General features: G+C 33.0%; 33 protein-coding genes and 1 tRNA gene. 14 read left to right on the forward strand and 20 right to left on the reverse strand.

The features are described 5' to 3' along the window. Positions 1–773 (reverse strand): UbiA prenyltransferase family protein (locus VLC96_RS14930; RefSeq protein ID WP_325264169.1); only part of this gene is annotated, 773 nt, incomplete at its 3' end. Between the two features lie 226 nt (positions 774–999). Between VLC96_RS14930 and gcvP the strand changes: the two genes are divergently transcribed. Then, the gene (gene gcvP / locus VLC96_RS14935) at positions 1,000–3,849 is read left to right on the forward strand and encodes an aminomethyl-transferring glycine dehydrogenase (RefSeq protein WP_325264172.1); all 2,850 of its coding nucleotides are present in this window, start codon (positions 1,000–1,002) and stop codon (positions 3,847–3,849) included. Positions 3,850–3,962: 113 nt separating this feature from the next. On the opposite strand, the gene VLC96_RS14940 is transcribed toward gcvP, so the two are convergent. From VLC96_RS14940 to VLC96_RS14960, 5 genes are all read right to left on the reverse strand, one after another. Continuing rightward, positions 3,963–5,354 (reverse strand): endo-1,4-beta-xylanase, encoded by a 1,392-nt coding sequence (locus tag VLC96_RS14940; RefSeq protein ID WP_325264174.1) that lies wholly within the window; start codon positions 5,352–5,354, stop codon positions 3,963–3,965. Positions 5,355–5,473: 119 nt separating this feature from the next. After that, positions 5,474–6,577 (reverse strand): hypothetical protein, encoded by a 1,104-nt coding sequence (locus tag VLC96_RS14945; protein ID WP_325264176.1) that lies wholly within the window; start codon positions 6,575–6,577, stop codon positions 5,474–5,476. 11 nt (positions 6,578–6,588) lie between these two features. Continuing rightward, positions 6,589–8,112: a RagB/SusD family nutrient uptake outer membrane protein gene (locus VLC96_RS14950; RefSeq protein ID WP_325264177.1), complete on the reverse strand. Its 1,524-nt coding sequence runs from the start codon at positions 8,110–8,112 to the stop codon at positions 6,589–6,591. A 49-nt stretch (positions 8,113–8,161) separates the two neighbouring features. After that, positions 8,162–11,266, reverse strand: coding sequence for a SusC/RagA family TonB-linked outer membrane protein (locus VLC96_RS14955; protein WP_325264179.1), 3,105 nt, complete (start codon positions 11,264–11,266; stop codon positions 8,162–8,164). 443 nt (positions 11,267–11,709) lie between these two features. Further along, positions 11,710–15,858: a hybrid sensor histidine kinase/response regulator gene (locus tag VLC96_RS14960; RefSeq protein ID WP_325264181.1), complete on the reverse strand. Its 4,149-nt coding sequence runs from the start codon at positions 15,856–15,858 to the stop codon at positions 11,710–11,712. A gap of 457 nt (positions 15,859–16,315) precedes the next feature. Here VLC96_RS14960 and VLC96_RS14965 point away from each other — a divergent pair, with 457 nt between their 5' ends. The 5 genes from VLC96_RS14965 (at position 16,316) to VLC96_RS14985 (ending at position 20,547) form a co-directional block, all read left to right on the forward strand. Next, positions 16,316–17,374 (forward strand): 3-oxoacyl-ACP synthase III family protein, encoded by a 1,059-nt coding sequence (locus VLC96_RS14965; RefSeq protein WP_325264183.1) that lies wholly within the window; start codon positions 16,316–16,318, stop codon positions 17,372–17,374. Between the two features lie 196 nt (positions 17,375–17,570). Then, on the forward strand, positions 17,571–18,101 hold the full coding sequence (locus VLC96_RS14970; protein WP_325264186.1) for a class I SAM-dependent methyltransferase: 531 nt from the start codon (positions 17,571–17,573) through the stop codon (positions 18,099–18,101). Between the two features lie 11 nt (positions 18,102–18,112). After that, positions 18,113–18,961: a glycosyltransferase family 2 protein gene (locus VLC96_RS14975; protein ID WP_325264187.1), complete on the forward strand. Its 849-nt coding sequence runs from the start codon at positions 18,113–18,115 to the stop codon at positions 18,959–18,961. A 78-nt stretch (positions 18,962–19,039) separates the two neighbouring features. Beyond that, entirely contained in the window at positions 19,040–19,789 is a 750-nt protein-coding gene (locus tag VLC96_RS14980) for an MlaE family ABC transporter permease (RefSeq protein WP_325264189.1), read from the forward strand. Continuing rightward, entirely contained in the window at positions 19,786–20,547 is a 762-nt protein-coding gene (locus VLC96_RS14985; protein ID WP_325264191.1) for an ABC transporter ATP-binding protein, read from the forward strand. Before VLC96_RS14980 ends, VLC96_RS14985 begins: the two co-directional genes overlap by 4 nt. 76 nt (positions 20,548–20,623) lie before the next feature. On the opposite strand, the gene VLC96_RS14990 is transcribed toward VLC96_RS14985, so the two are convergent. The 5 genes from VLC96_RS14990 to VLC96_RS15010 form a co-directional block, all read right to left on the reverse strand. Then, positions 20,624–21,679, reverse strand: a complete 1,056-nt coding sequence (locus VLC96_RS14990; protein WP_325264193.1) for a mannose-1-phosphate guanylyltransferase — start codon at positions 21,677–21,679, stop codon at positions 20,624–20,626. 204 nt (positions 21,680–21,883) lie between these two features. After that, positions 21,884–22,483, reverse strand: a complete 600-nt coding sequence (locus VLC96_RS14995; RefSeq protein ID WP_325264195.1) for a SprT-like domain-containing protein — start codon at positions 22,481–22,483, stop codon at positions 21,884–21,886. A gap of 49 nt (positions 22,484–22,532) precedes the next feature. Continuing rightward, entirely contained in the window at positions 22,533–23,210 is a 678-nt protein-coding gene (locus VLC96_RS15000; protein ID WP_325264196.1) for an SDR family NAD(P)-dependent oxidoreductase, read from the reverse strand. Between the two features lie 81 nt (positions 23,211–23,291). Then, the gene (locus VLC96_RS15005) at positions 23,292–23,930 is read right to left on the reverse strand and encodes a hypothetical protein (protein WP_325264197.1); all 639 of its coding nucleotides are present in this window, start codon (positions 23,928–23,930) and stop codon (positions 23,292–23,294) included. 129 nt (positions 23,931–24,059) lie between these two features. Further along, positions 24,060–25,199, reverse strand: a complete 1,140-nt coding sequence (locus VLC96_RS15010) for an acyl-CoA dehydrogenase family protein (protein WP_325264199.1) — start codon at positions 25,197–25,199, stop codon at positions 24,060–24,062. 96 nt (positions 25,200–25,295) lie between these two features. Here VLC96_RS15010 and VLC96_RS15015 point away from each other — a divergent pair, with 96 nt between their 5' ends. The 4 genes from VLC96_RS15015 to VLC96_RS15030 all read left to right on the forward strand — a co-directional run bounded on the left by VLC96_RS15015 (position 25,296) and on the right by VLC96_RS15030 (position 29,898). Further along, on the forward strand, positions 25,296–26,384 hold the full coding sequence (locus VLC96_RS15015; RefSeq protein ID WP_325264200.1) for an anhydro-N-acetylmuramic acid kinase: 1,089 nt from the start codon (positions 25,296–25,298) through the stop codon (positions 26,382–26,384). 205 nt (positions 26,385–26,589) lie between these two features. Next, entirely contained in the window at positions 26,590–27,168 is a 579-nt protein-coding gene (locus tag VLC96_RS15020) for a chalcone isomerase family protein (RefSeq protein ID WP_325264201.1), read from the forward strand. A gap of 278 nt (positions 27,169–27,446) precedes the next feature. Then, positions 27,447–28,673: a Glu/Leu/Phe/Val dehydrogenase dimerization domain-containing protein gene (locus VLC96_RS15025; RefSeq protein WP_325264202.1), complete on the forward strand. Its 1,227-nt coding sequence runs from the start codon at positions 27,447–27,449 to the stop codon at positions 28,671–28,673. A 328-nt stretch (positions 28,674–29,001) separates the two neighbouring features. After that, entirely contained in the window at positions 29,002–29,898 is an 897-nt protein-coding gene (locus VLC96_RS15030; protein WP_325264204.1) for an energy transducer TonB, read from the forward strand. Positions 29,899–30,166: 268 nt separating this feature from the next. On the opposite strand, the gene VLC96_RS15035 is transcribed toward VLC96_RS15030, so the two are convergent. The 3 genes from VLC96_RS15035 to VLC96_RS15045 form a co-directional block, all read right to left on the reverse strand. After that, on the reverse strand, positions 30,167–30,577 hold the full coding sequence (locus VLC96_RS15035; RefSeq protein ID WP_325264206.1) for a VOC family protein: 411 nt from the start codon (positions 30,575–30,577) through the stop codon (positions 30,167–30,169). Positions 30,578–30,871: 294 nt separating this feature from the next. Then, the gene (locus tag VLC96_RS15040; RefSeq protein ID WP_325264207.1) at positions 30,872–31,267 is read right to left on the reverse strand and encodes an ExbD/TolR family protein; all 396 of its coding nucleotides are present in this window, start codon (positions 31,265–31,267) and stop codon (positions 30,872–30,874) included. Between the two features lie 3 nt (positions 31,268–31,270). Beyond that, the gene (locus tag VLC96_RS15045; RefSeq protein ID WP_325264209.1) at positions 31,271–31,966 is read right to left on the reverse strand and encodes a MotA/TolQ/ExbB proton channel family protein; all 696 of its coding nucleotides are present in this window, start codon (positions 31,964–31,966) and stop codon (positions 31,271–31,273) included. 129 nt (positions 31,967–32,095) lie between these two features. Here VLC96_RS15045 and VLC96_RS15050 point away from each other — a divergent pair, with 129 nt between their 5' ends. Further along, complete coding sequence (locus VLC96_RS15050; RefSeq protein WP_325264211.1) at positions 32,096–33,322, forward strand: bifunctional folylpolyglutamate synthase/dihydrofolate synthase; 1,227 nt, start codon at positions 32,096–32,098, stop codon at positions 33,320–33,322. 7 nt (positions 33,323–33,329) lie between these two features. Here VLC96_RS15050 and VLC96_RS15055 read toward each other — a convergent pair whose 3' ends face one another. From VLC96_RS15055 to VLC96_RS15065, 3 genes are read right to left on the reverse strand one after another with little or no spacing between them, the layout of a single operon-like run. Beyond that, complete coding sequence (locus VLC96_RS15055; RefSeq protein WP_325264212.1) at positions 33,330–34,316, reverse strand: MlaD family protein; 987 nt, start codon at positions 34,314–34,316, stop codon at positions 33,330–33,332. Between the two features lie 3 nt (positions 34,317–34,319). Beyond that, positions 34,320–35,096, reverse strand: coding sequence for an ABC transporter ATP-binding protein (locus tag VLC96_RS15060; protein WP_325264213.1), 777 nt, complete (start codon positions 35,094–35,096; stop codon positions 34,320–34,322). Between the two features lies 1 nt (position 35,097). Then, a complete protein-coding gene (locus VLC96_RS15065; RefSeq protein WP_325264215.1) occupies positions 35,098–35,892 on the reverse strand; it encodes an MlaE family ABC transporter permease in 795 nt (264 codons plus the stop codon). 281 nt (positions 35,893–36,173) lie between these two features. Here VLC96_RS15065 and VLC96_RS15070 point away from each other — a divergent pair, with 281 nt between their 5' ends. Beyond that, positions 36,174–36,770, forward strand: a complete 597-nt coding sequence (locus VLC96_RS15070; RefSeq protein ID WP_325264217.1) for a hypothetical protein — start codon at positions 36,174–36,176, stop codon at positions 36,768–36,770. 54 nt (positions 36,771–36,824) lie between these two features. Here VLC96_RS15070 and VLC96_RS15075 read toward each other — a convergent pair whose 3' ends face one another. Together VLC96_RS15075 and VLC96_RS15080 are read right to left on the reverse strand one after the other, a co-directional pair. Beyond that, positions 36,825–39,587 carry a hypothetical protein gene (locus tag VLC96_RS15075; RefSeq protein WP_325264219.1) on the reverse strand — a complete coding sequence of 921 codons (2,763 nt, stop codon included), beginning with the start codon at positions 39,585–39,587 and terminating at the stop codon, positions 36,825–36,827. A gap of 58 nt (positions 39,588–39,645) precedes the next feature. Then, positions 39,646–40,227, reverse strand: a complete 582-nt coding sequence (locus VLC96_RS15080) for a MiaE family protein (protein WP_325264220.1) — start codon at positions 40,225–40,227, stop codon at positions 39,646–39,648. A gap of 173 nt (positions 40,228–40,400) precedes the next feature. On the opposite strand from VLC96_RS15080, the gene VLC96_RS15085 reads away from it, so the two are divergent. Next, on the forward strand, positions 40,401–41,654 hold the full coding sequence (locus VLC96_RS15085; RefSeq protein WP_325264221.1) for a glycosyltransferase: 1,254 nt from the start codon (positions 40,401–40,403) through the stop codon (positions 41,652–41,654). 202 nt (positions 41,655–41,856) lie between these two features. After that, a tRNA-Val gene (locus VLC96_RS15090) sits at positions 41,857–41,934 on the forward strand. Between the two features lie 31 nt (positions 41,935–41,965). Here VLC96_RS15090 and VLC96_RS15095 read toward each other — a convergent pair. Next, positions 41,966–42,711, reverse strand: a 746-nt coding sequence (locus tag VLC96_RS15095) for an NAD(P)/FAD-dependent oxidoreductase (RefSeq protein ID WP_325264223.1), incomplete at its 5' end; no start/stop codon positions are given.

Raw genomic sequence — 42,711 nt, forward strand, 5'->3', positions numbered from 1 at the left:
GCTTCAACCCAAAAAGAAGTGTAATATTTGGAACGGTTTGGGTTGGCAAAGAAGATAAACAACATCAGGGTAACTACCATAATAAGGTTTATGACCGCATCATGATAATTAAAAGTCGAAATAAAGACTTCAAGAAACCAAAACGGAATCAGCAATAAAAATCCTAAAAGCTTAGTCTTTTTTACTCCTATCATTTGCGGAACTGTCTTTAAATGCGGATCATCATTGGCTAAATCAAGAATTTCGAAAACCAATATCAGAACAAAAACCAAAATAAACCTTTGAATACATTTTATAAAAAAATCTGAAGTAAATGGAATTTCAGCATTTATTAATGGTAAAATCATTGTTGCTCCTACCCAACAAATCGCAACAATATAAATTTTCACTCCAGCCCAGTTTCTTGCATTTCTTCTATTTGGAAAAAAAGGAAGCGTGTACAAAGCTGTTATAGCAAAAATTGCAATAGAGATTATTTGTGTAATGCGTTTCAAATGAAAAAAATAATAGCCCACCAAAACAAAAGAAATCAAACTCAATAGAGCAATAAACTTTAATTTATTCCCTTTCGAAATTTTACGTACACGAACCAAAGCATCATATTTGACGAAATTATATCCTACAATTGTTCCAAAAAAAACGAACAAAGCCATTGCCTGATCATACTGAATATGAAACACATGAAACGTAATTTGAACTAATGCAAAAGTGGACAAGGCTACATGAATACTGCTATTCAGATAAAAATTTAATATTTGTTTCAATAGTTTCATTTCTTAAATCTAATCAATTGTTAACAAATCAACTCTTTAGTTGAAAATTTCATAAAAATTGAAGTTAAAATTACCCTTTAAATTATTAATAATACTTAATTTTGCGCGACAAAAAAACAACACATACATCATAAATTGTAACAAAACTAGTATAAACTTAATTTAAATAAGAATATACTTTCTTTGTCCAAATTACATTTCTTTAAAAAAATATAGATAACTACAAATGAAAACAGATGCTTTTGCTTTAAGACACATTGGTCCAAGAGAGTCAGATCTTCAACACATGTTACAAACTATTGGAGTTGAATCGATCGAACAACTTGTTTATGAAACACTTCCGGACGATATTCGTCTAAAAGCACCTTTGAATCTTGATCCTGCAATGACGGAATACGAATTTGCCAATCATATTCAACAATTAGGAAACAAAAATAAAGTATTCAAATCATATATTGGTTTAGGATACCACCCAACTATCGTTCCTGCTCCTATTCAAAGAAATATTTTTGAAAACCCAGGATGGTACACAGCTTATACGCCTTACCAAGCCGAAATTGCTCAAGGACGTTTAGAAGCTATTTTGAATTTCCAAACAACTGTTATAGAACTAACAGGAATGGAAATTGCCAATGCTTCATTGCTTGACGAAGGAACTGCTGCTGCCGAAGCAATGTCTTTATTATTCGATGTTCGTACGCGCGACCAAAAGAAAAACAACGTAAACAAGTTCTTTGTTTCCGAAGAAATATTGCCACAAACTTTATCGATATTACAAACCCGTTCCACTCCAGTTGGAATTGAATTGGTTGTTGGAAACCATGAAACTTTTGCTTTTTCAAACGAATTCTTCGGGGCTATTCTTCAATACCCTGGAAAATACGGCCAGGTAAACGATTATGCTGCTTTTATAGCTAAAGCAAAAGAAAACGAAATTAAAGTTGCTGTTGCAGCCGATATTTTATCATTGGCAACCTTAACTTCTCCGGGAGAAATGGGAGCTGCTGTAGTAGTAGGAACCACACAACGTTTTGGAGTTCCTATGGGTTACGGAGGACCTCACGCAGCTTACTTCGCAACGAAAGAAGAATACAAACGTTCTATGCCGGGACGTATCATTGGGGTTTCAATCGATGCTAATGGAAACCGTGCTTTACGTATGGCATTAGGTACTCGTGAACAACACATCAAACGTGAAAAAGCGACTTCAAATATTTGTACCGCTCAGGTTTTATTGGCTGTTATGGCCGGTATGTATGCCGTTTATCACGGACCAAAAGGCTTAAAATATATCGCGAACAAAGTTCACGCTTCTGCCGTGACAACTGCTGAGGCATTAAATAAATTGGGTATTTACCAAACCAATACCTCTTTCTTCGATACTATTTTGGTTAAAGCCGATGCTCAAAAAGTAAAAGCGATTGCCGAAAGAAACGAAGTAAACTTCTTCTATGTTGATGCAGAAACGATTTCAATCTCATTGAACGAAACGACTTCTATAACTGACATCAACCAAATTATTGCAATTTTTGCGGAAGCTTTAGGAAAAGAGACTTTCACGGTTTCTGAACTGGCAACAGCAAGTCAATTACCTGCTTCATTAGAAAGAACTTCTGCTTTCTTGACACATGATGTTTTCAATAATCATCATTCTGAAAGTCAGTTGATGCGTTATATCAAGAAATTAGAACGTAAAGATTTATCATTGAACCATTCGATGATTTCTTTGGGTTCTTGTACTATGAAATTGAATGCAGCCTCAGAAATGTTGCCTTTATCTATGCCAAATTGGAACAGTATTCACCCATTTGCTCCAATTGAACAAGCTGAAGGTTACATCACGATGCTGAAAAAACTAGAACAACAATTAAATGTAATTACCGGATTTGCAGGAACAACTTTGCAACCTAACTCAGGTGCTCAAGGAGAATATGCTGGTTTAATGGCTATCCGTGCTTATCATATTTCTCGCGGTGAAGGGTATCGTAACGTATGTTTGATTCCGGCTTCTGCTCACGGAACCAACCCGGCTTCTGCGGCTATGGCGGGAATGAAAATCATTGTAACCAAAACCACTCCGGAAGGAAATATTGATGTAGAAGATTTAAGAGAAAAAGCTCTTGAACACAAAGACGACTTGTCTTGTTTGATGGTAACCTATCCTTCTACTCATGGAGTTTATGAGTCTTCAATCATCGAAATCACTAAATTAATCCACGAAAACGGCGGATTAGTTTATATGGATGGTGCCAATATGAATGCTCAGGTAGGTCTAACAAACCCTGCTACAATTGGAGCTGACGTTTGCCACCTGAACCTTCACAAAACTTTCGCTATTCCTCACGGAGGTGGTGGACCTGGTGTTGGGCCAATTTGTGTGAACGAAAAATTAGTTCCTTTCTTGCCAACCAACCCAATCCTAAATGTAGGAGGAGAACAAGCCATTACAGCAATTTCATCAGCGCCTTACGGATCAGCTTTAGTATGTTTGATTTCTTACGGATACATCACAATGATGGGTGCCGATGGATTGAAAAGCGCTACCGAGCATGCTATCTTGAATGCCAACTATATGAAAGCACGTTTCGAAGGTCACTATCCAATTCTTTACACTGGAGAATGCGGAAGAGCTGCTCACGAAATGATTTTGGATTGTCGTGCCTTTAAAGAAAACGGAATCGAAGTTGGCGATATCGCTAAACGTTTGATGGATTACGGTTTCCATGCGCCGACAGTTTCTTTCCCTGTAGCAGGAACCTTAATGATTGAGCCAACAGAATCTGAAGATTTGGCTGAAATAGACCGTTTTTGTGATGCACTTATCGCGATTAGAAAAGAAATCGAAACATCCTCTGCAGATGACAAAAATAACGTATTGAAAAATGCGCCACACACATTAGCAATGTTGACTGCAGATTCTTGGGATTTCCCATATACTAGAGAAACTGCAGCTTACCCATTAGAATATATTGCAGATAATAAATTCTGGCCGTCTGTTCGTCGTATTGATGATGCTTATGGAGACAGAAATTTAGTTTGTAGCTGTGCGCCTATTGAGGCCTACATGGAAAACTAGAAAAATTTAATTACGACAAAAGCCTCGAAATATCGAGGCTTTTGTTATTTTATGAGGTATAAATTTTGTTGTATTTAATAAAGCAAAATACAATTCTCAAATGCCATTTAAAATCAATCTAGTCCTTCTAGAAATCCTGTATGAGCACTTTTGATATTAAAATTTGAATCATAAAGCAAAGGCCAATCGTTTCCTACGTGATTTAAATCTGTACTATAAGGAATCCAAGATTCATTATCCTTCATTCCCCAAATTGTTATAGAATATTTGTTTACTGCAGGAAGCGCATTATATATTTTTACGATCTCTTTATACTTTTCTTTTTGAATCAATTTTCTTTCATTGGTAAAAGTACTAATATCATTTGCTGGATTCACTTGTATATCTAATTCGGAAATATGAATTTTTAAACCTTTACCGACAGCTCTATTTAGGTCTGTTTCTATTTGAGCCTTTGTTGGACTTAAATAAGTGTTATGCATTTGATAACCTACTCCATCAATAAGATTGTTTGCCTTTAAATCATCAATAATTGAAAACATTTTATCCTGTTTAGGAATATTTGTCGAAGTAGCATAATCATTATAAAACAATAGTAAATTTTTATCACCAGCCGCATTTGCTGCATCTCTTGCCCATTTAAAGCAATCTTTTACATAATTTGGCCCCATTCTTTTAAGGAAAATGGTATTTCTCATTCCACCATTATTATCATCCAATGCTTCATTTACAACATCCCAGGATTTCACTTTTCCTGCATAATGAGTTACGACATCGGTAATATATTTTTTTACTTCGGCGGCAAATTCTTCATCAGAACCAGAAAAATTAGCCAGCCACGTTGGTACCGTAACGTGCCACACTAAGGCATGACCATGTACATTAATGCCATTAGTATTTCCGTAAGCAACAATTTTATCTGCTGCAGTCCAATTGTAAACGCCACTTGATACTGAAATTGGATTCATTTTCATTTCATACTCAGCAGAAATACTACTAAATTCATTTTTTAGTATCACATCATATTTACTTCCGCTTATTAGTTGATCCGACTTAACAGCCATCCCTACAAAAAACGGATTTTGTAATTTATTTGCCTTAACTTTCAGAAAAGTTGGATCCTCAGGAATGTTACTCGTACCAGTAGTTATGATGCTGATTATATTAGAATAACCGGAAATCTCAGAGTCTTTTTTTGCTCTCACTCTGTAAAAATACTGGGTCGCACCATTTAAACCCGCTACAACTTCGCTCAAATCAGATACTGGTTTTGAATTGTAGTTTGGTAATAAAGTTTTAAAATCTGCAGTTGTAGAAATATCCAAAAGATAAGTTTGTGCATTGGAAACGTAATTCCATTTGGCTTTAAAACCGGTGTCATTAATATCTGTGGCAGAATTTGCGACAGGAACATCTAAAGTGTTGGCAACTGTTTCATCTTCCTTTGAACAAGAATTCAAAAAAAAGAAAAAGCTAGTTAAAACTATTAAAAATTTATATTTCATTTTATATCTATTTTAGAACATATTAACTGTAAAACATTTTTTATCATTATTAGATAATTCAATAAAAGGCTGCATTTGATTGCAACCTTTTATCAATTATAAACTAACTAAACAATGAATTATTTGTAACGAATTTTAATATTATCGTATTTAATTGTGGAAGGATTTGGTGTATCCCACTGATCAATTCCTATCTTAATTTCATTTATTTTGGAAACATCTAAGGCAGCTGCCGTATTATCTCCAAAACCATAATTATCTTTGAAATCTGCAAGTAAAAAAGTTTTGGTAGTCCAATTTAGGTCTGTTATTTTGAAAGCAACACCATAATTTATGCCTTCAATAGTATTCAATTGAATTGTAAACTTAGCCCCTACAACACTTCCGCTTACATCTATATCAATATAAGCTCTTGTGGCGTCTTTATTTGTTGCACCTAAGAAACTGTCGCCTCCTCCTGCACTACTTCCGTTATATCCGTTTGCAGTTGAGCCAGACCAGGTAAATGAAGCATAATTCCCTGCTGGTCCGCCAGCGGTACTTGGATTAAAATCAGCAACATCTCCGTAAGAAAACCAATTTGTTCTTACACCGCCACCATCAAAATCACAAACATTAACCACTTTTTCAAAATCTATTACTCTTTTTACTACTCCACCTGGTGTAGTAATAGCTAATTCAGATCCTGAAACTGCATTTATTGGCAAACCAATAATGATTGAAGATGCAGATTTTAAAGTATAACTCACGCCTTTTCCTCCTAAGGTTACAGAAGAAACATTATAAAACCAAGTTCCTTCGATTTCCAACGGGAATCCTGGAGTTGCTACAGCTGGAACTGTTCTTAAAATAGTCGGAGTAGGTTGTAAAATCTCTAAATCTTTAGTAATTGAACCATTTGCAGTTTCAAATGTAATGGGTTGTACTCCAAATCTACTGCCTAATTTTTCATCAAAAGGGATAGTGAAAATAAATGCTTTATCTGAATTATAGTTAGGATTAAAACTGATGTCAATTTTATTATCAAGCGTAATTTTTTTTAATCCGGACAATCCTTCCCCTTCTACTCTAATTTTACTAAGGGGAAAAGTTTGGTTCAGCAAATCTCCCGGTTCAGAAACCATTGCTATTACATTTGCAGGAACTGAGTCATCATTTTCACAGGCTGTAAAAAAAGTTAAAGCTAAAAGGATGATGATTTTATATTTTATTTTATTTATCATAGGTATAATAATTAATTAAAGTTAAAAGGAACTGGAGGCTCTAACAATGATGGATTGGTATCAATAGCGGATTGCGGTATTGGCAATTCAAAATAATGAGGGCCAGGAGTAATTTTTCTAGAGATTAATTGTGTTCTAGCATCATCTGAGTAATAACCAACTTCTTGTTGTGAAATAATAGCGGTAGCTTCATTCAAACCGCGACGTTTTAAATCAAAGAAATATTGTCCTTCAAGAGCAAACTCTATTCGTCTCTCATTAAATAGTTCGTCTCTTGTCAAAACTGTTTTGGTAGGCAATCCTGCTCTTGTTCTTACTTCATTGAACGCACTTAATGCTGATCCTGATGTTGTCGAATTAGCTCCAGCCAAAATCGCTTCGGCATGCATCAATAAAATATCCGAATATCTTAATATAATCGTGTTTTGTGACGTTCTCATAAAAAACACATCGTTTCTTTCTGCAGCAGAACCTACAATGTATTTTCTAAAATTAGCTGCCGTAGAAGACAATATTTTTTTATAGGTAAATCCGCCTTCGGTTTTTAATAATTCAGGATAAAAATCACCATCGGTCATGATAGTACTCTTTTTTCTGGCATCTTTAGGTTCAAAACCATTTTGCAATGAAATAGAAGGCAAGTAAACGCCCCATCCGTCTCCTCCGCCTGTAATTCCTGTACCTCCAGGAACTATGTATGCTTGGTTTGTGTTTTGAGTTCCCCATTGAGTCGAAATTGCTTTCCATTGCAAAGCAAACATGCTCTCTGAACTATTGTTGTTTTCCGGACTATTAAAAAGGTTTCCATAATCTTGAATCAAAGAATATTGCTTGCCCATAATTTCCTGAGTCAAAGCAGCACATTTATCATATTCGTTTAATGTCAAATATACTTTGGCAAGTACGCCTTTAGCTACAGTTTGGTTTATATATCCTTTTTTTACTGAAATTGCAGGCAAATTTTCTACAGCGTATTCTAAATCTAATTTTATAAATTTATAAACATCTTCGACAACATTTCTTTTAGGTTGTGCAGCAGATCCAGCTTTTGAAATAATAGGCACAGCTCCAAATGTTCTTACCAAATAGAAGTATGCATTTGCTCGCATAAATCTTGAAACGGCTATTGCATTTTTATAAGATGCTTCTGGTAATTCATTCTTTCTTTCTTCAACGAGACTCATCAAATTATTTGCCTGATCGACAACCGAAAATAATGAAACATATCCTTCTGTTAAGATTGGATTTTGTGAAGTTACCTGAGCTTCTACAAATTGTGAATATGCGCCATCAAATGAAAATGCATTTCCGGCATACATATCTCCAACAGCAATTAGGAATTTATCATTAAAAGTAAACCAAGGCTTGAAATACAAACTCTCAGCTATTCCATCAAAAGCTGTAACGCCTTCTGGTAAGTCGCTTGGTGTTAATTGATTCTCAGATGGTGCATCTAAAAATTCATTTGAACAAGAAAACAAAGACAGTAATGGTATTAGCATTCCTATCATAAAAAATTTAAAAAGTTTTTTCATACTATTATTTTTAACGACTAATCATTAATTAAATGTTTTTAATAAATTTTTAGAATTGTAAATCAACTCCCAAAGAAGTAGTTCTTGGCACAGGATATCTTCCCAAATCAATTCCACTCAATGTAATGTTTTGATCCAAATTTCCTAATGCCGGGTCAAATCCTGAATATTTGGTAAACGTGTATAAGTTTTGCACGTTTAGATATATTCTTGCTTTAGATAAAATAGAATTTTTAAAAACATTACTAGCTAAATCATATCCTAAAGAAATATTTTGAATTCTTAAATAGGAACCATCTTCTACAAATCTGCTTGAAATTCTACCATTACCATTTGGATCGTTAAGGGTGATTCTAGGAACATCTGTATTTTCATTAACTCCCGCTTCAAAAGCGTTTAAAACCTGAGTGCTAACGTTTCCATATCGGTCTCCAAATCCTGGGTAAATTCCATCTGTATAATGACGGGTAAAGTTGTAGATTTCGTTACCTTGACTTCCTGTTAAAACAACTGATAAATTGAAGTTTTTGTATTTGAAATCATTTGTAAAAGTGTAGGTAAAATCAGGTATTGCACTTCCTAAATTGGTTTGATCTTTAGCATCAATTTTTCCATCGTTATTAAGATCCTTAAAACGAACATCACCAATGCCTGTTCCTGCTTCTTGTACGGGACCTTCTGCTAATTGTGTTGCGTTTTTAAATAATCCATCGGCAACATAACCATAAAATTGTCCTACTGGTTCTCCTTCTGTAGTTCGCGTTACAGTGTACAAATCAAATTGTACTTTGCCTAATAAAGATTTTCCAGCACCTTGAAAACTTGTTAATTCATTATCGTATTTTGATAAAATAATTGTACTGTCCCATGAGAAATTTTCGGTAGCAATGTTTTTTGTATTCAAGGTTAATTCAACTCCTTTAGTCTCAATTTCTCCTGTATTTAAATAGTAGTTAAGAGCACTTTGATTGGATTCATCATTAATTTGTTTTGTCAAGAAATCCGAAGAATTTTTAATATAATAATCAAATGCCACTCTAACTCTACGGTTAAGTAAATCCATATCAAATCCAGCATTGAATGATTTTAATGATTCCCATTTGATGTCTGGGTTACCTAAATTATCAATTGTTGGAGATACACCTCCAAACGGAGAAGATAACAAGGTCAGAATAGTTTCATATCTATTAGGTGGAATATTTTGATTTCCCACTTCACCATAACCAACTCTAACTTTAAAATAATTTACAGCTTTTGATATTGGCTCAAAGAACTTTTCATTACTTACAGTCCAACCACCGGAGAATGATGGGAAATAACCCCATTTGTTATTAGGTCCAAAGTTTGATGAAGCATCTGCTCTCAAAGAAGCTGAAAAAGAATATTTATCAGAAAAGTTATAATTTAGTCTAGAAATATAAGATGTCATGGACCATCTGCCAGAACCGTTTCCGTTTACTGCTGTATCAATATCACCTATGTCCAAATTGGTGAAATTTCTATTTAAGAAATCTCCAGATCTATAACCACTCAAATACTCGTATTGACTTTCTTGTGCTTCCTGACCTAATAAGAATGTGAAATTGTGATTCTCATTGAAAGTTTTATTATAAGTCAAATAATTTTTAATACTCCAATAAAAACTTTGATCTTGTTGTTTGAAAGATTTGTTCAAAAGTTCACTTACATTCCCTAGCGTATATGCAGGCGCAAAAGCACTACTTTTTGCAAAATTCAAATCATATCCTAATTCAGACCTGAAGACCAATCCTTTCAATAAATTAAAATCGGCGAATAAATTACCATTGATTTTATATCGGTCTGTAGTTGCATTATTATATTCAGATAAAGCAATAGGATTGGTGGCTTCATTTGCCGAAGAACCTAAACCATTTGAAGGACCGGCAAAAGATCCATCAGCATATCTAACTGGTAATTCCGGAGATTGTCTTAGTGCATTCATAACCAAACCACCTCTGTCATCATTTCTAACTACTGTTTGAGATGACTTAGTTATTGCAACATTATTTCCAATTTTTAGCCAGGACTTAACATTAGTATCTACATTTAATCGCATAGACAATCTGTTAAAATCTGAATTTAAAACAATTCCTTCCTGATCAAAATAATTTAAAGAAGTGTAATATCTTGTTCCTTCTTTTTCACCTGAGAAAGATAATTGGTGATTGTATATTATAGCTGATCTAAAAAGTTCATCTTGCCAGTTTGTCCCTTCGCCTAATAAATCTGGTTTTTGAAATTGAAACGGAATTGGCTCACCACTTATTTTTGCAATTTTTGTTTGGTACTTTGCATATTGTGGCAAGTTTAAAACATCGACAGAATTGGTTACTTCTTGTGTACCCAAATACGTTTCATAACTAATAGTTGATTTTCCTTTTTTCCCTTTTTTGGTAGTAATCAAAACAACACCATTGGCTCCGTTGGCTCCGTAAATTGCTGTTGCAGATGCATCTTTTAAGATATCAATAGATTCTATATCTGCGATATTCATACTAGATAAAGCCGAATTCTTGATTTGTCCATTTCCTCCTCCTAGTGCGCTAAATGAAAACGAATCATTGTTTTTATCTGCAAAAATTGGAGTTCCATCAATAACGTATAATGGTTCATTTCCATTAATAGACGTAATTCCTCTGATTTGCACGGTGATTCCTCCTCCGGGCGTACCTGAATTTTGAACAACATTTACACCCGCCGCCTTACCAACAAGTGCTTGATCGATAGAAGTAAATGGCTTGTCTTGAATTTCAGAAGATCTAACGGAAGAAATTGCACCATTTAAATCTTTTCTTTTTGAAGTACCATATCCGATAACCACTACTTCATTTAATTTTTCCAGTTCATTAACCATAGTCACATTCATTACAGATGCTGTATTTGCATCAAGATATAATGTTTTGTAGCCTTGGTATTTAAAAATCAATCTTGACTTTGGAGCCACATTATTAATCACGAAAGTACCATCAAAATCGCTAATTGTTGTTTTTTGGGTTCCTTCAATCGTTATATTCACGCCTGGTAAAACAGCTCCACCAGAGGTCACTTTACCTTTAACAGTCTGAGCAAAGAAAAAATTTCCCCACAATAGTACTGTTAGAAATAATAGTTTTTTTAGTAATCGTTTCTTCATAAATTTTGGTTTGTTTAGGGTTTTAGTAAATTAATTTCATGGTTGTAAAACATTAAAGTAATTGCTGTTTTCATCTGCGTAAATTTTCGATGTAACAAACAATTTGATTAATATTTCATGGCCCAAAGTAGACCCAAAGACCTAAATATTCTAAAACTATTGAAGCATTTTCTAAAATATTTGTTGCAAAAAACGCTAAAACCAAAATTGTAACCGACTGAATAATCCTTAGTTATTTAAAAAATAATTAAATTATTAATGAGAAACAGAGTGAAAAAATATTATTCTTACAAAAAAACACCTGATATATTGCCAACTGAATTTTACTAAATGTAAAAAAACTGTCCTTTTTTATTTTAGGTCAATTTTTGGCAAAAAAAAACTCCATTTTATAAAAAATGAAGTTTGTTTAGAAGTAAAATCGATTCTTTAAAAAGCCTTTTTTAGTGATCTTTTTCTTTTGATTTTTTTTCTTTTGTGGGTAAGTGACCGTATTTGATTTTATAACATTTAGTAAAATAGGATGGCGAAGTGAACCCTACTTTATAACTGATTTCATTCATATTATTATTTCCTTGTTGAATAAGCTGTTTTGCTTTTTCTAATCTTACATTTCTAATAAACTCATTTATCGATCCGCCAGTCAATACTTTTATTTTTCGATACAATTGACTTCTGCTCAATGAAACTTTGTCTGAAAGTAATTCAACACCCAATTGAGAATCACTTATGTTCTCATTAATAAAGTGCAATATTTTTTGAATGAATTCGTTGTCAAGAGTGGTTGTTTTTTCTTTACCATTCTTTGTTATTCCTGTGTAGAATTTCTTAAACATGATTTGTCTGCTAGTAATTAGCTGTGCCAAACTGGATTTTAAAATATCCAATTCAAATGGTTTGCTCAAATAAATATCAGCACCCGAATCTATTCCTTCTAATCTGTCTTTTACCATCGCTTTTGCTGATAGCATTAGCAAAGGAATATGGCTTGTTTCTATATTCGCTTTTATATTTTTGCAGAATTCCAAACCATCCATTACTGGCATTATGACATCCGTAATAATTAAATCTGGCAATTTTTGAACGGCTAATTCGTACCCTTTTTTACCATTTTTTGCTACGATAACTTTATAAATTTTACTCAGTTCGTCTTTCAAATAATTTCTTAACTCTATATTATCTTCAACAATCAAAAGCGTGTAAGCTTTTATGCTCTCTTCTTCTTCAACCTCTTCTTCCTCATCAAACATTTTACTTTCAGTTGGGGCAATAAATGCTTTGCTTTTATAATTTTCTAATTCATAGCTTTCATTAATTATTTCATCATCATTATAAAAGGAATTACCCAACGGAAATGTAACTGTAAACGTTGTCCCTTCTCCAACCTGACTTTCAACGTCTATTTTGCCTTTATGCAATTCAACAAATTCTTTTACAACTTCAAGACCAATTCCGGTACTGCCATAATAAGCTTTGTTTGAATTATTGACTTGATAAAATCTGTCAAAAATTCTTTTTAAATCTTTTTGGCTAATTCCTGCACCAGTATCTTTCACCTTAATTGAAAACGAAGAAACTTTATGACCATCAATAAACAATTGACTTTCTGCGTCTAATTTTTCAACAGAAATAGTAATTAATCCATCATCAGGAGTAAATTTAAATGCATTTGAAACAATGTTAAAGATGATTTTTTCGAGCATTTGTGGGTCTAACCAATCCTCAAGTTCATCGTGTGTCGACTCAAATCTGATGGTAATGTTTCTTGCAATTGCTTCTTCATCAAAGTAGCTTATAATTTCTTTTGCAAAAGCTATAACTTCAATTCTTTTTATTTGCAAAAAGATTCTATTAAACTGTAATTTATTAAAATCCATAAGCTCATTGATTAGTCTCGAAAGTCTAGTAGAACTTTTATGGATTGTTTTTAATTTATTATGCATTTCAGAAGATATATTTTTACTTCTGAGCATATCTTCCAAAGGGTTAATGATTAACGTTAATGGCGTTCTGAACTCGTGGGAAATATTCGTAAAAAACTGTAGCTTCTTATTGTTTAGCTTCTCAAGTTGAATCGCTTTTCCTTTCTCTAAAATTATTGCCTGTCTCGCTTTGAAACGATTTTGATAAATTTTATTTAGATATAAAACCACTAAAACAAAAATTAAAGTGTATAAAGAATAAGCCCAATAGGTTTTCCACCATGGAGGTAATATTTCTATTTTTAATTCGATAGGAATACTATTCCAGGATCCATCCGAATTTGCCGATTTTACCTTAAAAACATAATTACCAGCAGGCAAATTGGTATATGTCGCTGTTCTCTTATTCCCTACATAATTCCAATTATTTTCAAAACCATCTAGATAATAGGCATATTGATTTTTATTAGGATAATTGTAATTAATGCCAACATATTCGATCGTGAAAACGGATTGTGTATGATCCAAAATCAGTTCTTTGGTTCGGGAAATTACTTTTGTTAGCGGTGAGGATTTTTCATTTAATTCAATTGATTTATTAAATAATTTAAAATCGCTGAAATACAATTTTGGTGATTTTTCTATCTTTTTTATTTGATTGGGATTGAAATAATTAATTCCATCATAACCGCCAAAATAGAGATTTCCATTTCCGTCTTTAAAAACAGCATTATTATTAAATTCATTGGTGATAAGACCGTCATCCTTATTTAAATTGGTGCTTTTTCTGTTTTTAAAATCCAGTTTTGTAAGTCCTAATCCACCGCTAATCCAAAGACAATCATTATTATCTGAAATTATAGACCGAACAGATTTCTCTTTGAAACCAGGAAAATCATTGTAATTTGAAAATGTTTTGCTTTTTTTATTATAGCTAAACAAACCTCCTTCTGTTCCTATCCATATCCTTTTATCATTTGATTCGTAAATGGATAAAATAGTGTGTATACTTCTATGCCTGGTTCTGTTTTTGAGCATCGCATCACGCATTGAAGTCACCTTGAAATTACTATTGTTTTTTGTATCTACAGTAAACAAACCCAATATTGTTCCCACCCAAATTGTATCATCAGAATCAACAAAAACTTTACGAATAAAACCTGAGTCTAAGGCGTTGTCAACAAATCCCTTGGAGTCACAGTGAACAAACTTATTTGTCTCAGGATCATAATAATGTAATCCTTTTATAAAAGTTCCAATCCAAATTCGCCCTTTAGAATCTTCTGAAAAACTAAAAATCCGATCCGATTTTAATCCATTTGTGTTTTTGGTATTGTAGTTTACAAATTTAGTGGTTCCGTTTTTTAAAAAATATACACCTAAATTCCAGCTTCCAGCCCAGATATTTTGCTTACTATCTATAAATATGGTCTGAATATCATTGGCATCCAAATTTGAATAATAATGTTGGCTTTTTTTATTTACATGTATAAACTGCTTACTTTTAGCATCAAAAATATCTATTCCTCCTCCTTCGGTACTTATTAACAATTTACCGGTTTTGTCTTTTATCAAAGAGGTTACTGAACTTGCCTGCAAAGAATTTTCATTATTTAGGAGCGATTCAATAGCGTTAAATTTGTTATTTTTTATGTCAAATACACCAAGTCCTTTATTATAATATCCTAACCACAATCTATTTTCTTGATCTTCATATAATGACCAAACCGAATTTGATTTTAAGCCAAAATCGTCATAATTACTATGAACATAATGCTTAACCATTTCTCCGTCTTGGTTTACAATTAATAAACCATCATTCTCAGTTCCGCAGATCATATAATTTTTTCTACTCTGAATGATAGAAAGAATCTTATTTTTGGTAATACGGTAATTTTCATAGTGATAATTATCCATTTCAGGTTTGATTTTTAATAAACCCTCGGAAGTTGTTCCTACCCATATATACCCAAGTTTGTCTATAGCAAGACTTTCAATTTCATCTAAGATCGGTACTCTTTTAAATTTATCTTTATAGACTTGCTTAATAGTTCCTTTTGAATCCATCTCAACAAGTCCTTGCTCAGTTCCAAAATAAATAATTCCTTGCTTGTTTTTAACTGAACAGTTTATACGCAAATTAGCTCTGTTCAATAAATTGGGTTTTATCAGAGAGGTTTTAAAAGTCTTTAAATTCATTTTAAATATTCCAAAACCGAAAGTTCCCAATATTAAATTTCCATTATTATCCTGAGTAATGGTCTTTACAGAGATTGGACTGTCATATCCCTTTACAATAACATCTTGAATATTAATTTTAGTAAAACTATCCAGGTCTCTATTATAGAAACACAAACCTTCGTCTGTACCAACCCACAAATTATTATTTGTATCAACATAAGTCGAATAAATAACATTACTATTTACCGAACCTCTTTTTTGTGGATTATATTGGTATGCAAAATAATTTACACCATCATAACGATACAAACCAGCTCCATCGGTTCCTATCCAAATGAAGCCATTTTGATCTTGAACTATAGATGAAATCGCTCTTTGGGATGTAGTTTCTCTTATAGTTCTAAATTGATAGTTTTCAAATTTATATTGGGATACAACAGAATTAACAAAAGCAAAAAAGAATATTAGAAAATATTTAATATTACTCATTATGTTATAACAGAATTTATTTATAAAAGGTTTTGTGTTGAAATAATTTCATTTATTAAACAACAATATTAACAAAACTAAATAAAACACCTTTATTTTAAACTCAAATTCTATCATATTATCAAAAAAACTCATTATAATTAATAATTTAACAAGGGTTAATCACACTTACATTGTAAGTTTAATTTTAAATCAATAATTTATTGAGAATTTATATAGCCCACAGCAGACTTTGAAAACTTATAACAAAAACCATCAACTTTGTTATATGTAGATATTCAAGAACCAAAACATATCATTTGTTATTTTTCATTAAAAAATAAGCAATAAATTTAATAAAAAATTACTATTCCATAATTATATGCACGCATAGTACTTTTTATGACAGTTATCATAATTTTATTTATAATTTAGCCATAAATTTAACCCCTGAATTATATTTGATAATAGCGGAATAATGAAAATAAAAATAATAGGCACGGGAAGTTACATTCCAAATATAGAAGTCAAAAATACAGACTTTGGTAATCATGTCTTTCTGAATGAAGACGGTTCTCCGTTTGGTTATCCAAATGAAGTTGTAATTAAAAAATTTAAAGGCATTACAGGCATTGAAAATCGTCGTTATGCCGAAGATCAACACAACGCATCTGATTTAGCCTTTTTTGCTGCCGAGAAAGCAATACAAAATGCCAATGTAGATCGCGAATCTTTAGACTATATTATTTTCGCTCATAATTTTGGTGATGTAAAATTTGGAACTACTCAAACAGATCATCTTCCAAGTTTAGCCACTCGTGTAAAAAACAAACTAGATATAAAAAACCCTAAATGTGTAGCCTATGATATTCTTTTTGGATGTCCTGGCTGGATTGAAGGAGTTCTGCAAGCCAATGCTTTTATTAAATCTGGAATGGCAAAAAGAGTTTTGGTAATTGGTGCTGAAACTTTATCAAGAGTTGTAGATGATCATGATCGTGATTCTATGATTTATTCTGATGGAGCTGGAGCTTCTATTTTAGAACTTTCTACTGATGAAGCAGGTTTGTTATCTTATGAAAGTGCCACTTTTGCTAATGAAGAAGCCAACTTTTTGTTCTTTGGAAAATCATACAATCCTGATTTAGATCCAGACACTAAATATATCAAAATGTATGGCCGAAAAATATATGAGTTTGCATTAAGCCAAGTTCCTGCAGCAATGAAAAGCTGCTTAGACAAAAGCGGAATTGCAATTGATGAAGTCAAAAAAATATTGATTCATCAGGCAAACGAAAAAATGGACGAAGCTATAATTGCTCGTTTTTATAAATTATACGATAAAGTTCCACCACAAGATATTATGCCAATGAGTATTCATGATCTAGGGAATAGCAGTGTTGCAACTGTACCAACTCTTTATGATCTGATACTACAAGGAAAAATAGAAAATCACGAAATAAACAAAGGTGATGTTGTCATCTTTGCTTCAGTTGGTGCAGGTATGAATGTTAATGCATTCGTATATCGTCATTAAGATTTTACCTGTACGTTTATATTGCAAGTCCACATCACTTTTATTAGTGATGTGGACTTTTTTTATAGGAGTTTCTTAAATTTAAAACTTTGTATATTTCAAATCATTTAATTTCCAAATTACCTAATTATCTATTCTCCCAATTATCTCTATATTTGCAACTCTAAAGCAACTGCGGTAGTCAAAAATTAAAAACATGTACGAAAAAACGTTTCCAAATAAAAGATTCAAACTTACCTTAGAATTTTTACAAAAACACATCAAAACATCTGAAACAATCCTAGATTTAGGTGTTGAAAATCCATTTTCAAAAATCATGAAAGAAGCCGGTTTTTCAGTAAAAAATACCACTGGCGAAGATTTAGATTTAAACCAAGATGTTTTAAAAACTGAAAAGACAGATGTCGTTACTGCTTTTGAAATTTTCGAACATTTATTAAATCCATTTACAATTTTAAACGAAATAAAATCAGAAAAACTGCTGATTTCTATTCCGATGCGTTTATGGTTTTCACCAGCATATAGAAGCAAAACAGATATGTGGGACAGACATTACCACGAATTTGAAGACTGGCAATTAGATTGGCTTTTAGAAAAAACTGGTTGGAAAATTATCGACAGACAAAAATGGACAAATCCTGTAAAGAAATTTGGTTTAAGACCATTTTTACGCAGTTTTACCAATAGATATTATATTGTTTACGCTGAAAAAGTGGCTAATAAATAGTAATTAGTCCCATGAGATATTATATAATTATTCCGGCCTACAATGAAGAAGCCTTTATGGCGGTAACTTTACAATCTTTGGTAGAGCAAACCATTTTGCCTTCAAAAATTATTGTAGTTAATGATAATTCGACAGATAGAACCCCTGAAATCATTTCGGAATTCAGCCAAAAATATCCGTTTATTTCTTTAGTCAATAAAGTTTCAAATGCTATTCATTTGCCAGGAAGTAAAGTGATTCAAGCTTTTCACGAAGGTGAAAAACATATTGATGACGACTATGATATTTTGGTAAAAATTGATGCCGATTTGATTTTTCCTCCCAATTATTTTGAAACTGTAATCAAACATTTTGAATCAGATGACAGAATTGGAATGGCTGGTGGATTCTGCTATATTGAAAAAAACGGTGAATGGATTTTAGAAAATCTTACCGACAAAGACCATATTCGTGGTGCTTTGAAGGCATACCGAAAAGAAACCTTCAAACAAATTGGTGGATTAAAACCAGCTATGGGTTGGGACACCGTTGATGAATTGCTTTGCAAATTCTACAATTGGAAAGTGGTCACTAATGAAAGTTTGCATGTAAAACATCTTAAACCAACCGGTGCAAACTATAACAAAGCAGCGCGTTATAAACAAGGTGAAGCTTTTTACACCTTAGGTTACGGTTTTATAATTACATCAATTGCTTCATTAAAATTAGCTTTAAGAAAAGGAAAACCGTTATTATTTCTCGATTATATTAAAGGCTACTGGAAAGCAAAACGAGAAAATAAAACAATGTTAGTTACACCAGAACAAGCAAAATTCATTCGCAATTATCGTTTGCAAAAAATGAAAGAAAAACTTTTTTAAGCCAATCAGGCACTTACTTTTTACTATTCCCTAATTGCTATTCACTATTTTTGTAATTTAGCCCATATTCTATAAACTATGATGCTTATTCGTTATTTGTCCCAAATCGGGAAATATTTTTTAATGTGGCAGGAAATCTTCAAAAAACCGACAAAATGGTCTGTTATGAAAGGTTTAATATTCAAAGAAATTGATGATTTAATTATTGATTCGTTGGGAATTGTTGCTTTCATTTCTTTCTTCGTTGGTGGGGTTGTTTCTATTCAAACAGCTTTAAACTTAACTAATTCATTCATTCCCAAATATCTTATTGGATTTGCGACTCGCCAATCAGTAATTTTAGAATTTGCCCCAACATTTATGTCAATTATTATGGCTGGAAAAATGGGCTCTTTTATAACGTCAAGTATAGGATCTATGCGTGTTACCGAACAAATTGACGCGCTTGAAGTGATGGGTGTTAACTCTCTTAACTATTTAGTTTTCCCAAAAATAATCGCCCTTCTTTTATACCCTTTCCTTATCGGGATTGGAATGTTTCTAGGAATTGCTGGTGGTTACCTTGCTACTGTTTATGGAGGTTTTGGTGCAAGCATCGATTATATTGAAGGAATTCAAAAAGATTTTCTTCCGTTTCATATTGTATACTCCTTTATTAAAACATTTATTTTTGGTATGCTATTAGCAACAATTCCTTCTTTTCATGGTTATTACATGAAAGGTGGAGCCCTTGAAGTTGGTAAAGCCAGTACGGTATCATTTGTATGGACTTCGATTGCTATTATTGTACTGAATTACATTATTACACAATTACTCTTGACAAAATGATAGAAATAAAAAACATAGAAAAATCATTTAATGATGTCAAAATTCTAAAAGGAATTTCCAGTGTTTTTGAAGCTGGTAAAACCAATTTGATTATCGGTCAAAGTGGATCTGGTAAAACCGTATTGTTAAAATCATTATTAGGAATTCATACTCCGGAAGTAGGAACCATTTCTTTCGATGGCAGAATTTATTCTGAGCTAGATGCCGACGAAAAAAGAGAATTGCGTACCGAAATAGGAATGCTTTTTCAGGGAAGCGCTCTTTTTGACAGTATGACTGTTTCTGAAAATGTTGCTTTCCCTTTGAGAATGTTTACCAACGACAGTAAATTCAAAATTCAAAAAAGAGTTGATTTTGTTTTAGAAAGAGTAAATCTGATCGGCGCCCACAAAAAATTGCCTTCGGAAATTTCGGGTGGAATGCAGAAAAGAGTCGCTATCGCCAGAGCTATTGTAAACAACCCAAAATATTTGTTTTGTGACGAACCTAATTCAGGATTAGATCCAAATACGGCTATTTTAATTGATAATCTTATCAAAGAAATAACGGTTGAATATAATATCACAACTGTTGTAAACACTCACGATATGAACTCCGTAATGGAAATTGGAGATAATATTTTATTTCTAAAAAATGGCGTTAAAGCATGGCAAGGAACTAAAGAAGAAATTTTCCGTACCGACAATGAAGCTATCGTAGAATTCGTTTATTCTTCAGAATTATTCAAGAAAGTGAGAGAAGCTCATTTAAAAGAATAAACTTCAAATACAACATAAAAAAAGGGTAGCAATTTTAACTAACTGCTACCCTTTCTGTTTTAAAATTATCTGTCAATTATTTCAATTGAGCAACAACTCCTTTAATATCTTGCTCTTTTCCTTTTGGATAAATCAATAATACAGAATCCTTATCAACAATAATATAATCATCTAATCCTTCAATAACAACCTGCTTGCCTAAAGATGTACTGATAATATTATTTGATGAGTTTAACAATAGTACTTTAGCATTTACCACTGAATTATTGTTTTCGTCTTTATCTAATTTTTCATGTAAAGAACCCCAAGTTCCTAAATCATTCCAATCGAAAGTTGCAGGAAGAACGTATACATTTTTGGCACTTTCCATCACGGCATAATCGATAGAAACATTTTCTGCCAAGGCATAATTTTGTTCAATAAAAGATTTTTCAGCCTCAGTATTATAACTTTCAACTCCATTTTGGAACAAAGTATTCATTGTTGGCTGAAAGTTCTCAAACGCTTCAGTTATCGATTTTACGCTCCAAATAAAAATTCCTCCATTCCACAAGAAATTACCGCTTTTCAAGAATGCTTTGGCAGTTTCATAATCTGGCTTTTCACGAAATTGAGATACTTTTTTTATTGGATTAGTATCGGTTTTATCATATTCAATATAACCAAAACCAGTATTTGGAAAAGTAGGTTGAATTCCTAAAGTCATCAAAGCATTTTCTTTTGAACAGAAATCAAAACATTGTTGCAAATTAGCTGTAAAAGCAGCTTCATCTTCAATCCAGTGGTCACTTGGCGCAACAACCATAACTGCATCAGGATTTTGCTTTTTAATTTTTAAAGAAGCATATAAAATACAAGGCGCCGTATTTCTCATTGCTGGCTCCAATAAAACCTGTTCTTGTTTTACTAATGGCAACTGCTCCAAAACAATTGAGTTATATCTTTCATTAGTTAAAATCAAAATATTTTCAACAGGAATTAATTTTGATAATCTGCTGAATGTTTTCTGAATTAAGGTTTCCCCCGCACCCAACATATCGTGAAATTGTTTTGGGAATTCTGTAGTACTAACTGGCCAAAATCGAGATCCAACTCCACCGGCCATAATAATTGCATAATAATTTTTATCCATTTCTATTTCTATAATTATCTTCCAATTCGGAAGTATTAATTCATTAACTCTATAACTTATTTTTTTATTATGGTCTAAAATAAGGAAAAATTCCTAACTTAAAAAAACAAATCGGTAACTATCATTTATTTAGATATTAAGTCCCCTTTTGACCCTATTAATTGATCATTCTGTTGTTTTCATGTATAATATATCCAGAACTTTTTATGAAGGTAGTAATTCTACTTCCGCATTTGGGTTAAATAAATACAATCGTCCAGAACTTATCTCTAAACATTCGTATCGCTTAGTCCGAATTGCTATTTTCTTAAAAATTTTTCCATTTGAAATCCTAAAAACACTTCCATAAGGAATTTCAAATACAAAATTCTTATCATTGGGTTTGTCATATTGTTTTAAAGCAAGTGCTAATGTGGCATCTGTATCGCTACTTGCAGAAGGATTTTTGAAGTGCCTCGCCAACAAAGGCAACAAATGGTTCGGAAAAATCTCAGGTCTTATAAAAGGTATCATTAATCTTTGAAAAGAATATTTCCATTCATTTCCATGAGGTTTAATGTTTCGCCCAAATTTTTCAAAAGCGACTAAATGTGAAATCTCATGAACTAACGTAATTAAAAACCGATACTTATTAAGACTCGCATTAACCGTAATCTCATGTTTTCCGTTCAACGCTTTTCTATAATCACCGTGACGAGTTTGTCTTTCATTTACAATTTTCAGATGCACCTGATGCGTAACAATCAGTTCAAAAACTGGTTTTACGGCATGTTCTGGTAAATATTTTAAAAGTGTTTCAGACAATTAGTCGAATATTAATAGTTTTAAATTGGTTTAATTAATTTTAAATATTTTAAGGATTAGTTGAAGAAACCGGCAACACTTTACCATTAAAATATTTATTTCCTTTAAGAGTAAAATCATAAATATAAGTAGCCATTTCACTTGCCGAAAGTGGCGCTTGATAACCCGGAAAAGCTTCCTGTAACATCTCGGTTTGAACAGAACCCAAAGCCAAAACATTAAAAGAAATTCCTTGTTCTTTATATTCTTCCGCTAATAATTCTGATAAAGTAATCACAGCTCCTTTACTAGAACTATAAGCTGCTAATCCAGCAAATTTAAGGCTCCCTTGTACTCCTCCCATAGAACTGATCGTTACTACATGGCTTCCTTTTTGCAAATACGGCAAACAAATACGAGTTAAATTAGCCACTCCAAAAACATTCACTTTGTAAATATTTTCGAAATCATGTTGTGTCGTTTCTGAAAAAGGTCTCAATAACAAACTCCCTGCGTTATGAACCACTGCATCGATTTTTTTCCAAGTCGTAGTCAAAAAGCCGGTTACTTGCTGTAAATCTGCTTCATTAGATAAATCAACAGAAAGAAACGTAACATTTTTATGGGAAAGTAAATCTTGATGTGTTTTTCGCGACAAAGCCAAAACCTGATGTCCTGCGTTGGCAAACTGCAAAACCAGTTCTAAACCAATACCTCTGCTTGTTCCTGTAATAATAATGTTTTTCATGCCACAAAAATAAACAAAACAAGCAAAAAAGAATAATTTAAGTTCGTCGAAAAATTTTTTAAAAAAGTCATAATTGACATGCTATCGGATATATTTTTTATAAACTTTAAAAGTTTGAAAAAAGGCCAAAATTATAAAGAATAGTGGGATTCCAATTGGCATAATATATTTTGAAAATGTAAATCGTTGTTGTGATAAAGAATCCAAAAGCATTATCGCCACGAGCATTCCCCAAAAAGTTCCTAACAATGTTCCTAATATATAATGAAATTTAAGCTTACCAACCAATACAATGTGATTGGCATTTAATAAATATAAATTCCAGCCTACCCAAAAAGGTATTTGAAGAAAATTCAGTCCACACAAAACCATTCCGATTAAAAAAGGAGAATATTGAACATATTGTTCTAAATAATTACTTTCTTTAAAAGTTTGATCAGAATAAGCGTAAAATACATAAGCGAGCAATAGAAGAAAAAATACAGCTAAGAAATCAATACGCTTCATTAATTTCTTATTGCTTACCAATTGATTTGCAAAAATCACGGTGAAATAAACCACCACAGTCTGAATGATAATTACGCCAAGCAAATACGAAACCAACGAATTTATTCCAAACTTTGAGAAAACTTCAACACCAATAATATTCAGATAACTCAATGGTAATGAGCCAACAAAGCTTACTAAAAGTCCACCGATTATATTTTTGAAAACCTTCATTTTGATGAAAATAAGTTTCTGAGTTGCTAAGTTACTAAGATTCTAAAACTAATTTAAAATTAGAAAAACCAAATCCAAACTTGAAATTCAAGTTTGGATTTGGTTTTGAGTATAATTTAAAAAAATCTATTATGCGATTAAGGTTCTCGAAATTACAATACGTTGAATTTCTGAAGTTCCTTCATAAATCTGGGTGATTTTGGCGTCTCTCATCATGCGTTCTACGTGATATTCGGCAACATAACCGTTACCTCCGTGAATTTGTACCGCTTCGATAGTAACATCCATTGCGGTTTGAGAAGCAAATAATTTGGCCATTGCTCCCGATTGTGAGATATCTTTTCCTTCGTCTTTTTGAGAAGCTGCATGCAAACACATCAATCTAGCAGCCGAAATCTGAGTTGCCATATCCGCTAATTTAAAAGCAATTGCTTGGTGTTTGAAAATTTCTTTACCAAAAGATTTACGCTCTTGCGAATATTTCAAAGCCAATTCATAAGCTCCGGTTGCAATTCCTAAGGCCTGAGAAGCAATACCAATACGTCCACCATTTAAAACAGCCATTGCAAAATTAAAACCAAAACCATCGGCTCCAATTCTATTTTCTTTTGGCACTTTGACATCATTAAACAATAAAGAATGCGTGTCTGAACCACGAATACCCATTTTCTTTTCTTTAGGACCAATATCGAATCCAGCCCATCCTTTTTCAACAATAAAAGCATTAATTCCTTTGTGTCCTTTTTCAACATCGGTTTGAGCAATCACAATATATGTTGACGCTGTACCGCCGTTAGTAATCCAGTTTTTTGTACCATTTAATAAATAATGGTCTCCTTTGTCAATGGCAGTTGTTTTTTGAGAAGTTGCGTCTGACCCAGCTTCTGGTTCTGATAAACAAAATGCTCCGATCACGTCTCCTTTTGCAAGAGGAACCAGATATTTCATTTTTTGCTCTTCATTACAATATTTCTCTAATCCGGCACAAACCAAAGAATTATTTACAGACATAATTACAGCCGCTGAAGCATCAATTTTGGCAATTTCAGTTATTGCAAGCACATACGAAATACTGTCGAGACCTGATCCTCCGTATTTTGGATCAACCATCATTCCTAAAAATCCAAGTTCGGCCATTTTTTTGACCTGTTCAGTAGGGAATTTTGAGTGTTCATCTCTTTCGATTACGCCTTCCAACAATTCAGTTTGAGCAAAATCTCGTGCTGCTTGTTGGATCATTAAATGTTCTTCGGTTAAATTAAAATCCATAATAATATAAAATAAAGTATGTTTTTTGTTTAAAAAATGTAGCCAAAGATAATTTTTAATTGTGAACTTTTCAATTTTGAATCGTAAATTTGGCCCATGAAAAAAGATTACTATAACGTTATCGGAGTGATGTCAGGAACTTCGCTGGATGGAGTCGATTTGGCACACATTCATTTCCAAATAAAAAATGATAAATGGTCATTTGAAATCCTCGAAAGTGAGACTATTCCATACCATTCTGACTGGATTTCTATACTAAAAACAGCTGTAGATTATACCGAAAATCAACTAGTAGCATTAAATAAAAACTACACCAAACTACTAGCTTCTATCATTACAACATTTATAGACAAACATGCGATCGAAAATTTGGATGCCGTTTGTTCTCATGGTCATACTATTTTACACCAACCTCAAAACGGATTTACACTTCAAATTGGAAATCTGCCTGAGATTGCAACTTTGATTAAACAAAAAGTCGTTTGCGATTTTAGAGTTCAAGATGTTCAGTTAGGCGGACAAGGCGCTCCTTTAGTTCCTATTGGTGATCGCATCTTATTTGCTGATTATTATTATTGCATGAATTTGGGAGGTTTTTCTAATGTTTCTTTTGAAAAAAACAATAGCCGAATTGCATTCGATATTTCTCCCGTAAATACTGTTCTTAATTTTTACGCCAATCAATTAGGATTAAATTACGATGATAAAGGTCAAATTTCTAAAACTGGTCAATGTAATGATGATTTATTAAATGAATTGAATGCATTAGACTTTTACAAAAAAGATGCCCCAAAATCATTAGGTTTTGAATTTGTAAAAGAAATTATTTTGCCCATAATTGAAAAGTATTCTATCTCAATTGAAGATAAACTCAGAACTTTTACAGAGCACATTGCTGTTCAGACAGCACTTGCATTAAATTCTTTTGAAACACAGAAAGAAAAACAACGCATGTTAATTACAGGTGGTGGTGCCTATAATGATTTTCTGATCGAAAGGATTCAATTTCATTTACCAAATATGGAAATTATAATTCCATCACCAAAAATTTTAGAATTTAAGGAAGCTTTAATTTTTGCTTTATTAGGAGTTTTAAAAATACGGGGAGAAGTTAACGCATTGCGAAGTGTTACTGGAGCTGATTCAGATCATAGTTCAGGAATTATTTACAACGCTGAATCGTAATTATACGTTTTTCCGTTCAGAAAAAATTTAGAGTAAATAAGTACATTTTGCGAATGTAAGCGATTATTTACCGATATTTTAAACTAGTCGTAAAAATCTACTTACCATATAGTTAAATTTTATAAATTTAACAAAATAAAGGTTTTGAAGTATAAATTTTCGGTTAATTAAAATTATTTTTGCGCAAAATTTAAATTTTATAAAAATGAAAAAGATTATACTTGGATTAATTCTTATTGTTTCTGTTTTATTTTCATCTGATGCAATTGCTCAAAAAGAAATCGTTTTTGAAGGAGTAACTCTCCCTAGAACAATGAAGTTTGAGAACAAAACTTTGCAACTTAACGGTGCAGGTTCACGATCAAAAATGTGGGTAGAAGTATATATCCAAGCTTTATATTTGAGTCAATTATCTCAAAATCCAACTGAAATTATCAATGACAATTCCGAAATGTCTATCCGAATTGAAATCACTTCAGCCTTAGTATCTTCTGGCAAATTAACAAGAGCGCTAAATGCTGGATTTGAAAAATCTGCTGGAGCCGAATTTGAAAAATACAAGTCAAAAATGGAATTATTAAAAAATTATTTGGCTGATGATATTGTTAAAGGAGATGTATTTGAATTAACGTATGCTCCAGTTGACAGCTCAATGTGGATTATAAAAAACGGTCAGCTTAAAGGGAAAATACCAGGAATGGATTTCAAAAAAGTATTTTTCGGTATTTGGTTAGGTGATAGACCAGTAGATGAAGATTTAAAAAAGAGCCTATTGGGTGTCTAGTAGAATATTTTTGTTTTCAAAAGGATATTAAATTCCAAAATAAAATAAGCCGGCAGTAAAAATTGGTTTGCCAATATTAATAATGTCGGCTCATTTTTAAACTCTGAGTTTTATATTATTAATTCAAGAGTCCCAAATCTAAACAGTGCTTTTGTATCATTTAAAAGATACTTAAGCACTTTTTTTATACAAATAATTTAAAAACAAATACACATTAAATACATATTTCTCATAAAACCTTTTTATATATTTGTCAGAAATAAATATATCACAACAATATGAAAGATTTATTGAAGAAATTCGAAAATAAAGCCCCTGAAATTATTTTCAACTGGAAAGATTCGGAAACCGAAGCCGAAGGCTGGACAGTTATAAATTCACTTCGCGGTGGTGCTGCAGGTGGTGGAACCCGTATGAGGAAAGGTTTAGACATGAATGAGGTTTTGTCATTAGCAAAAACCATGGAAGTCAAATTTTCGGTTTCTGGACCAGCAATTGGTGGTGCAAAATCTGGAATAAATTTTGACCCAAATGATCCTCGCAAAAAAGGTGTTCTTCAACGTTGGTACAAAGCGGTTTCTCCTTTATTAAAAAGTTATTACGGAACCGGTGGTGATTTGAACGTAGACGAAATCCACGAAGTAATCCCGATGACCGAAGAATGTGGTGTTTGGCATCCACAAGAAGGGGTTTTCAATGGTCATTTCAAACCAACCGAAGCAGATAAAATAAATAGAATTGGGCAATTACGTCAAGGAGTGATCAAGGTAATCGAAAATCCAAGATTCTCTCCAGATGTTAACCGAAAATATACTGTTGCCGATATGATTACAGGTTATGGTGTTGCCGAAGCTGTACGCCATTTTTATGATATTTACGGAGGTTCTATAAAAGGAAAGAAAGCTATTGCACAAGGCTTTGGAAATGTAGGATCGGCTGCCGCATTTTATCTTGCCGAAATGGGAGCCAAAATCATAGGTATTATAGACCGTGACGGTGGATTAATTAATGAAGAAGGTTTTTCTTTTGAAGAAATAAAAACCCTATTTCTTGCCAAAGACGGAAACAAATTAGTAGCCGAAAACATGATTCCTTTTGAAGAAATCAATCAAAAAATCTGGACTATTGGTGCCGAAATATTTACTCCCTGCGCCGCATCAAGATTGGTTACACAAAATCAAATAGAAAGCCTGATCAATAATGGACTGGAAGTTATTTCCTGTGGCGCTAACGTTCCGTTTGCCGACAAAGAAATTTTCTTTGGTTCGATTATGGAAGAAGTGGATCATAAAGTAAGTTTGATTCCAGATTTTATTTCTAATTGCGGAATGGCAAGAGTTTTTGCTTATTTCATGGAAAAGAAAGTACAAATGACCGACGAAGCCATTTTCCATGATACCTCTGAAATTATCAAAAATGCTATCGAAAAAACATACGCTTTAAACTCATCCAAAACTAATATCAGCGCAACAGCTTTTGAAATTGCTCTGAAACAATTAGTGTAAGCATTTTTCACTCCATACCTAACGAATCAAACTAGATTTTAAAATCTTTTTGGTTCGTTTTTTTTTTGACATCATGTTTAACCAAAATCTGCATTAGGAATAAATTTCGCGAAGATGCCCAAAAACAACACAAAGATTCGCAAAGAAAAAACATATTTAAAAAATTGATTTTAAAAACTTCGTGGATCTTTGTGGATTCTCCGCGTTTCTCTGCGAAATAAAATCGAAATACTTACTGTGAGTTTAACACCTAAGCGGTTTTTTATTCTTGACAATTTTTAGTACTTTTCAACGTTTTTTATAAGTACATTTTTAATCAATTTCTACAATGAGTTTGTCTCTTTCAACAGATCAAAAGAAATCATTACTCCTATCGATACTCATCTATGCATCATTATTGTTGCTCTTATTTTTCATTCGTTTCTGGCCACCAGCTAATCTCGAAGAAATGATTGGTAGCGGCGGAGGTGGCGGTGGCGTTAGCATCAATTTTGGCGATAGTGATTTAGGGTCAGGAAAAAACACGGAAAGTAAAGTTTTAAATGTACAAAATCGTGTCAAAGCAACTCCTGCCAAAAGCACTCCGCAGGAATCCATCTTGTCACAAGAAAACAGCACCGAAGAAAGTGTCGCTATTCCACAAAAAGAAAAACCTAAAAAAACACAAGTTGTTGTCAAAGAAACTCCAAAACAACCCGAAGTGGTTAAACCAAAAGTTTCTAATTCTACTAATGATGCCTTGGCTAGTATTCTAAAAGGGTCTAACAAAGGTGGCGATGGAGACGATAAAGTAGCTGGAAACAAAGGAAAATCCAACGGAAGTTTGACTGCAACAGGTTACTATGGTACTGGTGGATCCGGAGGAGGCACTGGTGGCGGAAACGGCACTGGAACGGGAATTGGCAACGGTAGCGGTTACGGCCCTGGAAGTGGCAGCGGTTCCGGAGGTGGTTCTGGCTATTCTTTGGGTAACCGAAAAGCGCACTCCCCACCCAAACCTAATAGTGACTGCAGCAATGAAACCGGAATAGTGGTTGTTGAAGTAACTGTTGACAAAAATGGCAACACTGTCAAAGCTGTACCTGGACAAAGAGGAACTACAATTACTGCAAAATGTCTTAAAGATCAAGCGCGAATTGCCGCTATGAATACCAAATGGGACGCCAGCTCTGACGCTCCCGAAAAACAAGTCGGTAAGATTGTTTATAATTTCAATTTGAATTAAAATATTAGGAGCAGAACTTTTGGGGTTTTCATCACCATTAGTCCCGCTATACGTTACAATCTTGTTGCCCGAACCCCGGGCAACAAGGATTTTCACTCCTATCGGGGCTAGCTTACAAATTTAGTTTTTCATAAGGTCTTTTTGAAAACTATCCGTTAAAACCTTAATCAGAAACATTACGCTAGTTTTTCATCCTCACGAAGGAAGGATGAAAAACTAGCGTAATGTTTGTCAAAAAAAAATCAACAAAACAAAAGCATAATCCCTGTTATTGTTGAGCTGGAAATTTCGACATATCCATATAGAAAATTTCCCAAGTGTGTCCATCAAAATCTTCGATGGTTCGCTGTTGCATGAAACCATAATCTTTCATTTCGCTGGGTTCTTTTCCACCTGCTTTTAGTCCATTTGTCACGATGTTGTTTACTTCATCAACACTATCAACCGATAATGAAAAAAGTGCCGCAACATTTGATTTCGTATCAGCAATAGGCTTGGTTGCAAAGCCTGCAAACTTTTCATGCGACAAAAGCATTACAAAAATATTTTCACTCCAAACCATGCACTTTCCAGTATCATCCGAAAATTGCGGATTGTTTGTAAAACCTAATGCGGTATAAAAATCTACAGATTTTTGCAAGTCGGTTACTGCTAAATTGATAAAAACTTGTTTTGCCATAATAGTGTTTTTTGGTTAAAAAATGTTTTGTTAAATCAGGCTTTATTTAATACTACAAATTGATTTACAAGTACATAGCTAAATTATAAAAAAATAAAATAGTTTGTTATTGTTGCCAAAAAGATAACAATGGAACGTTTCTACACCTGTAATTTTATGTTTTCGTAATGCGCGTGAGGGATAGAAGCAAGTTACCGAAGTAACGCGGATAGCCCGACCGCAATAAAAAAAGGGGCGACTCTAGATTATCTAAAGTCAGCCCCTTTTTTTATTGTGGTCACGCCCTAATTATTATCACTTTGGACTTGTGGCGATGACAAATTTTAAATTATTCTTTACTCCTATTTGCAATACGTCTACTAAATCCTGCACTTGCAAATTGAACGGAATTCGGACAATTACTGTTTGGTCTTTTTGAGCATTCATTTTGGACATCAATGTAGTTTCTAATTCTTCGAAAGCTACAGGTTGTTTATCGATGTAGAATTTCTTGTCTTCAGTAACCGATAAACTGATGTATTGATGATTTGTTTTTTCATTGGTTTTGGACTTTGGCAGCGTCATTTTGATAACATTTGGATTTGCCAAAGTGGAGATTATCAGGAAAAACAGCAACAAAAAAAACATAATATCACTTAGGGACGAAGTAGCTACTTCGGCGTGAAATCTTCTTTTTCTTTTGATTGACATGATTTATGCTTTTTGAATGATGTTTACGAATTCCAGAATCTGCTTTTGAACTTTCAAAGCATAACTATCGATTTTTCCATTCAGCAAGTGGTAGGCACTGTAGGCAATAATCCCCACAATTAATCCAGAGCCACTACTGATCATTTTTTCGTATAAACCTCCTGAGATATTACCAATACTAATATTTTCAGTTACTGAGATGCTGTAAAAAATCTTGATTACTCCGGAAATTGTTCCGATAAATCCTAATGTTGGAGCAATACCTGCTATCAATCCTAATTGTCCTAAATGTTGCTCCATTTGTGCAATTTCGATATCGGCTGCACGATCCATATTGGACTCTATTTCGGCAATAGGACGACCAATCAGTGTAATTCCTTCTTTGATTACATTTCCTGATGCCGTATTAGTTCTTTCAGCTATGGAAAGAGCCAAATGAAAATCTCCTCTTGTCAACTGATCTTTGACATCACGCATCAAAAGCGGATCGATTTTTGACACTTTATGGATGTATAAATACCTTTCGAAAATTAAATAGAAGGTATAAAATAGTAAAATAGCGATTGGGATTAGAAAAAAACCTCCTTTTAATATAAATCCTAAAACAGAGATTTCAGTAGTTGGTGCTATCTTTTCGACAACAACATTAGACGCAGCATTTGCAAGAGTATCAGCTTGTAATTGTATAAAACTAAACATATTTTATTCTGGGTTTATAATCATTAATTCTAAAAAATATTTCAATTTTGCAGAAACTATTTTTCACTGTAATATTAAACTAAAAAAAACGAAAAATATTTCAATATACAACTATTTTATCAAAAATAAATGAACTATCAAGAAACCACAAATTGGATGTTTAACCAACTCCCAATGTATCAACATCAGGGAGCTTCGGCGTATAAAGAAGACTTGTCGAATGTCATTTTATTAGCCAATCATCTTGATAATCCTCAACAAAAATTACAATGTATTCATGTGGCTGGAACCAATGGAAAAGGTTCTACTTCGCACATGCTCGCTTCGGTTTTGCAGGAAGCTGGATATAAAGTGGGGCTTTATACTTCGCCACATTTGAAAGATTTCAGAGAACGAATCAAAATCAATGGCATTGAAATCTCCGAATCTTTTGTGGTTGAATTTATTGCCGAACACAAATCTTTTTTTGAGGCTAATGATCTGAGTTTCTTTGAAATGACAGTTGGTTTAGCTTTTGATTATTTTGCAAAAGAAAAAGTAGATATTGCTATTATTGAAGTTGGTCTTGGCGGAAGATTAGATGCGACAAATATTATTACGCCTTTGGTTTCTGTTATTACAAATATTGGAATTGATCATGTTCAGTTTTTAGGTAACACTTTGGAATCTATTGCCAAAGAAAAAGCAGGAATTATAAAACCAGAAATTCCTGTTGTTATTGGTGAATATACGGCTGAAACACAGCCTGTGTTTTTGGCGAAAGCCAAAGAAAATAATGCTGAAATTTATTTTGCATCTGATTTGATTACAGAAATCTATCTTTCGGATTTAATTGGCGATTATCAGGAATACAATAAAAAAACGGTTGTTCAGACTTTTAGAATCCTAAACGATCAAACCAGTTTTAAAGTTAGTCTTGAAAATATAAAATCAGGTTTGCTGAATGTTGTAAAAAACACTGGTTTATTGGGAAGATGGCAACAATTGGGCGATAACCCAAAAATTATCTGCGACACCGCACACAACAAAAATGGACTTGAAATTGTTTTGAAACAAATTCAAAAAGAGTCTTTTGAAAATTTACATATTGTTTTGGGTGTTGTTAATGATAAAGAACTAAGCGAAGTCTTACCATTGTTCCCTAAGAATGCGACATATTATTTTTGCAAACCAAATATCCCTCGTGGCTTGGATGCTTCAAATCTACAAGAAAAAGCTTTTTCTTTTTTTTTAAAAGGAGAAACATATAATTCAGTTATAGAAGCTTATGCAGAAGCTAAAAATAATGCTACCAAAAAAGATTTTATCTACATCGGCGGAAGCACCTTTGTAGTAGCAGAATTACCACTTAAATAATTGTAAGCTATTGTTGTTCTTGAGCTTTCTGTTGTTTTTTGGCTGCTTTTTCTTTATCCTTAAAGTAACCTCTCAATAAGAAGTTGCTTTGAGCTGCCTTAAGATCTTCGTCTAATTTTTCGGAACTGGTTTCTAAATTTTGAATTGTTTTTTTCAAACTAGCTCCTGATTGCTCATCATGTAACAAAACTCCCATAGCCGAATTGGGATTGGCACTAGCATCTTTGAGATTAGCCATCAATTCATTGGCTGATTTAGTCATTTTTTGTAATTCTAAAACTGATTTTTTAATAGAATTAAAAACAATGGTATCTGTAACCAAATCGTTACTAAGAGTTCCTTTTTTATTTAATTTTGACGTATATTCATTAAGTGAAGCGATCACTTTTTCGGACTTTATCGAGGCTTTATTGAGAGACACAGCTATTGAATTAATGTTGTCGTACATGGCATCATCATTTATCAATTTTCCAACTGTTCCTTCTTTGGTAGTTAGCTTATGACTAATTGTTTTAAAATCAGCAGTTATAGCAAGAAGATTTTCATTGTTTTTCCCCAACTTAATCATCATATCTTCTGTCGAAATCGTGTTTCCTACAGTCAAAGTATCTCCATCGTGAACGGTTGGCGTATTTGCTGTCCCGCCAAAAATAACAACAACTTTGTTCCCTATAAGTCCATCAGTACCTATTTTGGTTTGAGCATCCTTTAGAATAAATTGCTGCGCGTTTTCTTCAATAGCTAAAGTCACTACAACATTCCTAGAGGGATTGATTTTGATATTCCTTACTTTCCCAATTTTTACACCCGAAAGCCAAACATTAGCTCCCGTTTGTAATCCATTTACTTCATCAAAAACAGTGACCAACTCCATTTTTCTTTTGAAAGTTTCGTGAAGATTACCCACCAGCAGAATTCCTCCTAACAGAAATAGTAATCCTACGAAAATAAATACACCGACTAATATATTGCGTTTTCTGGATGATTCGTTCATAACTTAAATTGTAAAATTATATGAATAAAATTGTTTTATCTGCTCTTCTTCTGTTCTGAAAACCTCTTCAAACGTTCCTGTTTTCAAAAATTTCCCATTAAGCAACATTGCAATACGCTCACAAGTGGTTTTTGCACAAGTAAGATCGTGTGTGATAACAATGGAGCTGGTTTTATATTTTTGCTGCATCTCGACAATGAGCGAATTTATTTCAATACATGTCACTGGATCCAGACCTGCCGTAGGCTCATCGTATAACATTATTTCAGGTTTTAGAATTAGTGTTCTGGCAATACCCAATCTTTTTCGCTGTCCTCCTGAAAGTTCTTCTGTACGTCGTCCAATTTTATCTAACAAACCTACTGCATCCAACGCTTCTTCCACGGCATCATCCACTTGTTTCTTTGTAAGATTCTTTACATTCATCGTAAGCGGAAAAGACAAATTGCCGTAAACACTCATACTATCATACAAAGCACTATTTTGAAATGAAAAACCTATGCGCAAGCGTAATGCATTCAATTCCTTTGGGCTTAATGTATCCAACTGTTGGCCTAAAATTGTTATAGTACCTCTGTCGGGTTTTAATAATCCTACTAATAGTTTTATCAAAACAGATTTTCCTGTTCCGGACTTACCTAATACTGCTAAATTTTCTCCTTTTTGCAATGTTAGATCGACACCCTTTAATACATCAAGTTCACCAAAAGATTTATACAATCCTTCAATTTTTATAACAGCATCTCCGCTATTGCCATATTGAATTTTATCGTTTTCCATATTAAAAATATCTAATCCAATTAACAATTTGCACAATAATTAACTCTTCAAGAAAAATGAGAAACATAGACAATACTACCGCATGATTTGTTGCTTTACCAACACCACTTGTTCCATTCGATGCAAAAAAACCCTTGTAGCAACTAATAATTCCAATGGTAAATCCGAAGACTATAGATTTTGTAAGCGATGAGAAGAGATCTAAAAAAGAAATATTTGAAAAAGCATTGGTATAATATATCTGCAAGCTTGTAGCCTCTTCAGTAGAAACATTATAGTAAGATCCTAACAATCCTACACAGCTGCAATAAAATGAAAGTATGGGAATAGAAATAGTTGTTGCCCAAACCCTTGTAACGACAAGATATTTAAACGGATTAATGGCGGAAACTTCCATCGCATCAATTTGCTCCGTTACTTTCATAGAACCTAATTCGGCACTAATGCTTGATCCTACTTTTCCAGCACAAATTAGCGAAGTAACTAATGGCCCCAGCGCTCTCACAATAGCAATTCCCATTAATGATGGCAGCCAAGATACAGCACCAAAATTTTCTAAAGATGGCCGCGATTGTTTGGTAAAAACTATACCAATAATAAAACCAGTCATAGTGATTAGAGGAAGAGATCTTAACCCGATTTCAAAACATTGATTTATAATTTCACGTAAATGAAAGGGAGAAGTAAAAGCTTCTTTAAAATAAAGAAGTGTAAATCGATAACCTTTGTAAATTCCATCAAAATAAGAATCAATTTTTTTGGAAAACAAATATTTTCTAGCTCCTGCTCTATCCATAGTTATTATTATTATTTTTTCATTTATTGTGCAAGATTTGAGACATTATTTTTTCTAGCTAGGAATCTAGAAACTTAATAATTAACAAGTTATAAATTTATAAAAAATAACACTTACCCACTTATACTTTAGTTTAATACTTTTACAAGATTCCTACTAAAATTCGTTACCTCCGTTTGTAATTGCCAGAAAGAAGTCAATTTTAATAATCTAAGGTTTATATTTTGTTAACAAAAGAAAAAGACTTTCCCTTTACTTTTGAAAAAAATAAGCCTACTAACATGAAGAAACTTTATTTTCTGGTGCTATTTATCAGCATGAATTCATTTTCTATGTCAATTGTTGAAAGTTTTATAATCACTAATGACGGTTCAAAAATCAATATAAAACCTAATTTTTTTCGAATTGACACTACAGAAAAGCTAGTATTTTATAAGTTACTTAACTCTGATGTTGAAAGCAAGATTAAGTTTAAGGATTTTGATTGCATTTATTTGGGAATAAATAAATTTAAAACTTATAAACTAAATAATTCTAAAGAAGTAAATGGTTATTTTGTTTTGTCTGAGACCGCTTCGAAAACACTCATTTTTACCACAACAGCAGACGAAAACGAGGAAAGTACCAAAGTAAATTACGTTTTTTATGTATTAGATGTCAATAATAATATTGTGGATAGCCTTCAATTTGACAATCTTAAAACCGCAAAATCAATTGCTGCCCGCGCTGATATTTACCCGAAAATTCAATTTTATTTTGGTGGTTGCGAAATGCTAATCAAACGTATTTCTTCCTATGATAATTTATCGGTACAGGATCAGAATATGTCTATTTTAGAATTCTTTAATTCGCCAGTTTATACTGAATGTAAAAAATAGAAAAAAGCTCCCAAATGAGAGCTTTTCTGTTTTATAAAAATAATTTTGCAGTTTTTAATTCACCTCGGTATCCTCAGTTTCTTCAATATCCTGGCCTTGTTTACCAACTTTTACTTTTGGATTTGAACCAGTTCCTGTAACTGTAAGTGGGATTCCCAAAATTCCAAAAGGCGGCAAACCTAATCTCATTTTAATATTCAAACGTCCATCAAGGCTTGAAGTTCCTTCGATTCTTGGTCTGAAACCAGCGTACTTAAATTTGAAACGTTCGATAGTAATAATATTGTTTTTTACCGTTGTTTTGATATCGACTTTAGAAAGTTCCGGATTTTTAATAGATTCGTGATCGGTGGTTTTGCTCACTGCATTGAACATTTTCATCCCTTTCACTTTTACATCTTTGATAGACAAAACACCACCTCCGATTAATGAAGGATAAACTGGCATCATTTGTTGATCTAATCTTCCTTTTATTTTATAATCTAATGATACAATTCCTTGGGCATCTTTGGCTGCGGTAGCCATTTCCTGAAACATTTTTACTTCATTATAAGCTCTTTTGATATCAAAATCTTTCGCTTTAATATCATATTCAAAAATAGCTTTTTGAGGTGTCACCCCTTGATAAGCCGCATTCATCCTGACATTACACCCAATCAAATTGAAACCAGTATTTTGCATTATGATTTTACCGTCTTTCATTTTTACAGCTCCTTTTCCGTCTTGCAAAACAAGCCCCTGATAATTGATTTTGTGTGCCGTTGCGTAAAATTGCAAATCTAAATTCAACGGAATTATAATCACGCCTTTCTCCTCAATTGCTGGTTTTGGAGTATTATTTGGATCAGCGGTTGCTGGAGTTGCTGGAACTGTCGTTGTAGTAGACATGAACTCATCGACATTGATATATCTTGAATTTAAAGTAAATGATCCCCTTAAAGTCCCATTTTTAGAAGACATAAAGTTGAATACATTTTTTAAATAACCATTCATTTTAAAATCGGATTCGCCATAAGAAGCCAAGAAAGTATTGAATGTCATTTTATCCTGATTGAATCTAAAAATCCCCTCTTTAATCAATAATGATTTTGGTAAATATTCTGATTTAATTTTTATATTTCGAACTTCCAGAGTTCCTTTATTTTGCAAATTGTTATAATCGCCTTTTTGAGCATAACTTTGAATGCCTTTCAATTGCAAATCCGCTTTGATAAAACCATCTACATCCAGACCTTTTTGAGAAAACACTTTATAGATTTTACTAATATTTAATGTTCCTTTTGCTTTGATATCATAATTTAAATCATCAAAGTTTTTCAAATCAGCTGTAACCGAAAAAGGTTCTCCTTCAAAAGTAAAAGCTGCTGGTTTCAGAACAACTGAAAGTCCATCGTATGTTCCTTTTTGATTATTAATTTTAGCATCCACATTAATATCAGTAATTGGATGTGGGTAATATTTGGTTTTTATCAAACCATTTTTCAAATTCAGTGTTCCGTTAGCATTTGGAAACATTTTCTTCTTTTGATCGAATGTTCCTTTGGCTTTCAAATTACTGACAAACATTCCTTTAAGTTCCAAATTTGGAATTCCAAGAGCGCCATTTAATTTTTCTAAATCGATTTGAGATTTTAAAACCAAATTAATATCAGGCGCACTCAATCCATTCATTTTCAATTGAGTGCTAAGGTAATTTTTATCTACATTCAAAGAAGCATTTCTAACATCAAGTTGTAAAAGTTCAGGATTCAAATTTGGAATTTTAGTTGAAATGTCTACATTTAAATTCGAAACTGGAAAAGCGCTTTTTTTATAATTAACAAAGCCATCTTTTACTTTAAAATCCAAGTTTAAATCAGGACCTAAATTTTGAGAAGCAATATATTTCCCTTTAAGTGTAAGCAATAAATCTACTTTTCCTTCTAATTCTGAGTCTTTTAACCAGGTAATATATTTGGGTGGAAAAGCAGTAAAAAGGTCATATAGATTACTTTCATCCGATTTTATAGTAAAATCAATATTATAGCCATCTTTCAAGAAATCGAATTTTCCTTTAAAATCAACCAAAAGCTGATTAATCGATAAGTCATTTTGTTCAAAAACAAAAGAAAGCGAATTGGTATTGATTTTGGTAATCAAATCTCCATCCACTTTTTTATTCATCAAATATGGCTCATTCTCATAAATGATGTTTAATTTTTCAACTTTTAAATTAGAATGCAAAGCAAATATTGCCTTGCTTAAATCTCCATTTCCAAAATAATTTAATCCTATAGCATCAATATGAACATCAGTAGATTGATCGTCATAAACAAGTTTGCTGTTATCGATTTCGATTCCTTCTAATTTTAAACCAGTTTCTGATGTTTCCTCTTTTGAATCCGTTTTTTTATCAGCAATATAGACGTTATAATTAGCCTCTCCATTTTTATTGACCTTAATATTTATCAATGCATTCGAAAGGAAAATTTGATCTATTTTGATGTTTTTACCAAAAATAAGACTGCTCAAATTGATTCCAAAAGCAACCTCATCGGCATTAACTAATTTTTCATTTTGAAAAGGAGCTGATCCGTTGAGATTGAATTTTGTTAAAGTCAAAGTCAACGATGGAAAATGCGTGAAAAACGAAACATTGGCATCCGAATAATTTAACTCTCCATTTAATTTTGCGTTAGCGGTTTTCTTGACTTGTTCTTTTATTTTATCCGAAAAGATTAAAGGAGTAACAAACATCAATGCTAACAAAATAACAAGAGTGACACCTATATATTTTAAAACCTTAAAAACAATAGATTTGTAATTGGACGCTGTCATATTTTTTGAGAAGGATTAAAGTAAACAAAATAACCTGTTGTTCTAAATAGAAAGGAATTTAGCCGTGTACTGTTTCCTTTTTGCCGTAATTGACAATGATGGAAGTCTCGAACTCAATCCATTCTTTCCAACGCTTATCAACATCAATATTATCTGTATATTTTCTAGCAAAACCAAGGAAAGTCGTATAATGTCCCGCTTCAGAAATCATAAGATCTCTGTAAAACTTAGCTAATTCAGGGTCTTTAATATTTTCAGACAATACTTTGAATCGTTCACAACTTCTGGCTTCAATCATAGCTGAGAACAATAATCGATCTACTAAAGCATCTTTGCGGCTTCCATCTTTCTTCATGAATTTATAAAGTTCATTCACATAATGGTCTTTGCGTTCTCTTCCCAGAGTTAGCCCACGACTCTTTATTAAATTGTGAACTAATTGTAAATGATCTAGTTCCTCTTTGGCAATCACTAATAATTCAGTCACTAATTCCTCTAATTCGGAGTTGTAAGTAATTAAACTTATTGCATTTGAAGCTGCTTTTTGTTCGCACCAAGCATGGTCGGTCAAAATTTCTTCAATATTAGTTTCAACGATATTTACCCAGCGTGGGTCGGTAACTAATTTTAATCCCAGCATAATAAGAAGTTTTTGTATGTTGCAAAATTAGTGTTTTTCGGCCGATTTTGATGTAAAATGATGCTTTAACCGACCAAATTGCATTATTTTGCACCATTATTTCGAAAATTTATCAATTAGATAATTAGTTCCTTAATAAGATACAACTAATATCTTAAAACCCAATTTACAACATGACACCACCAACTCAAAAGCTCTTAATCATTGGCTTTGTATGGCCTGAACCTAATTCCTCAGCCGCTGGTGGTCGAATGTTGCAACTGATTACTGAGTTTCAGCAACAAGGATTTGACGTTATATTTGCTAGTCCAGCAATGGACAGTGATTTCATGGTTGATTTATCTTTATTAAAGGTAGCAAAAAAATCGATTACTTTGAATTGTCCTAGTTTTGATGTTTTTGTTAAAGAATTAAATCCTTCGGTAGTTTTATTTGATCGTTTTATGATTGAAGAACAATTTGGCTGGCGAGTTGCTGAAAATTGCCCTGAAGCCTTACGAATATTAGACACCGAAGATTTACATTGCCTCAGACAAGCCCGACAAAAAGCTTTTAAAGCACATAAAGAATTTTCATTAACTGACATTTTAAAAGAAGAAGTAGCCAAAAGAGAAATTGCCAGTATTTTGAGATGCGATTTATCGTTAATGATTTCTGAATTTGAAATGGATGTATTAAAAACTGTTTTTAAAATTGACGAAAAGTTATTGTGTTACTTGCCTTTTTTATTGGATACGATTTCAGAAGAAACTTTTGAAAAACTTCCCTCTTTTAAAGAAAGAAACAATTTTATTTTCATCGGAAACTTTCTCCATGAACCCAATTGGAATGCGGTTCAATATCTAAAACAAAGTATTTGGCCATTAATCAGAAAACAATTGCCCGATGCAGAACTTCATATTTATGGTGCTTATCCATCACAAAAAGTAAATCAATTACACCAGCCAAAAGAAGGTTTTCAGATAAAAGGGCGTGCAAATGATGCCAATGAAGTGGTTCAAAAAGCAAGAATCGTTTTGGCTCCATTGCGTTTTGGTGCAGGTATAAAAGGAAAATTAATTGAAGCCATGCAATGCGGAACTCCTAGCATCACTACAAGCATTGGTGCAGAATCCATGCATGGACAATTTCCTTGGAATGGATTCATAACCAATGACGCCAATGAATTTGCAAAACAAGCTATTGAATTGTATCAAGACGAAAAACTTTGGAAATCCGCACAACAAAACGGAATTGCAATCATCAATCAGCGGTATTCTAAAAAACTGTTTGAAAATGATTTTGCTGATAGGATTCAATTTTTACAATCGAATTTGGAGCAACATCGTTTGGAAAATTTCATGGGATCTCTATTACAACATCATACTTTGACTAGCACCAAATACATGTCGAGGTGGATTGAAGCTAAAAACAACAAAAAGGATTAAAAGAAATCTCAATTTTCATCAACGTTTGAAAGTCAAATGAAAATATTTTTGTTTTATTTCAAATTTTAAAGCACTAAATATTAAACAACTGACTATTTTATTAAAATAAAAAGTAAAATTTCTTTCCAAATGTTTTGCATAATCGAAAAACCAGCCTATATTTGCACTCGCAATCACGAAATGATAGCAGCCTAGTAAAATAGGGCGATTAGCTCAGCTGGTTCAGAGCACCTCGTTTACACCGAGGGGGTCGGGGGTTCGAACCCCTCATCGCCCACCAAGAAACTCCTTAAGAAATTAGGGAGTTTTTTTTATGCATCTTTTTTCTTCAAACATCGTCCTCTAGGCTCGTCTCCTTCGTGAAGTACAATATCAGAATGCAGAAACTGTGCGGCCTCGGCTGAATCTTTCACTTTGATAGCTGAGCGTTTCAACATTTCAGATTCAAACTCTGTCAATACACTTTCCCTCACTCCTGCTTTTCTCCATTGTGATAATGGTCTGCAATTTCTTATGATTCCACGAGCCAATGTGAGAGCGTCCAATAAAGCTTGATTTGCTCCTTGCCCTTTGAATGGGCTCATGGGATGAGCTGCATCTCCGATTAGCGTTATTTGTCCTGCTTTTGCTAATAGTTCAGACTTTAGTAATTCTCTATCATAAACAGGATAACCAGAAATCTGAGTCTCTAATGTTGCCGCCAAAATCTGTGGGATAGGATCGTGCCATTGCGTTCTTCGGCAGGCTTCTTTTTTGAGTGCTTGTGGTCCTTTGGCACTTAATATTTTAGCCTCATCTTCTGTCATTGGAAAGCTGAGTTGCCACATCACCGAATCTGCTGTGAAAGGCATTATGTAGATTCGTTCATTACCATTAGCAGTTTGAAATACAGTAGCTGAGTCTAGTAATGGACTGTTAATTTCTTCGAGAGCACTCAAAGGACAAATACCCAATATCACAATACAACCTAAGTAACGTAAGGGTGTAACATCATCACCAATCAATAATTTTCGCACCGAACTACGAATACCATCGGCACCAACCACAAGATTTGCTT

Source organism: Flavobacterium sp. (assembly GCF_035456085.1).
In the GTDB taxonomy this organism is placed as follows: Bacteria; Bacteroidota; Bacteroidia; order Flavobacteriales; family Flavobacteriaceae; genus Flavobacterium.

Bases quoted from the DNA above. Each gene is read 5' to 3' on its own strand.
- VLC96_RS14980 (WP_325264189.1), top strand. From the start codon at position 19,040: ATGATGCTTATTCGTTATTTGTCCCAAATCGGGAAATATTTTTTAATG.
- VLC96_RS15055 (WP_325264212.1), bottom strand. From the start codon at position 34,316: ATGAACGAATCATCCAGAAAACGCAATATATTAGTCGGTGTATTTATT.
- VLC96_RS14950 (WP_325264177.1), bottom strand. From the start codon at position 8,112: ATGAAAAAACTTTTTAAATTTTTTATGATAGGAATGCTAATACCATTA.
- VLC96_RS15005 (WP_325264197.1), bottom strand. From the start codon at position 23,930: ATGAAGGTTTTCAAAAATATAATCGGTGGACTTTTAGTAAGCTTTGTT.
- VLC96_RS14965 (WP_325264183.1), top strand. From the start codon at position 16,316: ATGAAAATAAAAATAATAGGCACGGGAAGTTACATTCCAAATATAGAA.
- VLC96_RS14960 (WP_325264181.1), bottom strand. From the start codon at position 15,858: ATGAGTAATATTAAATATTTTCTAATATTCTTTTTTGCTTTTGTTAAT.
- VLC96_RS14985 (WP_325264191.1), top strand. From the start codon at position 19,786: ATGATAGAAATAAAAAACATAGAAAAATCATTTAATGATGTCAAAATT.
- VLC96_RS15050 (WP_325264211.1), top strand. From the start codon at position 32,096: ATGAACTATCAAGAAACCACAAATTGGATGTTTAACCAACTCCCAATG.
- VLC96_RS14990 (WP_325264193.1), bottom strand. From the start codon at position 21,679: ATGGATAAAAATTATTATGCAATTATTATGGCCGGTGGAGTTGGATCT.
- VLC96_RS15035 (WP_325264206.1), bottom strand. From the start codon at position 30,577: ATGGCAAAACAAGTTTTTATCAATTTAGCAGTAACCGACTTGCAAAAA.
- VLC96_RS15000 (WP_325264196.1), bottom strand. From the start codon at position 23,210: ATGAAAAACATTATTATTACAGGAACAAGCAGAGGTATTGGTTTAGAA.
- gcvP (WP_325264172.1), top strand. From the start codon at position 1,000: ATGAAAACAGATGCTTTTGCTTTAAGACACATTGGTCCAAGAGAGTCA.
- VLC96_RS15015 (WP_325264200.1), top strand. From the start codon at position 25,296: ATGAAAAAAGATTACTATAACGTTATCGGAGTGATGTCAGGAACTTCG.
- VLC96_RS14970 (WP_325264186.1), top strand. From the start codon at position 17,571: ATGTACGAAAAAACGTTTCCAAATAAAAGATTCAAACTTACCTTAGAA.
- VLC96_RS15020 (WP_325264201.1), top strand. From the start codon at position 26,590: ATGAAAAAGATTATACTTGGATTAATTCTTATTGTTTCTGTTTTATTT.
- VLC96_RS15045 (WP_325264209.1), bottom strand. From the start codon at position 31,966: ATGTTTAGTTTTATACAATTACAAGCTGATACTCTTGCAAATGCTGCG.
- VLC96_RS15030 (WP_325264204.1), top strand. From the start codon at position 29,002: ATGAGTTTGTCTCTTTCAACAGATCAAAAGAAATCATTACTCCTATCG.
- VLC96_RS15065 (WP_325264215.1), bottom strand. From the start codon at position 35,892: ATGGATAGAGCAGGAGCTAGAAAATATTTGTTTTCCAAAAAAATTGAT.
- VLC96_RS15075 (WP_325264219.1), bottom strand. From the start codon at position 39,587: ATGACAGCGTCCAATTACAAATCTATTGTTTTTAAGGTTTTAAAATAT.
- VLC96_RS15025 (WP_325264202.1), top strand. From the start codon at position 27,447: ATGAAAGATTTATTGAAGAAATTCGAAAATAAAGCCCCTGAAATTATT.
- VLC96_RS14940 (WP_325264174.1), bottom strand. From the start codon at position 5,354: ATGAAATATAAATTTTTAATAGTTTTAACTAGCTTTTTCTTTTTTTTG.
- VLC96_RS14955 (WP_325264179.1), bottom strand. From the start codon at position 11,266: ATGAAGAAACGATTACTAAAAAAACTATTATTTCTAACAGTACTATTG.
- VLC96_RS15085 (WP_325264221.1), top strand. From the start codon at position 40,401: ATGACACCACCAACTCAAAAGCTCTTAATCATTGGCTTTGTATGGCCT.
- VLC96_RS15010 (WP_325264199.1), bottom strand. From the start codon at position 25,199: ATGGATTTTAATTTAACCGAAGAACATTTAATGATCCAACAAGCAGCA.
- VLC96_RS15040 (WP_325264207.1), bottom strand. From the start codon at position 31,267: ATGTCAATCAAAAGAAAAAGAAGATTTCACGCCGAAGTAGCTACTTCG.
- VLC96_RS14945 (WP_325264176.1), bottom strand. From the start codon at position 6,577: ATGATAAATAAAATAAAATATAAAATCATCATCCTTTTAGCTTTAACT.
- VLC96_RS14975 (WP_325264187.1), top strand. From the start codon at position 18,113: ATGAGATATTATATAATTATTCCGGCCTACAATGAAGAAGCCTTTATG.
- VLC96_RS15070 (WP_325264217.1), top strand. From the start codon at position 36,174: ATGAAGAAACTTTATTTTCTGGTGCTATTTATCAGCATGAATTCATTT.
- VLC96_RS15060 (WP_325264213.1), bottom strand. From the start codon at position 35,096: ATGGAAAACGATAAAATTCAATATGGCAATAGCGGAGATGCTGTTATA.
- VLC96_RS15080 (WP_325264220.1), bottom strand. From the start codon at position 40,227: ATGCTGGGATTAAAATTAGTTACCGACCCACGCTGGGTAAATATCGTT.